The sequence below is a fragment of the Micromonospora sp. NPDC005215 genome (assembly GCF_040607915.1).
Taxonomy (GTDB): domain Bacteria; phylum Actinomycetota; class Actinomycetes; order Mycobacteriales; family Micromonosporaceae; genus Micromonospora.
The window spans coordinates 111979-168993 of the sequence record NZ_JBEXHQ010000001.1 but is presented as its reverse complement, the minus strand read 5'-3'; the positions used below and the strand labels follow the sequence as shown (position 1 = coordinate 168993).

Here is a 57015-nt window from a genome sequence, read left to right as displayed (position 1 = left end):
CCGCTGGCAGAGGGGCTCTGACCATCATGAGGAACGAGGACATGTCCGTCACGTCCGCCCCAACAGAGCAACTCCCCGGCACGCCCGCCACCCAGGGCAACCGGATCGGCGGGGGCCTGCTCGACCCCCAGCAGCTCGTCCGGTCCCTGCCGGACGCGGTACGCAAGCTCAACCCGACCACGCTGTGGCGCAACCCGGTGATGCTGATCGTCGAGGTCGGCGCGGCCTTCACCACCGTCCTGGCGGTGCTCGACCCGTCGGTGTTCGCCTGGGCGATCACCGTCTGGCTCTGGCTGACAGTGGTCTTCGCCAACCTCGCCGAGGCGGTCGCCGAGGGCCGGGGCAAGGCCCAGGCCGCGACGCTGCGCCAGGCGAAGAAGGACACCATCGCCACCCGGCTGATCGACTGGAAGCCGGGCGCGCGGGCCAACACCTACCGCGACGAGGCGGTGCCCGCGCCGGAGCTGCGCCAGGGCGACGTCGTGCTGGTCGAGGCAGGCGGCATCATCCCGGGCGACGGCGACATCGTCGAGGGCATCGCCAGCGTCGACGAGTCGGCCATCACCGGCGAGTCGGCCCCGGTCATCCGGGAGTCCGGCGGTGACCGCAGCGCGGTCACCGGGGGCACCAAGGTGCTCTCCGACCAGATCATCGTCAAGATCACCCAGAGGCCGGGCGAGAGTTTCATCGACCGGATGATCGCCCTGGTCGAGGGCGCCAACCGGCAGAAGACACCGAACGAGATCGCGCTGAACATCCTGCTCGCCGCGCTCACTGTCATCTTCCTGCTGGCCGTGGTCACGCTCCAGCCGCTGGCGATCTTCTCCAAGGCGTACCAGGCGGCGGCACCGGACAGCGGGGCGATCACCGGTTCCGGTGTCACCGGGGTGGTGCTGGTCTCGCTGCTGGTCTGCCTGATCCCCACCACCATCGGCGCGCTGCTCTCCGCCATCGGCATCGCCGGCATGGACCGCCTCGTCCAGCGCAACGTCCTGGCCATGAGCGGTCGGGCCGTCGAGGCGGCCGGCGACGTCAACACCCTGCTGCTCGACAAGACCGGCACCATCACGCTCGGCAACCGGCAGGCCGCCGAGTTCGTACCGGTCGAGGGGGTCGACGTCGCGACGTTGGCCGACGCCGCACAGATGTCCAGCCTGGCCGACGAGACCCCGGAGGGGCGCTCGGTGGTCGTGCTGGCGAAGAACGAGTTCGGGCTGCGCGAGCGCGAGCCGGGCGTGATGCCGCACGCCACGTTCGTACCGTTCACCGCGCAGACCCGGATGAGCGGCGTCGACCTGACCCCGGACGGCAGCGTGGACGGCGGCGCGGTGGGCACGGCCCGCCGGGTCCGCAAGGGCGCCGCCGCCGCGGTCATGAAGTGGGTACGGGAGAACGGCGGCCACCCGACCGAGCAGGTCGGCGAGATCGTGGACGCGATCAGCGGCACCGGCGGCACCCCGCTGGTGGTCGCCGAGCACGTCGACGGTGAGCCCGCCCGCGCGCTGGGCGTCATCCACCTCAAGGACGTCGTCAAGTCCGGCATGCGGGAGCGGTTCGACGAGATGCGCCGGATGGGCATCCGGACCGTGATGATCACCGGTGACAACCCGCGGACCGCGAAGGCCATCGCCGACGAGGCCGGGGTGGACGACTTCCTGGCCGAGGCGACGCCGGAGGACAAGCTCGCGCTGATCAGGCGGGAGCAGGAGGGCGGTCGGCTGGTCGCGATGACCGGCGACGGCACCAACGACGCGCCGGCACTCGCCCAGGCCGACGTCGGGGTGGCGATGAACACCGGTACGTCGGCCGCCAAGGAGGCCGGCAACATGGTCGACCTCGACTCCGACCCGACCAAACTGATCGAGATCGTGGAGATCGGCAAGCAGTTGCTGATCACCCGGGGCGCGCTGACCACGTTCAGCATCGCCAACGACATCGCGAAGTACTTCGCGATCATCCCGGCCATGTTCGCCGGCCTCTACCCGAGCCTGGACGCGCTGAACATCATGCGGCTGTCCAGTCCGGAGTCGGCGATCCTGTCCGCTGTCATCTTCAACGCCCTGGTGATCATCGCGCTGATCCCGCTCGCCCTGCGGGGCGTGCGGTACCGGCCGGCCGCCGCGTCGAAGCTGCTCGGCCGCAACCTGCTGGTCTACGGCCTGGGCGGCATCATCGTGCCGTTCATCGGGATCAAACTCATCGACCTGCTCATCCAGTTCATCCCGGGGATTTCGTGATGCGCCTACCAACCTGGATCGCCCAACACCTCGCCGCGTTGCGCGCCGTACTCGTCTTCACGGTGCTGCTCGGCCTGGTCTACCCGCTGGCCCTGGTAGCGGTTGGTCAGCTGCCCGGCCTCCACCACAAGGCCGACGGCTCGCTGATCACCTCGGGCGGGACGACTGTCGGCAGCGCGCTGATCGGCCAGTCCTTCACCGACGCGGACGGAAACCCGATCGCCCGCTACTTCCAGTCCCGGCCGTCGGCCGCCGGCGACGGGTACGACCCGACCTCCACCTCGGCCAGCAACCTGGGCCCGGAGAGCGTGGTCGACACCATCGCCACCGACCCGGAGGAGTCCAGCGAGAGCCTGCTCACCCAGGTCTGCGGGCGCAGCAGGTCCATCGGCGAGCTGAACGGTGTGGATGGCCGCCGCCCGTACTGCACCGACGACGGGGTGGGCGCCGTGCTCGCGGTCTTCCGCGCCGACGGTCTGACCGGCCCGGTCACCCGGGTGGTAAGCGTCAACCAGGCCGCCCCGGCCACGCCGTTCGTCGGCTCGTATGAGGGGGTGCCGGTGGAGCCGGCCCAGCCCGGCGAGGACTACGTGGCCGCCGGTGGGGTGGTCACCCCGATCCGCGGCGACGCCCCCGCCGACCCGGCGGTGCCCGCCGACGCGGTCACCGCCAGCGCCAGCGGCCTCGACCCGCAGATCAGCCCGGCGTACGCCGAGGTGCAGGTGAACCGGGTCGCGCGCGAGCGTGGCGCGGACCCGGCGGCGGTCCGCGAACTGGTCAAGGAGCACACCGACGGGCGTGGGCTCGGCTTCCTGGGCGAGCCCGGGGTCAACGTGTTGGAACTCAACATCGCCCTCGACAGGCAGTTCGCCGCACGCTGAGCACCCCTCGCAGGCGGGGCCGTGTCCACCGGGCGCGGCCCCGCCCGCCGATCTGACCAGGGAGGATGGTCCCCGTGCCACGCGGAGAACTGCGCATCTATCTCGGGGCCGCCCCCGGCGTCGGCAAGACGTACGCCATGTTGGAGGAGGCCCAGCGGCGGGCCGCCCGCGGCACCGACGTGGTGATCGGCTTCGTGGAGACCCACGGCCGCCAGCACACCGCCGCGATGCTCGCCGACCTGGAACAGGTGCCCCGCCGGACCATGGACTACCGGGGCGCGGAGTTCACCGAGATGGACCTGGACGCGGTGCTGGCCCGCCGGCCCGAGATCGCGATCGTCGACGAGTTGGCGCACACCAACGTGCCCGGTTCCCGGCACGACAAGCGCTGGCAGGACGTCCAGGAGTTGCTCGACGCGGGGATCGACGTGCTGTCCACTGTCAACGTGCAGCACCTGGAGTCGGTGAACGACGTCGTCGCCCAGATCACCGGCACCACCCAGCGGGAGACAGTGCCGGACGAGATCGTCCGCGCCGCCGAGCAGGTCGAGCTTGTCGACATGACCCCGGAGGCGCTGCGCCGGCGGATGGCGCACGGCAACATCTACCGACCCGACAAGATCGACGCCGCGCTGGGCAACTACTTTCGGGTCGGCAACCTCACGGCGCTGCGTGAGCTGGCGCTGCTCTGGCTGGCCGACAAGGTCGACGAGCAGCTCGACCGCTACCGCAGCCAGCAGGGCATCGCCGCCACCTGGGAGGCCCGGGAACGGGTCGTGGTCGCGTTGACCGGTGGCCCGGAGGGCGAGACGCTGATCCGCCGGGCGGCCCGGGTCGCGGCCCGCAGCAAGGGCGCCGACCTGCTCGCCGTGCACGTGGCCCGCAGCGACGGCCTGGCCGGCGCGGACCCGGCCCAACTGGCCCGCCAGCGGGTCCTCGTCGAGAGCCTGGGCGGCACGTACCACCAGGTGCTCGGCACCGACGTGCCGGCCGCGCTGCTGGACTTCGCCCAGGGCGTGAACGCCACCCAACTGGTGCTCGGCGCGAGCCGGCGGGGTCGCCTCGCGCAGATCTTCGCCCGGGGGGTCGGGGTCACCACCACCGCGCTCTCCGGCTCGATCGACGTGCACCTGGTCACCCACAAGCAGGCCGGCAAGGGTCGCCGGGCGGCAGCCGTGCCGGCGGCGCTGTCCCGGCGTCGCCGGCTGCTCGGCTTCGGCCTGGCGGCGCTGGGCATGCCGCTGCTCACAGTGCTGCTGAAGACGCTGCCCGACCTGACGTTGACAAACGACATCCTGCTGTTCCTCGCCGGGGTCGTCGGGGTCGCGCTGGTCGGCGGGGTGTGGCCGGCCCTGGTCGCCGCGCTCGGCGGGTCGCTGCTGCTCAACTGGTTCTTCACCCCGCCGTACCGGACGCTCACCATCGCCGAGGCGGACAACCTGCTCGCGCTGGCCGTCTTCGTCGGGGTGGCGCTGGCGGTGAGCTGGATCGTCGACGTGGCCGCCCGACGGACCCGGGAGGCCGCGCGGGCCGCCGCCGACGCGCAGACCCTCGCCGCCGTCGCCGGTGGCGTGCTGCGCGGCGAACGCCCGCTGCCCGCCCTGCTGGACCAGCTCCGGGAGACCTTCGGGCTGCGCGCGGTGAGCGTGCTGGAGCTGGCCGAGGAGGCAAGTGGGCGTCCGCAGCGGGCCCGCGAGGAGCACGCCTGGTGTGTGGTGGCCAGCGTCGGCGAGCAGCCGGCCGGCACGCCCGACGCCGGCGAGACGGCGGTACCGGTCGACGAGCGGATCACCGTCGTGCTCAGCGGCCGACGGCTGGAGGCCGCCGACCGGCGGATCGTCGAGGCGTTCGCCGCCCAGGCCGCCGTCGCGCTGCGCCAGGAGCGGCTCGCCGAGGAGGCCGCCACCGCCCGGCCCCTCGCCGCCGCGGACCGGATGCGCACCGCGCTGCTCGCCGCGGTCAGCCACGACCTGCGGACGCCACTGGCGTCGGCGAAGGCCGCCGTGACCAGCCTGCGAAGCCACGACATCGAGTTCGACGAGTCCGACCGCGAGGAGTTGCTGGAGACCGCCGAGGAGTCGCTGGACCGGCTCGCCCGGTTGGTCGGCAACCTGCTGGACATGAGCCGACTCCAGGCCGGCGTCCTCGGCATCACGGCCACCACGATCGGCCTGGAGGACGCCGTACCCCTGGCGCTTGACGAACTTGGCCCGGCGGCCGCGACCGTCGGCACGGACATCCCGGCCGACCTGCCGGCCGCCACCGCCGACCCGGGCCTGCTGGAACGGGTGCTTGTCAACATCGTCGCCAACGCGCTGCGCTACAGCCCGCCCGGCCAGCCGCCCACCATCACCGCCAGCGCGCACGCCGGCCAGGTCGAGCTGCGGGTGATCGACCGGGGACCGGGCATCCCCGAGGACCAGTGGGAGCACGTCTTCCTGCCGTTCCAACGCCTCGGCGACCGGGACAACCAGACCGGTGTCGGTCTCGGGCTTGCCCTGTCCCGGGGGTTGGCCGAGGCGATGGGTGGCAGCATCACCCCGGAGACCACCCCCGGCGGTGGGCTCACCATGGTGTTGCGGCTGCCAGCCGCCGCGCAGACCAGCTCGGAGGGGCCGCAGGAATGACCCGCATCCTGGTCGTCGACGACGAACCGCAGATCCTGCGCGCCCTGCGGATCAACCTGCGCGCCCGCCGGTACGACGTGGACGTCGCCGACACCGGGGCCGCCGCGTTGAAGGCCGCCGCCAGCCACCCGCCCGACCTGGTGGTGCTGGACCTCGGCCTGCCCGACATCGACGGGGTGGAGGTGATCCGCGGCCTGCGCGGCTGGACCAGCGTGCCGATCATCGTGCTCTCCGGCCGGGCCGGCAGTGAGGACAAGGTCGCCGCGCTCGACGCCGGTGCGGACGACTACGTCACCAAACCGTTCGGGGTGGAGGAGCTGCTGGCCCGCATCCGCGCCGTCACCCGCCGCCTCGGCGGCCCCAGCGAGGCGGTGCCGGCGCTGCGGATCGGCAAGCACACCGTCGACCTGGCCGACCACCGCGTACGGCGCGACGACGGCACCGAGGTCAAGCTGACGCCCATCCAGTGGAGTGTGCTGGAGAAGCTGCTGCGCCACCCCGGCAAGCTGGTCAGCCAGCGCCAGCTCCTCCAGGACGTGTGGGGGCCGGAATACCAGAACGAGACCAACTACCTGCGGCAGTACCTGGCCCAGCTGCGGCGCAAACTGGAGGACGACCCGGCCCGCCCCCGCCACCTCATCACCGAGCCGGGAATGGGCTACCGCTACCGCCCTTGAGCCCGTTGACACCCGCTGGCAGACATTGAAGAATCTCGTTCGCAGCGGCAGCGGCGTGCTTCTGTAACCGTCCCCTCCACCGGTTACCCCTCGGGAGCTCGCCGTGCCCCTGCCCCTGTCCCGTCGTCGGCTGCTGACCGCCGGCGGTGCCGGTCTCGTCCTGGCCGGTCTCACCGACCCGTTCCGGGCCGGCACCGCCCGCGCCGCCGTCACCACCGCCGACCTGGTCGTCTACGGCGCCACCTCCGGAGGGTTGGCCGCCGCGATCGCCATGCGCCGGCTCGGCCGCACCGCCGTGGTGGTGGAGCCCACCAGCCACGTCGGCGGGCTGAGCACCGCCGGGCTGGGCGCCACCGACACCGGGGTCCAGGCGTCCATCGGGGGGCTCGCCGCCGAGTTCTACCGCCGGGTGTACGTGAAGTACCACGGCGGAACCCTCACGCCGAGGTCGCCGCTGCGGATGACCTTCGAACCGCACGTCGCCGCCGCCGTCTTCGCCGACCTGCTGGCCGAGGCGGGCGTCCCGGTTGTCGTCGACGCCCGGCTGAGCAGCCTCGGCCGCAGCGGCAACCGGATCACCGAGCTGCGCACCGAGGACGGGTCGATCTACCGGGGCGGGGTGTTCGTCGACGCCACCTACGAGGGCGACCTGCTGGCCATGGCCGGGGTGGGGTTCACCGTCGGGCGGGAGTCCAACGACACCTACGGCGAGACGATCAACGGGGTGCAGTCCGGCAACACCCACCAGTTCGTCTACCCCGTCGACCCGTACGTGACGGCCGGCTCGCCCGGCAGCGGCCTGTTGCCGGGCATCTCGGCCACGCCGCTCGCCCCGCGCGGCAGCGGCGACGACCGGATCCAGGCGTACTGCTTCCGGATGTGCCTCACCCAGGCCGCCAACCGGATCCCGTTCGGCAAGCCCTCCGGTTACGACCCGATCCGGTACGAGCTGCTGTTGCGCCACATCCAGGCCGGCTACACCGGGCCGTACTTCACCACCCACTCGATCGGCGGCGGCAAGACCGACTCCAACAACAACGGCGCGGTCTCCACCGACCACATCGGCTTCAACCACGCGTACCCGACGGCCAGTTGGGCGGTGCGGGAGAGCATCATCGCCGAGCACCGCACCTACCAGCAGGGGCTGATGTGGTTCCTGGCCAACGACAGCCGACTGCCGGCGTCGGTCCGCGACTCGACCGCCAGGTGGGGGCTGCCGGTCGACGAGTTCACAAACACCGGTGGCTGGCCGCCGCTGCTCTACATCCGGGAGGCCCGCCGGATGGTGTCCGCGTACGTGCTGACCGAGGCCGACTGCCGGGGCCGGGTGCGGGCCGCCGACTCGGTGGGGCTGGCCAGCTACACGATGGACTCGCACAACTGTCAACGGGTGGTGGTCGACGGTCGGGTGCGCAACGAGGGGGACGTGCAGATCGGGGTGCCGAACCCCTACCCGGTGAGCTACCGGGCGATCGTGCCGCACCAGGCGCAGTGCGCCAACCTGCTGGTGCCGGTCTGCCTCTCGGCGAGTCACATCGCGTACGGCTCGATCCGGATGGAACCGGTGTTCATGATCCTCGGGCAGGCGGCGGCCACCGCCGCGTCGCTGGCCCTCGCCGGGAACCTCGCCGTGCAGGAGGTGCCGGTGCCCACCCTCCAGGCCCGGCTGCGGCAGGACGGCGCCCTCCTGGAGTGGGGCTCGACCGACGAGGTGATTCTCGACAACGCGGCGGCCAACGGGATCACCCGGGCCGGGACGTGGCTGCGCAGCACAAGCGTCGGCGGCTTCTACGGCCCGGACTACGAGCACGACGGCAACACCGCCAAGGGCGTCAACCGGCTGCGGTTCCGCCCGACGCTGCCCGCCGCCGGGTCCTGGACTGTGCAGTTGCGCTGGACCGCCAACCCGAACCGGGCGACGAACGTGCCAGTGGACATCGAATACTCCGGCGGGCTGGTCACCCGTACCGTCGACCAGCGGCAGGCCGGCGGCCAGTGGGTGCCGCTGGGGACCTACCCGTTCACGGCGGGCAGCGGCGGCAGCGTACTGATCCGCACCGAGGACACCGACGGCCACGTGGTCGCCGACGCGGTGCGCTTCGTCCGTGCCTGACCGGCGGTGCGGTCGCCGACGCTCGGGTCGAGCGGCGGGGCCACCAGCAGCGGGTCGACCTGGATCACGTCGATGCCGAGTGGCCGCAACATGGCGCGCAGCGCCGACTCGCACAACTCCTCCCAGTGCTGGTCGGGGCCCATGGCGGCGAGCAGCAGCTCCGGACGGGTGAAGGCGATGCCCACCCGGTGCCCCTGCGGCGACTGGCCGGTCCGCACCGTCCGCACCGGCCGTCCGGGCAGGTCGCGCACCGGAACCGCGTACGTTGTCGGGGCCTCGTCCATGGTCGGGTCTGTCCTCTCCACACCTGTACCGCGAGGGGCGGTCATCGGCTGAAACGTTCGAGGTCGTGCGCGAAGCGGCGGATCATCGCGGCCCGCGCCCACGGCGGCGCGGGCACCGCGACGACCGGCACGGCCGCCCTCGTCACGCAGTACCTGGTGACGTGGCCGCGCGACCGACCGAACCGGCCGCGTTCCGGGCTGCCGACGACCCGGATGGTCACGTCCCGGGGTGTCCCACCGAGCGCGGCGTCGGCGCTCATGCGGCGGACACCGCCCACGCCGGAGCGTCCTGCCCAGTACGCGGTTCTGCCGACGGGGTCAGGTCGAGCGCGCGCAGGATGTGGTTGGCCACGACCACCTCGACCCCGGCGCGGCGGCGCAGGTCGGCAACGGCCCGGTGCAGCACGCTCATGCTGTCGGCGGAGAGCCGCACCACGGCATCCACGTCGGCGGCGATCCACCACGCGTCGACGGCGCAGGGCTCGTGCCGCAGGTACTCCACCAGGTGACTGCCGGGCGCGGACGGGCCGAGCCGGACGCTGACCAGCGCCTCGTGCCGGCGTTCCGGCCCGTCTGCGCTGGTGGTGGGCTCGCCGAGGTTGCTGTCGGCGCCGGGTGGTAGGTCTCCGCGTTCCCAGCGTGTCATCCGCCAAGGACTCATGGGTCCATCGTCACCACCGGGCGGCGGCGGTGCGCCCGCCGATACGCCGTTTCGACGGGCCACCGCCAATTCTTGACGCCGCGTTCACGCTGGGGCGCCTCCGGCTCAGAACTTGACGCCCACCAGCCGCTCGGAAACCATCCACAGCCGTGCGGCGTCCTCGGTGCCGCGCGCCGAGCGGTAGACGGCCAGCTCGGTCGGTTTGCCGGTGAACTGCCCCAGCCCGTCCGGGCCGTAGAACCGGCCGCCCTGCGCCTGCGGGCTGGTGGCCGCGTAGAGGGCGGGGAGCAGCCCGGCGTCCACCGAGTGCACCAGGACGCCCCAGCGGGCCAGCCGACTCATGATCGCGTGGTGCGGCGAGTGGCGGTTGCGGCCCAGATTGGGGCCGGACGCGTAGAGGTTGGTCATTGTGGTGCCCGGATGGGCGACGTTGCTGACGATGCCCCAGCCGCCGGCCCGACTGCGTCGGTCGAGTTCCAGCCCGAAGTGCAGGGTGGCCAGCTTGGACGTGTTGTACGCCCGGATCGCCGCGTACCGGCGGTTGCTCTGCAGGTCGTCCCAGTCGAGCCGGCCCGAACGGGCGGCGCTGCTCGACATGGTGGTGACCCGGGCGTGGCCGGCCCGCAGCAGCGGCAGTAGCCGTCCGTTCAGCGCGAAGTGGCCGAGGTGGTTGGTGCCGAGTTGCAGCTCGAAGCCCTCGGCGGTGGTGTGCCGGGTGGGAGGTGTCATCACACCCGCGTTGTTGATCATAAGGTGGATCGGTCGACCCTCGCCGAGCAGCGTGTCAGCCAGCGCGGCCACCGAGTCCAGCGAGGCGAGGTCCAACTCCCGCGTGGAGACGACGGCGTCCGGCGCGGCGGCCCGGACGGCCTCCAGCGCGGCGGCCCCCTTGGCCGGGTTGCGGACCGGCAGCACCACCTCGGCGCCGGCACGCGCCAGCCGGGTGGCCAGGCCGAGGCCCAGGCCGTCGCTTCCGCCGGTCACCACAGCGAGTTTTCCAGTCAGATCCGGAACGGTCAGGTCGAGCACAACGACTCCCAGGTCGGCGGTGTCCCTCATCGGTCACGGACAAGCCTGGATCCGTCGCCGACCGCCACCCAGGGTCGTCCTATCCAGGGATCGACGGTCCCCGGGTGTCGGACCGGGCCGGCTGCCCGGCGAGTAGCGTTCTTGACGATCAAGGACTTTCGTACGAGGAGGCGCGATGCGGACGACGACGGTGGACATCCCGACCGACGACGGGGTCGCGGACGCGTCAGTGACCCGACCGGACGGCAACGGCCCGTTCCCGGCGGTGCTGCTCTTCATGGACGCCATCGGGCCGCGCCCGCGCCTGGTGGAGATGGCGGCGCGGATCGCCTCCCGGGGCTACCTGGTGCTGACGCCCCACCTGCTCTACCGCGGCGGCCGGGCACCGCTGTTCGACCTGTCCCGCCTTGGTGAGGCCGACGGGCGCGCCGCTCTCTTCGAGAAGGCCATGCCGCTGATCCACGCGTTGACCGCCGACGTGATCAGCCGGGACACCCAGGCCTACCTCGATTTTCTGGCCGCGCGGGACGACGTCCGGCCGGGTCCGGTGGTGATCACCGGTTACTGCATGGGCGGCACGAACGCGTTGCGGGCGATCGAGGCGTATCCGGACCGGATCGCCGCGATCGCCAGCTTCCACGGCGGCCGCATCGTCACGGACGCGCCGGACAGCCCGCACCTGGGCGTCGGTTCGATCAGCGGCGAGCTGTACTTCGGGCACGCCGACGCCGACCAGTCGATGACGCCCGAGCAGATCGCCACGCTGGAGAAGACGCTCGACGTCGCCGGGGTGCGCTACCGCTCCGAGGTCTACGAGGGCGCCCACCACGGCTTCACCATGGCCGACACCCCGGCCTACGACGAGCAGGCCACCGAGCGCCACTGGGTCGCCCTGTTCGACCTCCTGGACCGCACCCTGCCGACGACCTGACGGCGCTGGCTCATCACCTGATCATGGTGGAGCGGTGGAGCGGTGGAGCGGGTCCCTGGCTCAGCGCAGTAGCACCGGGCCGGCGTCGATGCGGGTGCGGAACAGCGCGTACGGCTTGCGCCGCAGGTCCTTGCCCCGCTGGTACTGCGCCTGCCGGTGCAGTTGGTTGGCGGTGACGTAGAGGTACCCGTCGGTGGCCACCGACATGGTGTCGGGCCAGAGCAGCCGCGGGTCGTGGACCAGGGTCTCGTAGTCGCCGTCGGGCAGCCGGCGCAGCACCGCGTTGTGCTCGTACGAGGTGAGGTAGAGCCGCCCCGCGTCGTCGCTCTCCAACCCGTCCGAGGCGGTGCCCCGGTCTCCCTCGTCGACGACGGTCGCGGCCACCGCCTCCTGGGTGACGCCCGGGTCGGCAAGCGCCTCGGTGGAGACGCTGTGCAGGCGCCGCGACGCCAGCGGGCAGTAGTAGAGCCGGCTGCCGTCGGCCGAGATGGCGATGCCGTCGGAGCCCATGCTCACCGGCTTCGGTGGCCCGTCCGCCGGCCGTTCGAGGAACGGCCGGCCCTCGACCACCGGGCGGAACGTGGCCAGCGGCTCCGCCTTGGTGGACGGGTGGTCGTGCAGCCGCCGCCAGGAAGCACCACTGGCCAGGTCCACCACGATGATGCCGTTCGGCCCGGAGTCCGCCGAGTCGGTGATGTACGCGACCCCCGCCTCGCCCCGCCGCAGGTCGAAGCGGACGTCATTGAGGTACGTCGTCGGCAGCGCCACGTCCGCCGGAAAGGTGATCACCTGGGCGACCGTGTCGGTGTCCAGGTCGACCCGGACCAGCTTCGGGCCGCCCGGCTTCGTGGGCTGGAACATCGGGCTGCCGGTGTCCAGCACCCAGAGCCGGTCGGCCGGGTCCACCACGATGCTCTGCACCGAGACGAACGCGCCCGCGTCGTCGTCGCCCGACGGTTCGTTCCACGCCTGGTCGGGGTAGGGCACCTCCCGGCCGTCGCGCAGCTCGACGACGGTGGCCGGCACCTCGTCGCCCCATTTCGGGAAGTTCACGAAGATCCGCCCCCGGTGCGAGACGCTCACTCCGGTCGGCATCGGTCCGGTGAAGGTGTGCACCAGCTCCAGCTCGCCAACCGGTTCGTCGCCGACCGGCCCGTTCATGACGCCCGTCCCACGGTGCTCATCGTCGTGCCCCCTGTCGGTTCGTTGCCGCTCTCCGACACGGCTATTCCCGCCCGGGCGTCCGGTATGCCTCGCCGTGGTGCGGCTCGTCGGTCCGCGAGCCGGGAAGGCGTCAGTTCACCGGCGCGGCGGCGTACGCGGCGGGCAGGCCGGGGACCTCGACGTCGACCGCGAGCAGCGCTCCGTCCTCCGGGCCGGGCGTGGTCAGCCCCACCCGGGCGGTGCCGATGAAGAGGCGGCGCAGGCCGGGGCCGCCCAGGCAGATGCCGGCGGGCTGCTTCGCCGGCAGCCGGATCTCCCGGTCCAGGGTGCCGTCGGGCCGGTAGCGGCGGACCGCCGAGCCGCCCCAGAACGCGACCCAGAGGTGGCCCGCAGCGTCGACAGTCATGCCGTCCGGACCTCCGTCGTCGGGGGAGAGCCGCAGGAACGGCTCCCGCCCGTGCAGGTCGCCGGTGCCCGGGTCGACGGTGAACCTATCGATCTCGCCGCGCGGTGTGTCGGCCAGGTACATGGTGGTGCCGGCGGCGTCGAACGCCGGCCCGTTCGGGATGGTCAGCCCGGTCACCGCGGGGACCGGCTCGGCGCCCGGGGTGAGGCGGAACAGCGTGCCCCCGCCAGGCACCATCGCGTACGTCATGCTGCCGGCCCAGAAGTGGCCGTGCGGGTCGGCGACCGCGTCGTTCATCCGGGTCGGCTCGGGTGCGTCACCGACCAGGTCGGCGACCGGTCGGGGGTCGCCGCCGGCGGGCAGCACTGTGATGCCGGTCCCGGCGGCGGCCAGCCAATCGCCGGGTCGGTCGGCCACCGGGGCGACCGCGCCGAGCGGAACGTCGAGGTGGCGCACCTCCCGCAGTGGACCCGGTGCGTCGCCGCCGGTCTCCAGCAGTCGGCCGGCCAGCAGGTCGACGAGGACCAGGCGGTCGTCGACCCAGCGCAGCCCTTCGCCCAGCTCCAGCCGGTCGGTGCTCCAGACGGTCGGTTCGGTCAGCTCCATGGTGCTCCTCCAGAGGATCGTCAGCGGACCGTACCGCCCGGGCCGTGGTCGAGCAGCGTCAGCTCGGCTCGGTCGGGCAGGCCCTCCCAGTCGCCCCGGGTGGCCACCGCGAACGCGCCGGTGGTCACCGCCCGGTCCAGCCGAGCCGGCGCGTCGGCACCGTCGAGCCAGCCGGAGAGCAGCCCGGCCACGAACGCGTCGCCCGCGCCGACGGTGTCCACCACCGGCACGGTACGGGCCGGACGGTGCACAGTGCCGGTCGTGCGGTGGCTTGTCGCCCCGTCGGCGCCGTGCTTGACCACGACCTCGGCCACGCCGGCCGAGAGCAGCGCCGCGACCGGGTCGGACGCGTCGGTCAGCACGGCCAACTCGTCGTCGGAGGCGACCACAAGATCGATCGAGGGCAGCAGCGGTCGCAACGCGTCGGCCGCCTCGGCGACCGACCAGAGCCGTTGCCGGTGGTTGACGTCCAGGCAGACGGTGGTGCCGGCGGCGCGGGCGCGCCGTACCGCCGTCATCACCGCCTGGTACGGCTCGACGCCCAGCGCGCAGGTGATGCCGGTGACGTGCAGCAGCCGGGGCGGCGACCCGGGCGCGTCGAAGGCACGGGTCACGTCGGCCGGGCGCAGCCGGGAGCCCGCGGAACCCGCGCGGTGGTAGGTGACCCGGTTGATGTCGGCGACCCGGTTCTCGAAGACGATCAGCCCGGTGGGCGCGCTCGGGTCGATCCGGGACCAGGTCAGGTCGACACCCTCGGCGCGCAGCGTACGGCGGACCAGCTCGCCGGGCTCGTCGGCGCCGGTGACCCCGACCCAGGCGGCCCGGTGGCCGAGCCGGGCCAGCCCGATGGCCACCGTCGACTCGGCCCCGGCGACGGAGATCCCGGCGGTGCCGCCCAGCCGCAGCGGGCCGCTGCTGCGAAAAGCCGCCATCGTCTCGCCGAGCGTGAGCAGGTCGGTCACCGCTGGACCGCCGTGCGGAAGCTGGCCGCGCGTTCGCGTAGCGCCGACAGGTCGCCGCCGCGGACGGCGTCCCCGAGCAGTGGGGAGCCGACGCCCACCGCGACCGCGCCCCGGTCGAGGTAACGCCGCGCGCCGTCCGCGTCGACCCCACCGACCGGCACGAACGCGGTGCCGGGGAACGGGTCCCGCAACGCGCCGAGGTAGTCGGGTCCGCCGAGGGAGGCCGGGAAGAGCTTGACGGCGGTGGCCCCGGCACCGCTGGCCTGCACCACCTCGGTGGGGGTGAGCGCTCCGGCGAGCACCGGCAGCCCGAGCCGGCCACCCTCGGCGAGGCTCGGCGCGAACGCCGGGGTGACCAGGAAGCCGGCGCCCGCGTCGGCTGCGGCGCGGGCGTCCTCGGCGGTGAGCACGGTGCCCGCGCCCAGGGCGTAGTCCGCCCCGAGGGCGGCCCGAGCCCGGCGGATGGTGCCGAGCGCGTCGGCGCTGGTCAGGGAGACCTCGACCAGGGCGACGCCACTCTCGGCCAGGGTGAGTACGGCGGTCAGCGCGGCGGCCGGGTCCGGGCCGCGCACGATGGCCAGCAGCCGGTGGGTACGCAGCTCGTCGAGCAGGTTCATCGCGGGTGTCCTCAGTGGATGCGGTGGGCGGAGATGGTGAGTCGCCAGCTGACCTCGCCAGCGGGCGGAACGACCGCCACGTCGGCGGGGCCGGCATCGGTCAGGTCGAAGGCCGCGCCGAGCATCGGTTCGACGCCGACGCTGCGGTAGGGGCGGTCGGCCGGCCAGCCGCCCAGGTTGCGCCAGAGGGCGGTGCTGCGGGGCTGGCCCGCGCACTCCAGCTCCAGGGTCAGCCGGTCGACGCCGTCGGTCACCTGGACCCGGGGGCAGTCGAGCAGCACCGCGCCGAGCGCGGTCCCGTCGTCCGGGCCGAGGGTGTCCAGCGTCAGCCCGGCGGGGGCCGGCCACTCCCCGGTGAGCCACGGGGCGTCGGTGGGCCAGGTGCCCGGCGGCAGGAGCGCGGCGGCCTCCGGGTGCAGCCGGGTGGGCGTGCCGGCGGGCGCGTCGAGGTGGGCTGCGGGGGAGAGGTCGAGCAGGGCGTGCGCGGCCCAGACGAACCGGTGGCCGGGGTCGGCGGCCAGCCGGTAGTCGGCCACCACCACGCCGCCGTCGTCGCTGATCCGGCGGGTCAGCACGAACGTCGGGCGCTGGATGACAAGCGTGCCGGGGCCGGCGCTGCGCCAGGGGCGTGACCACATCTCCCCGTGGTCGGGCTCGCCGCGCACTGTGGGTAGGCACTCCTCCAGCCCGCCGGCGTCGACGAACGCGTCGTCGGGGCGTACCTCGTGCCGGCCGGGTTCCGGGCCGCGCCAGAGCCACTCCCGGCCGCCACCGTGCAGGCTGGTCCACCGGCCGCCGTGCGCCGCGTCGTAGGCCACCTGCAGCGGCACCGGCGTCGCGCCGGTCACCATTCCGCGAACGACCCGTCGGCGTGCTGCCAGACCGGGTTACGCCAGGTGTGCGGTGTCTGCGCCGCCTTGCGGACGGCCGCCTCGTCCACAGTGATGCCCAGGCCGGGTCGGTCGAGGCGGGCGATGTGCCCGTCCACGAACCGGAACGGTTCCGGGTCGACCAGGTAGTCCAGCAACTCGGAGCCGACGTTGTAGTGGATGCCGATGCTCTGCTCCTGGATCAGGAAGTTCGGCGTCGCGAAGGCCACCTGGAGGCTGGCCGCCAGGGAGATCGGGCCGAGCGGGCAGTGCGGGGCGAGCAGCGCGCCGTACGTCTCGGCCAGCGCGGCGATCCGGCGGACCTCGGAGATCCCGCCGGCGTGCGACAGGTCTGGCTGGACCACTGTGACGCCGGCCTGCAACGGGCCGAGAAACTCGGAGCGGCCGTAGAGCCGCTCGCCGGTGGCCACCGGGATCGGGGTGCTGGCGACGATGTCGCGCAGGTGGTGGGCCTGGTCGGGCAGGACCGGCTCCTCCACGAAGAACGGGCGCAGGGGTGCCAGTTCGGGCAGGATCCGGCGTACCGCGGCCAGCCCGGCCCGACCGTGGAAGTCCAGCGCGATGTCCCGGTCGGGGCCGAGCACCTCGCGGGCGGCGGCGACCCGGCCGATCACCTCGTCCACCTCGGCGGAGGTGGGAATGGGGGAGAGTCGCCCGCACGCGTTCATCTTGACGCCGGTGAGGCCGGCGGCGACCTGCGCGGCGGCGGCGTCGGCGACCTCGCCGGGCTCGTCCCCGCCGATCCAGGAGTAGATCCGCACCTTCTCGCGCACCGGCCCGCCGAGGAGGGCGTGCACCGGCGCGCCGTACGCCTGCCCGGCGATGTCCCAGAGTGCCTGGTCGAGGCCGGCGACCGCGCTGGAGAGGATCGGGCCGCCGCGGTAGAAGCCGCCCTTGGTGAGCACCTGCCAGTGCTGCTCGATCCGCAGCGGATCGGCGCCGATCAGGTATTCGGCGAGCACCTCGACGGCACTGCGCACCACTTCGGCGCGCCCCTCCACCACCGGTTCACCCCATCCGACCAGCCCGTCGTCGGTCTCCACCCGGCAGAACAACCACCGTGGCGCGACCAGGAAGGTCTCGATGCGCTCGATCTTCACTGACTGCCCCTTCGTCCCCGTGCCTTCTCGACGTCGCGGACGGCCTTGTCCAGCAACTCACGCATGGCGGTCTCGGCCGCCGTCTCGTTCCGCTCGCGCAGCGCGTCGACGACGGCACGGTGGCTGGGCACCGGGTCGTCGTGCGCGGCGCCGCCGTGCACCAGGCGGTCCCGTTCGGCGAGTCCGGTCTCCATCACCACCTCCATCCGTTCCAGCAGCTCGTTGTGCGTGGCGGTGAGCAGCGCGCGGTGGAAGGCGAGGTCGGCGGCGACGGCGGCGGCGGGATCACCGTCGGCCTCGGCCATCTCGGCCAGCGCCTGGTCGAGGGCGGCCAGGTCGTCCTCGGTCGCCCGGGTGGCGGCCAGCCGTGCGGCGGCCGGCTCGATGATCGCGCGCACCTCGTGCAGCTTCTCGAGCAGGCGCTCGTCGGGGCCCTCGGCGAACTGCCAGCGGATCACGTCGCCGTCGAGCAGGTTCCAGTCGGCGCGCGGCCGGACGAACGTGCCGCGTTTCTGCCGGGCGTCGACGATGCCCTTGGCCGAGAGGACCTTCAGCGCCTCGCGGAGCGCGGTCAGGCTGACGTCGAACTCCTCCTGAAGGGCGACGATGTTCAGTGTCGCGCCGGCAGGGATCTCACCGGTGAGGATGCGACGGGCGATCGCTTCGACGGTCTGCCCGTGGACGCCGCGGCGTGCGTACTGTGCCAATGCTCCTGGCCTTTTCGCTTGTCGGATCGATCTCTCAGGCCGAGGCTTTCACCGCTGTCCAGCCACCGTCCACCACGAGGCTCGCGCCGGTGATGTAGGCGGCGTCCGGTGAGGCGAGGAAGGCGACAGTCGCGGCCACCTCGTCCGGGGTGCCGAAGCGTTTCGCCACCGTCTCGGCGACGCTGCGCTCGCGGTCCTCTTCGGACACGTCGGCCCAGGCGGCGGTGAGGATCGGGCCGGGCAGCACGGTGTTGACCCGCACCTGTGGGCCGTACTCCACGGCGAGTTGGCGGCCGAGCGCGACCAGGCCGCCCTTGGCCGCGGCGTACGCGGGGCGGCCCGGTAACCCGACCAGCGCGTGCACCGAGGAGATCAGCACCACCGCGCCGGAGCGGGCCCGCAGGTCGTCCAGGCAGGCGCGGACGCCGAGGAACGCGCCGGTGAGGCTGACGCCGAGCTGCTGGTCCCAGGATTGCCGACTGGTTTCGTGGGCGGGGGCGACCCGCACGGAGTACGCGGTGCTGACCAGGATGTCGATCGGGCCGAGGCTGGCGCGTGCGGCGGACACCGCAGCCGTCCAGTCGCTCTCCTCACTGACATCGGCCACTACGGACAGTGCTCGTCCGCCGTGAGCGGTCAGTTCGTCGGCCAGCGGGGTCGGGTCGTGGACGTCGAGCAGCGCGACGGCCGCGCCCTCGGCGGCGAGCCGCCGGGCCGTGGCGGCGCCGATCCCGCCCATCGCACCGGTGACCAGCGCGTTCATGCCTTCAAGCCGGCGCATAAGCTGATCCACCTGACCCTCGTCTTGATCTCAACTAATCATTAATTACGAAGATATCTTGACAGCCGGCGACGTCCGATGCAACCTTCTCGGCACAGCATTCACATGGACGACACACTGCGCGGTAACGCTACGTGTCGTAGAGGAAGGGACACCTCCGTGAGCGACTTCGACAGCGGTCGCCGGCGATTCCTTGGCCATCTCGGGCTCGCCGGCCTGGGTGCCATCGGCGCCAGCTCGTTCCTCAGCGCATGCGCCAGCTCTGCCAGCGGACCGACGACGAGCAACGGCTCGGGCGCGGTCACCATCCAGTCCAACCTCTCCTCGCCGCAGGCCAAGGCCGCGATGGAGAAGCTGATCGAGACCTTCAACGGGCAGGGCAAGGGCAGGGCGAGCCTCAACACGATCGCCTCGGAGACCTTCCGGACCCAACTGCCGACGTACCTGACCTCGGCGAACCCGCCGGACCTCTACACCTGGTACGCGGGCTCGGTCGCCAACGACTACGCCAGCAAGAACCTGCTGCTGGACGTCTCCGACGTGTGGAAGTCGCTTGGCGACTACCCCCAGTCGCTGCGCACCCTCTCCACCGACGCCAGCGGCAAGCAGGTCTTCGTGCCGATGAACAACTACTGGTGGGGCTTCTTCTACCGCAAGTCCAACTTCGCCAAGTGGGGCGTGCAGGAGCCGAAGACCTGGACCGAGTTCCTGGCGGTCTGCGAGACGCTGAAGAGCAAGGGCGTTCCGCCCATCGGCATCGGTCTCGGCGACACCCCGTGGGTCGCCTCGGCCTGGTTCGACTACCTCAACATCCGGATCAACGGCGCGCCGTTCCACCGCGAACTGCTCGCGGGCAAGCAGCGCTTCGACGACCCGAAGGTCAAGGCGGTCTTCACCCGCTGGCGCGAGGCCCTGCCCTACTTCGACCCCAAGGGCAAGGCGTACCCGTTCCAGGAGGCGACCACCGCGCTGCTGGCCGGCAAGACCGGCATGTTCCTGATCGGCACGTTCTTCGCCGACGCCGCACCCAAGGACGCCCTCGGTGACCTGGACTTCTTCCGGTTCCCGATCATCGACCCGGCGGTGCCGTTGGCCGAGGAGGCCCCCACGGACGGCTTCTTCGCCAGCGCGAAGACCGCCAACCCGACCGGCACCAGGGCCCTGCTCAGCTACCTCTCCGGGGTCGAGGCCCAGGAGGCGTACGTCAAGGCCAGCTCCGGCATCGTGCTGCCGGCCAACCCGAAGGCCAAGGCGTCCGACTCGCCGCTGGTGGTCAAGGGCAAGGCGATGCTCGACGAGGCCAAGGAGCTGACCCAGTTCTTCAACCGCGACTCCAGCGACGCACTCCAGCCGACCGCGGACACCGCACTTACCAAGTTCATCGACAAGCCGGACCAGATCGACGCGATCCTGCGGGAGTGGCAGGCCGGCGCCGAGAAGGTCTTCAAGGGCTGACGTGACAGCAACGATCTCCACGACCTCGGTCACCCCCACCCGGCGGCGGCGACGGTCGGCTCGACTGTCGCCGCTGCTTGTGGCGTTCGTCCTGGTGCCGTTCGCGGTCGAGAGCATCTGGGTGTTCTGGCCGGCGCTCCAGGGCTTCTGGTTCTCGCTCACCCGCTGGGACGGGATGTCGTCGCCGGCCTTCGTCGGCACCGACAACTACGTCGAGCTGGCCGGTGACGCCACCTTCCGCGGCGCGCTCGTCAACACGGTGATCTGGCTGGTGCTCTTCGGTGGCCTCTCCGTGCTGGGCGGCTTCGGCATGGCGCTGGTCCTGCAGAAGGAACGGCGGGGGGTCGGCTTCTACCGGGCCGCGCTGTTCACCCCTGTGGTGTTCTCGCTGGTGGTGACCGCGCTGGTCTGGCGGGTGTTCTACCAGCCCGACGGCATCGCCGACACGCTGCTGCGGGCCGTCGGGCTGGAGAGCCTGATCCGGCCCTGGCTCGCCGACCCGCAGACCGCCCTGTACGCGGTGATCCTGCCCGCGCTGTGGCGGCAGATCGGCTACGTGATGGTGCTGTTCCTGGCCGGGTTGAAGGCGATCGACCCGGCGCTGCACGAGGCGGCCCGGATGGACGGCGCCAACTCCTGGCAGCGGCTGCGGCACGTCACGATTCCCCAGCTCAAGGGGGTCAACGCCGTGGTGCTGTCGGTCATCGTGATCGACTCGCTGCGCTCGTTCGACATCGTCTGGTCGCTGACCAGGGGCGGCCCGTACCACTCGTCGGAGCTGCTCAGCACCTACATGTACTCGACAGCGTTCCAGAGCCTGCGGCTGGGCTACGCCTCGGCCATCGCCGTCGTGATCTTCGTGCTCGCGCTGGCCGTCATCCTCGGCTACCTGGTCCGCGCGTTCCGGGAGGAAGCCTGATGAACAAGCTCCGTACCGGGGCCTTCCACACCGGCATGATCCTGCTCTCGCTGCTCTGGCTCGGGCCGGTGATCTGGGTCGTGGTGATGTCCACCCGGTCGTTCGACGACATCGCCGCGCACGGCGTGGGCAGCCTGCCCCGGTCGTTCACGCTTGACACCTACCGGCAGGCGTGGACCGACGGCGGCGAGCTGCGCGCCTTGATCAACAGCATGCTGGTCACCGTCCCGTCGGTGGCGTTGAGCCTCGGGCTCGCGGCGATGGCAGCGTTCGCGCTGAGCCGCTTCCGGATCCCGGGCCGGCGCACGATCCTGCTGCTGATGCTCGCCGGCAACCTGCTGCCACCGCAGATCCTGCTCATCCCGGTGGCCAAGTTCAGCGAGCTGACCGGCCTGTACGACACGCTCTGGGCGTTGATCGCGGTGCAGGTCGGCTTCGGGCTCGGCTTCTACACCTTCGTGCTGCACGGCTTCATGCGGGACCTGCCGGGCGAGATCCAGGAGGCGGCCACCATCGACGGCGCCGGCACGGGGCAGATCTTCACGAAGGTGATGCTGCCGCTGACCCGCCCCGCGCTGGCCGCTCTCGGCGCGTTGTCCTTCACCTGGATCTTCAACGACCTGCTTTGGGCGATCACCGTGCTGCGGACCGACGACAACATGCCGGTCACCCCGGCGCTGCTCGGCCTCCAGGGGCAGTTCGTGTCGTCCTGGAACGTCATCGCCGCCGGCACTGTCATCGCGGCCGTCCCCACCGTCGCGGTCTTCCTGCGCTTCCAACGGCACTTCGTCTCCGGCCTGGCGCTCGGAGCGGTCAAGTGACCGCCGGGACCGGGCAGCGCTGGACGCTGCGCGGCACGCACACCGAGTACACAGTGACGGTGCCGACGCACGGCCGCTGGCTGGAACTTGTCGCGTGGGGCCCGCACGGCGTCTCCGACGGGCCCTCACCGGTCGCCTACGACGGCCCGGTGCCGTTCCTCACCGCCGGGGACGCCGCCCCCATCGAGTACGCCACCGACGCCGACCGCCCGTTCACCGGTGCGGATCTGGTGGTGGAGACCTCGGACGGGCAGCGCCGGGTCGGCTTCCTGCACACCGAGGCGCGGATCGACGCCGACCAGCGGGAGCTGGCCGTCGGATTCGCCGACCCGGTGACCGGGCTGCGTGCCACAGTGCACTACCTGGTGCCCACCGGCACCGACGTGGTGCAGCGGTGGGTCGAGCTGAGCAACGACGGCGCCGGCCCGCTGCGGGTGGTCCGGGCCGGATCGGGCGGGTTCTGCGTACCGACGCCACACGGCGCGCTGCTCAGCCACCAGTGGGGGCAGTGGGCGCAGGAGTTCCAGCTCGCCCACGTCGAGCTGGGCCACGGCACGTTCAGCATCGGCAGCTCCCAGGGCGTACCCGGGCATCTGCACGTGCCCTGGTTGGCCGTGCGGGACACCGCCGACCCGGCCGGCGCGGCCTGGGGGATGGCGTTGGCCTGGACCGGTTCGTGGGAGATCAGCGCCGAACGGGACACCGGCGGGTTGACCCGGGTGCGGGCCGGCCGTCAGCTTGTCGACGGCCCGTTGGACCTGGCCCCCGGCGACCGGCTGACCCTGCCGGTGGTCACCGGCGCGTACAGCCCGGAGGGCCTGGACGGGCTGGCCCGGGTCTGGCACACCCACCAGCGGTTGCTCGCCGCCGACCGGCTCACCCCGCGCCCGGTGCTCTACAACTCCTGGGAGGCCACCTACTTCGCCGTCGAGGCGCAGAGCCAGCTGGCGCTCGCCCGGATCGCCGCCGAGTTGGGCGTGGAGACGTTCGTTGTGGACGACGGCTGGTTCGTCGGTCGCGACGACGACACCGCCGGGCTGGGTGACTGGACGCCCGACCCGGCGAAGTTCCCGGCCGGGTTCGACGCGTTCATCGCCGACGTCCGCGCACTCGGGCTGAACTTCGGCCTCTGGGTCGAGCCGGAGTGCGTCAACCCGAAGTCGACCCTGTACGCCGAGCACCCGGACTGGGTCTACGCCGTCGACGGCCGGCCGCTCACCCCGGTCCGCAACCAGTACCTGCTCGACCTGGGCCGGCCGGAGGTCGCCGAGTTCGTCCACTCCACAGTGGATGGTCTGCTGCGCCGGTACGACATCGACTACCTGAAGTGGGACTTCAACCGGCCGCGTACCGAACCGGGTCGGCCCGGTGGGGTCGGCCCGCTCGACCTGGACGGCGCGCACGTCGCCAACCTGCACCGGATCTACGAGCGGCTGCGCCGGGACCACCCCGGCGTGCTGATCGAGGCGTGTGCCGGCGGCGGCGGGCGCACCGACCTGGCGATGGCCGCCCGCGCCGACGTCTTCTGGCCCAGCGACAACACCGGCCCACTGGACCGGCTGGCCATCCAGTACGGCTTCCTGCACGCCAACGCCCCACACCTGCTCAGCTCCTGGGTCACCGACGCGCCCGGCCTGTTCGACAGCCGCCCCCGCTCGCTGGCGTTCCGGTTCGTCCTCGCGATGGCCGGCGTTCTCGGCGTCGGCGCGGACATCCGGGCCTGGACCCCCGCCGAGCGGGCCGAGGCGGCCGACTGGATCGCCCGCTACAAGGAGATCCGGGACGTCGTCACAGGCGGCGAGGTGCACCTGATCGGCGGCCCCGACCAGGCCCGCTGCGCCGTGCAGTACACGGCTCCCGACCAGCGCCGGGTGGTCGTCCTGGCCTGGCACACCGGCCGGCTCGACGGGACCGGCCTGCTCCCGTCCCGCCCGGTCCGGCTGCCCCTGCGCGGCCTCGACCCGGCGGCCCGCTACTCCCACGGCGACCGCCACTACTCCGGCAGCCACCTCGGCGCGGTCGGCCTGCCCGTGCAGTGGAGCGCGACCCACGACGCCGACCTCATCGTGCTGACCCGCGACTGAGGCCGGAGCACCACCACCCCCACCCCCGAGGGACAGGAGTACCCCCATGCGCCTGAACCGACAGCTGACCGCTGCCCTGGCCGTGCTCGGCCTGGGCCTGGCCAGCCCCGCGCCGGCCATGGCCGGCCCGCCACCGGCTGGCCCATCGCAGCCCGGCAAGCCCCAAGCCGTCCCGGCGCAGCCCGGCAAGCCCCACGCCGTCCCGGCGCAGCCCGGTCACGGGCCTGGCCGTCCCGGCCACGCCCCGGCCGGCACCGGCGCCGAGGACCAGGGCGCGCCCACGTTCTTCAACAGTGGGCTCGCACCGACGCCCTACCAGGGCTGGAACACCTACTTCGGCCTCGGTGGCGATCCCACCGAGGCCGAAGTCAGGTCGGTCACCGACCACATGGTCCACAGTGGCCTGCGCGACGCCGGCTACACCTACGTCTGGATCGACGGCAACTGGGCCGCGCCCACCCCGCGTAACGAGGCCGGCCAACTCGTCGCCGACCCCGCCCGCTTCCCCGGCGGGATGGCCGCGCTGGCCGCGTACATCCACAGCAGGGGCATGAAGGCCGGCATCTACACCGACGCCGGGCCGTACCTGCCGGGCCAGTGCGGGTTGGGCAGCAATGGCCACTACCAGGCCGACATCGCCCAGTTCGCCGGCTGGGGCTTCGACGCGCTCAAGGCCGACTGGCTCTGCGGCCGGGCCGCCGGCCTCGACCCGGAGGCCACCTTCCGGGAACTGGCCGAGGCGGTACGCCAGTCACCCCGTCCGATGCTGCTCAACATCTGCAACCCGGTCAGCTCCGACTGGGGCGGCGGCCCGTACACTTCGGAACAGCTCTCCACCTGGAGCTACACGTACGCGCCCACCATCGCCGACTCCTGGCGGACGTACACCGACGTGGGTCTCACCGACCCGAGCCCGCAGTGGGCGTACCCGTGGGTGCTGCGCAACATGGACGTCAACGCGTACCACCCGGCGGCCACCGGGCCGGGGCACTACAACGACCCGGACTACCTGCTGCCGATGCGCCCACTGCCCGACGGTGGGTACGAGCTGAGCCTGGAGGAGTCCAAGACGCAGCTCGGCATGTGGGCCATCATGGCCGCGCCGCTGGTGATCGGCTCCGACCCGCGCGGCCTGCCAGCGGAGATGATCTCGGCGTTGACCAACCCGGAGATCGTCGCGGTGGACCAGGACCCGCTGGTCCGACAGGGTGTCAAGGTCGCCGACACCGGCACCGACGCGCAGGTCTGGAGCAAGGTGCTCACCGGCTCCGGCAAGCGGGCCGTCGCGCTGCTCAACCGGCACGACACCGCCCAGCAGATCACTGTGACCTTCGCCGACGTCGCGCTCGGCGAGTCGGTGCGCGTCCGTGACCTGTGGTCCCGCGCTGACGTGGACGCCCAGCCCGGCACCGCCGGTGTCCAACCGTTCACCGGCTCGTACACCGTCGAGGTGCCGGCGCACGGGGTGGCGATGCTCGGTCTGACCGGCACCGACCAGGCCGCCGGCGCCAGCCTCGGCGGCACCGCCAGCGCCAGCCCCGCGCTGGTCCGGGTGGACGACACGCACGCCGTCGCCTTCGTCCGTGACGCCTCCGGTGCGCTGGCGGTCAACACGCGCTCCGGCGCGACGTGGGGGACCCAGTGGACCTCGCTCGGCGGCCCGGTCGGCGGCCGGATCCTCGGCCAGCCGGCCGCGTACGGCTCCGCCGGTGGGCGGCTCGACGTCTTCGTGCGGGGCACCGACAACGCCGCCTGGCAGCGCAGTTACACCGCCGGGCAGTGGGGACCGTGGCGCAGCCTCGGTGGCACGCTGACCGACGCGCCCACTGTCGCCTGGACCAGCCCGACCCAGTGGACCCTGGTGGCGCGCGGAGCCGACGGCAAGCTCTGGTCGCGTACGCCCAGCACCGGCTGGGCGGGCATCGGCGCGCCGGAGAACCGGCCGTTCTACGGTCGGCCGAGCGCTGTCGTCGACGACGCGGGCGTGCTGCACGTGGCGGTGCGCAGCCGCACCGACGAGGTGTGGTGGAGCAGCCGGACCGGCACCACCTGGTCGGCCTGGACCAGCCTGGGCGGCACCACCAGCGGCAGCCCGACGTTGCTCGCCACGGCCGGGCGGGTCTACCTGTTCTCGCTGGCCGCCGACAACCGGCTCTGGCAGCGCAACCTGACCGATGGTGCCTGGGGCGGCTGGTTCCAGCGTGGTGAGTTCGCCACCGACGCGTTCCGCGGCGCACCGGGGGCGGCCGCGGGTGCCAACGGCAGTGCCTGGCTGGCGGTACGCGGCGTGGACGACCGGGTGCACCAGATCGTCCTCTGATGCACTGTGGCGGGCCGTCGACCGGCGGCCCGCCACCCATCAGCCCTGCTCAGACCGGGGCGAGTTCCCGGCATCGGCGCAGGACGGTCCGGGCCAGCGGCAAGGTGCGAGTCTGCGACCGCGCCGACGTGGAAGCGTGGATCAAGGCCCACCGGCCGCACCAAGCGCGCGACGAGAGCTGACACGGCCTGGAACCACGTGCGGATGTACTGCCCGGCGCGAGCGTCTCGGCGTCGGCTGACCGCGCCTACGTTCGTCGGTGGAAGTGGTTGCGGCGGGGGATCTGTTCGGGGTCGAGCCAGGCGGGTGGGATGAACTGAGGGTGGCCGTCGGCCGCCAGCTGCACAGTCCAGTCGCTGTGGTGCAGGTGACGGTGGTGGTGGCCGCAGAGCAGGACGGCGTTGTCCAGGCTGGTGGTGCCGCCGTCGGCCCAGTGGTGGATGTGGTGGGCGTCGCACCAGCGTGGTGGCCGGTCGCAGCCGGGGAAGGCGCAGCCGCTGTCGCGCAGCACCAGCGCCCGGCGGAGCGGGCCGGTGATGAGGCGGCGTTGCCGACCGACGTCAAGGACCTGCCCGCCGCCGCCGAGAACCGCAGGAAGCACGGCGGCGTCGCAGGCGAGCCGACGCACCGTCTCGGCGGTGAGCTGCTGGCCGATGTCGAGGGCGCCGGCGGTCAACTGCCGTGTCAGCCCGTCGTAGCCGGTGGTGACGACGATCTGGGCGGGGTCGCCGCCGTTTTCGGGCAACTCACCAGTGCGCAGAGCGAGCCGGCAGACGTCGGTGAGGGCGTCATGCCGGCGTTGCCCGGGGGAGCGGGCGTCGTCGGGGCCTGCGGGTGCGGTGAGCGGGTCGATGGCGGCGCGGAGCAGGCCGGCGGTCTCGGCGTCGAGGGTGCCGGTCAGTCGGAGCCGCCCGTCGGTTTGTTCGGAAAGAGTGAGGTGCCGGTCGCGGGTGGCGCGGCGGGCGTCGGCTTCCAGGGCGGCTCGGGCGGCGGCGTCGGCGATGTCGGGGGCGACGTGGTCGAGGATGCGGGTGCCGAGTTTGCGCAGCAGGGTGCTGTCGAACTGCCCGGCCCACTCGATCAGCACACCCACTGCCTTGTCGGCGGCCTCCGACCCGGCGGTGTTCTGCACGGTGTCGACGGTGTCGGCGATGACCCGGGCCTGATCCAGGCTGATGTCCGCGTTGGCGAGTGCCTGTCGTACGCCGGGATTGCCGGCGTCGAGGGCGGCGGCGAGGTCGACGAGGCGGCGGGCGGCGGGCACGGTCAGCCGCAGCCGTTCGCGGAGCCAGACCGAGGTGGAGGACGCGCCCTGCGCGGTGGGTGTGCCCCGGCCGTCGAGCTCGCGGATCACTGTCAGCTTGACCGCGGCGAGGCGCTGCTCCAGACGGTGCGCGGCGTCGAGAGCGGTGACGAGATCGTGCTCGGCCAGAGCCCAGGAAGCCGTGTCAGCGCAGGCCGCGACCGCGGCTTCTGCCTGCGCCAACTCCTCAACCATGACCCGAGACTAGAACAGACGTACGACACTTTTCAGTTGTCATGATCGATCGATTCGGCGGTGCCCAGCGTCGATTTCGCAAGGCTGTGCCGCGGCCTGAGCACCCGGCTGGCCGTGCCGCTCTGGCTCAAGGCCGCCCGTCAGGCGAGGAACGCTGCCAAGGACGCCACGGGGCCGGTGACGCAGAGCCGCCGGTGACGCAGAGCCGCCTGTGACGCGGAGCCGCCGGTGGCGCGGAGCCGCCGGTGGCACTGCTGGTCAGTCGCGCCGGATGAGGCCCGGACCGGCGGCGATGTCGATGTCGCCGTCCGCCATCTCGTGGCCGGCCGCGCAGCGGAGCACCGCGCGGACCGGTTGGCCGCAGTCGTGGTGGGTGGCGACGATGGACGGGCCGGCGTCGTCGGCGGCCCAGGTGTCGCCCCAGTTGCGCAGTGCGGTGATGACGGGCAGGAGTTCGCGGCCCTTGCGGGTGAGCTGGTACTCGTGGCGGGTGCGCTGGCCCGGCTCCCGGTACGGGATCCGTTCGAGCAGGTCGGCGGCGACCATGTCCTTGAGCCGGGCGGCCATGGCGGGTTCGCCGACGCCGACCCGGCGGACGAAGTCGTCGAAGCGACGCGTGCCGAGCAGGGCCTCGCGCATGATCAGGACCGTTGACCTGCTGCCCACGATGTCCATCGCCCGGGCCACCGAGCAGTTCTCACTCGACCAGGAGTCGCGGTCGTCCCGTAGGTCCTCCATGCCGTCCAGCCTACCTGACTTGCGTTGCAATTAGTCAGGTGCTTCACTGGGGCGTGCTGACTTCAGCATAAGCAAGTCAGCTCGACCAGCCCCTGAGGAAGCCTCGTGACCAGCAACACCGCAGCCCCACCCGGGCCCGGACCGGCCGGCGCCGTCCGTTCATCCGTCCGCGGCTCCCGTTCGGTGACCCTGATCGCCATGTGTCTGGGCGCGATGATCACGTTCCTCCAGATCACCGCGACGGTGTCCGCGCTGACCACGATCCAGCAGGACCTGCGGGTCGACCCGACCACCCTGATCTGGATCCCCAGCGCCTACACGCTGATGGTGGCGAGCGTGGTGCTGTCCGCCGCCACCCTCGGCAACCGCTACGGGCGCAGGCGCATGTTCGGTGCCGGAGTCATCGCGATGATCGTTGGTGCCGCCGTCGTGGCCAGTGCCCCGACAGTGGCCTGGGTGATCGTCGGGCAGTTGGTCGCCGGCCTCGGCGGTGCCCTGATCCTGCCGAACAGCCTGGCGATCCTCGGCGCGACCTTCACCGACCCGCACCGACGTACCGAGGTCATCACCGCGTGGTCGGCGGCCTCCGGCATCGGGCTCGCGATCGGCCCACTCATCGCCGGCACGCTGCTACAGCACTACCGGTGGCACAGCGTCTACCTGTCGACGATCGTGCTCGGCGTGATCACCCTCGTCGTCGCCGTCGTCGGGGTGGCCGAGTCCCGACCGAGCGCCGCCCGACTCGACGTGCGAGGCCTGTTGCTGGGCACCGTCGCCATCGCCGCCGCCGTCTACGCGATGATCCAGGGTGGCAAGGCCGGCTACGCCAGCCCGGTGGTGCTGGTGGCCTGGATCGTCGCGCTTGTCGCACTGGTCGGGTTCGTGCTTGTCGAACTGCGGGCCAGCGCGCCCATGCTCGACGTACGGCTGTTCCGGTCCGCGTCGTTCAGCGCCGTCATGGTCGTTGCGGCGGTCTCGCTGTTCGGCTTCACCGGCGTGGCGATCCTGCTTGTCCTCTTCCACGAACGTGCCCAGGCGCTCAGCCCGCTGGACACCGGCTGGCGGATGCTTGTGCTCTTCGGCGCCTACGTGCTCGCCGCCTTCGGCGCCGGGCGGGTGATCCGTCGTACCGGCTTCAAGGCGCCGATCGCCCTCGGCCTGGTCCTGGGTGCGGTGGCCAGCTTCGCGCTGGCGACCCAGGGTCCCACCGCGTCGTTCGGTAATCGCTGGGCGCTGTTCGCGTTGTTCGGTGCCGCCAGTGCTCTGGTGGTGGCCCCGGCGACGGCGGCGGCCCTGGCCAGCGTCGCGCCCGCCCAGGCCGGCATGGCCGCCGGTGCGGTGAACGCCGCCCGCCAGGTCGGCTCCGTGCTCGGCTCGTCCCTGCTGGGCACGCTCCTGACCACCACGATGCTGGCTGACCTGCCCGATCGGCTGGCCGCGCACCAGGTCGGCGAACCCACCCGGACCGCCGTGCAGGCCGCGGTGGCCGCCGGTGCCACCGGCGACCAACCACTGCCCGATCCGGTACGAGCGGCGCTGGCCGAGGCGCTGACCTCCGGCGTCCAGGCCGGGTTGCGCAGCACCGGGATCGTCTTCCTCGTCACCGCCGTGCTCACGCTCACCCTGGTCCGCAACCGCCCGCACAGGCTCTAGGAACCGATGGCGTCCAACTCCTCGATCGCGTCGACCGGCAGCTTCAGGTCGGCCGCCGCGAGGTTCTCCCGCAGGTGCGCCAGCGTCGAGGTGCCCGGGATCAGCACGGTGGTGGGGGAGCGCTGCAGGAGCCAGGCGAGGGCGACCTGCTGCGGCGAGGCACCCACCCGGGCGGCCACGTCGTCGAGGGTGTCGGACTGCAACGGCGTGAACCCGCCGAGCGGGAAGAACGCGGCGAACGCGATGTTCTCCGCCGCGCACCGGTCCACCAGGGCGTCGTCCTGCCGGTTGGCGAGGTTGTAGAGGTTCTGGACGGTGACCACCGGGGCGATGGCCTGGGCCTCGGTGAGCTGGTTGAGCGTGACGTTGCTGAGCCCGAGGTGCCGGATCAGTCCCTCCTGCCGCAGGTCGGCGAGAGCGCCGAACTGCTCGGAGAGGGGAGCGTCGCCGGTGCCCTCCGCCACACCGACCCGCAGGTTGACCACGTCGAGGACGTCCAGGCCGAGATGCTGGAGGTTGTCCCGGACCTGGGCCTTCAGTTCGTCCGGCTCCAGGGCCGGGATCCAGGAGCGGTCGGCGCCGCGCCGCACGCCGACCTTGGTGACCAGGAGCAGATCCTCGGGGTACGGGTGCAGCGCCTCGCGGATCAGCTCGTTCACCACCACCGGGCCGTAGAAGTCGCTGGTGTCGATGTGCCGGACACCTCGGTCGACGGCCTCGCGCAGCACGGCGAGCGCCTGCTCGCGGTCGCGGGGAGGGCCGAAGACACCCGGGCCGGCCAACTGCATCGCCCCGTAGCCCATCCGGCTCAGGGTGAGGCCGTCAGCCAGGGTCAGGGACCCGCCGGGAAGGTTCTCGCTCATGTCGTCCTCTGTCCGTGACGGGAGTGGGTACGCCTCTACTGTGCGCCGACGGCCTGGCCGGCCGGCAGGGCGAGCTGTTCCTGGTAGTGACACGGCCAGTCACCGGGGGGCCGGGCGATCTACCGTCGGTGGCATGGACGCGACGAACCCGCTCGGCGACTTTCTGCGTGCCCGTCGGGAGCAGACCCGGCCCGAGGACGTCGGGCTCGGTCCGGGCGTGGGCCTGCGCCGGGTGCCGGGGCTGCGGCGCGAGGAGGTGGCGATGCTGGCCGGCATCAGCGCCGACTACTACCTGCGGTTGGAGCAGGGGCGCGAACGGCATCCCTCGGTGCAGGTCCTCGATGCCCTGGCCGGGGTGCTGCGGTTGGACCCGGAGGCGACCGCGTACCTGATCGGGCTGAGCCGTGCGCGGTCGCGCCGGGCAGTCCGACCGGCCGCTGAGCGGGTGCCGGCCAGCATCCTGCACCTGCTGCGGCAGCTCGACATGCCGGCCTTCGTGCAGAACCGCTACCTCGACATCCTCGCCTCGAACCCGATGGCGAGGGCACTGTCGCCGAATCTCGCCCCGGGCGCGAACCGACTCCGCGCGGTGTTCCTGGACCCGGCCGAGCAGGAGCTGTTCCGCGACTGGCGGCAGGCGATGCAGAGCGTGGTGGGGCAGATGCGCGCCGACTCGGGCGGGGCCACCGACGACCCCCGGTTGACGGCGCTGGTGGGGGAGTTGTCACTCAAGAGCGACTGCTTCCGCCGGTTGTGGGCGCGTCACGAGGTGCGTCGGCGGGAGGGTGTGGTCAGCCGGCTGTGTCATCCGGAGGTGGGTGACCTCGACCTGTACTGCGACAAACTCGCAGTGGCGGGCGCCGACGGGCAGCTGCTGGTGATCTACCACGCCGAGCCGGGTACGGAGTCCGCCCGCTCCCTGGCGCTGCTCGGTTCGATTGCCGCCAGCACCCGGGATGACGTCCCGGACAGCCTCCGACCCGGTGACCCGGCCCGGCTCTATCCGTCCGAGTGAGCTGCGTGAACGGGGATGTGCTCGTAGCGCTTGCGCATGGTCTCGCTGGCGGCCGGGCCGGCGGCGAAGACGAAGTCGGGGTCGTCGAGCGGACGGCCGGTGGCGCGGTCCACGATCACCGGGTCGGCCTCCACTCCGGTGCTGCGGTCGACCAGGATCATGCTGCGTTCGCTGGGGTCGAGGCGTGAGTTGCCCCAGGCGGCGAGGGCGACGACTACCGGCCGCAGGCTGCGGCCGAGGTCGGTGAGGACGTACTCGTAGCGGTCGGGTCTGGTCTGGTAGCGGCGTCGTTCGAGCAGGCCCTGGCCGGTGAGAGTTCTGAGTCGGCTGGTCAGGATGCTGGACGACACGCCCAGGTTGGCCTGGAACTGGTCGAACCGGGTGTAGCCGTCGAAGGCGTCGTGCAGGATCAGCAGCGTCCACCACTCGCCCACGTGGCCCAGCGCACTGGACAGCGGGCGACGTTCCGAAGGGACTCCCAGTCATGACCGCAGACCAGGCAGCGCCGGCTGTCGTTCGCCGATACTTCGAGCTTGCCGGGCAGCCGGACTCCGAGGACTATTTCGCCCTGTTCGCCGAGGACGCCGTGGTGGAGGACGAGTCGACCGAGTATCGCGGCATCGCGGCCATCCGCGAGTGGCGCCGTGCCGTGCCGCTGGTCTCGTACGAGATCACCGACGTGGTGGACACGCCGGCCGGCACGGTAGTGACCGCCACGATCAGCGGCGATTTTCCCGGCAGTCCGTTCGCCGGGCTGCGGTACCGCTTCAGCGACCACGACGAGAACGCGATCCGGGTCCTGCGTATCGCGCCCTGACCGGAGGGCCGGTCGGCTTGACGTTCCTTGTTTGTGAGTGCACACTTACAAACATGCGATCGACTGCCGAGGCCCGCCGGATCACCGTTCTGAACGCCGCCGTGTCGGCGTTCGCGCGCACCGGCTTCCACGCCACCCCGGTCACCACCGTGGCCGCCGCCGCCGGCATCTCCGAGGCGTACGTCTTCCGGCTCTTCTCCGGCAAGCTCGGGTTGTTCGTGGCGGCGGCCGGAGCGTGTTTCGACCGGATCGCCGCGGCGATCGAGGCGGGGGCGGAGCAGGCCACGGGCGGCACCCCTCAGGAGATTCTCGACGCCATGGGCGCCGCCTACGCGGAGCTGATAGCCGACCGCGATCTGCTCCTCTTCCAGGTGCAGGCGCAGGCCGTCACGGACATCCCCGAGGTCGCCGAGGCGGTGCGCGCCGGCTACCGGCAGGTCGCGACCTTCGTGCAGGACCGGGCCGGCGCCAACGACGCGCAGGTGCAGCAGTTCTTCGCGTACGGCCAGCTCTGCCATCTGATCGTCACCGCCGGCCTGGAGCAGGTCTCCGAGCCGTGGGCCCGCGCACTGACCGCCGGCATCCGCCACCCCTGAACTCCCAACCCCGACCCCTGGGCCGCGACAGTGGCCCACTTTTTTCACGCCGACAAGTGTGTGAGTGCACACTTACAAACAAGGAGAATCCGATGACCACCGAAGCGATGATCACCGAAGTGGTGCTGCCCGGCGTGGTGGAGCCCGACGGACTCCAGCTGCGCCAACGCGCCATGCCCGTCCCCGCCCGGGGGCAGGCGCTCGTCCAGGTCGAGGCCACCGGCATCTCGTTCGCCGAACAGCAGATGCGCCACGACCGCTACCCCGGCCAGCCGAAGTTTCCGTTCGTGCCCGGCTACGACCTCGTCGGCACGGTCCGGGCGGTCGGCCCCGGCGCGGACGACTCGCTGGTCGGCACCCGGGTCGCGGCGGTCACCAAGACCGACGGCTGGGCCTCCCACGCGCTTGTCGACATCGACGCCCTGACCCCCGTACCCGCTGAACTGGACCCCGCCGCCGCCGAGACCGTCGTCGTCAACGGCGTGACGGCCTGGCAGATGCTGCGGAGTGCCCGGCTGCGGGCCGGGCAGACCATCCTCGTGCACGGCGCGAACGGTGGCGTCGGAACGGTGCTCGTCCAACTCGGACGCCACCTCGGCCTGCGGGTCATCGGCACCGCCGCCGCGCGGCATCACGCCGCGCTGCGCGAACTCGGCGTCGAACCGCTGGACTACCGTGACCCGGACCTGGCCGCGCGCGTACGTGAGCTGTCGCCGGGCGGTGTCGACGCCGTCTTCGACCCGGTGGGCGGCCCGGGTGTACGCACCTCGTACGGCCTGCTCGCCCCCGGCGGCTCGCTTGTCGTCTACGGCAACGCCGCCGCCGTGAACTCCGGCCAGTCGGTCGTGTGGGTCTTCGTGAAGCTGCTGTCGCGCCTCTACACCTGGAACGCGCTGCCAAACGGCCACCGGGCCGGCTTCTACAACTTCTGGGCCGGTCACCTCACCCGCCGTACCGCGTTCCGGCGTCGCCTGCGCACCGACCTGGGCATCGTGCTCGACCTGCTGCGGCAAGGGGTGATCGTGCCGCAGATCGCCGCCCGCTACCCGCTCAGCGAGGTCTCCACCGCGCTGGTGTTCGCCGAGACGCGCAGCCGGGCGGGCAAGGTGGTGCTGGAGCCCTGACCAGTCGATCCGGTGCGCCGGGTGGCGCGTCCCGACCGGCCTGGCGGCCGGTGCAGGTGCGGTCGCGCATCGCGAGGGCGTACGGTGAACGCGTCGCCCGGGATCCCGGTGGCCGCCGGACGCGTCCGCCACCAGCCCAGACAGGGCGTAACCGATCGTCATCCCCATCGCCGCGCCGGCTGGTCGTGTTGTTGACCGCCGACCCCGTCCCGGCTGTCGGGTTCGCTGGTCAGCACCGCCGGGACGGCGGTGGTCCGGACCACCGCCGTCCGTGCGAATGATCGTTCTGAACGCCTAACAGGGGAGCACCAGATGAGAATCGCCAGGCACCGGATCGTCACCGCGCTTCGCGACCGGGGTCAGCAGGCCAGGGCCGACTGGGTCGAGCGCGAGCTGCCGGAGCAGGTGGACCCGGCGAAGCACTCCGGGTTGCTCGCCACCCTGCACCTCGACCCGGCCGACCTCGCCGATGTCCCAACTCCCTGAGGGCGAGGTAGCCTCACGGTCGCACCACGTGCTCCAGCGGTCGGGGAGAACTCGGGGAGGTGGGAGCTTGGGCGACGTCGGCGAGATGGTGCGTTGGCTTCACCTCAACGCACCCCGACGCGGCCCGGACGAGCTGTCTCAGCTCGTCGCCCGGGCGGCTCCCGCCATCGACGCCACCGAGATCGTGATCTACCTGGCCGACTACACGCAGTCCCTGCTCGTGCCGCTGCTCGGCGCGGGTCTGGTCCGGGACGAGTTGTCGGTCGAGACGACCCTCGCCGGCCGGGCCTTCACCAGTCTCGACATCCAGCGTGCGCCCGACAACCCGGATCGGGTCTGGGTGCCACTGCTGCTCGGGTGCGAACGGATGGGCGTGCTGGAGATCGTCTCGCCGGCGGCCGCCGACGCGGCCATGGATGAGCCGGCCTGGGAGGTGGCGGTCAACATCGCCCAGATCCTGGTCAACCGCCGGCTCTACGGTGACGTGGTCGAGCGGATGCGGCGGCGTCTGCCGATGCAGGTCGCGGCCGAGATCGTGTGGGGGCTGCTGCCGCCGCTGACCTTCGCCACCGACGACCTGGTGATCACCGCCATCCTCGAACCCTGTTACGACGTCGGCGGCGACATCTTCGACTACGCGCTGAACGGCGACGTGCTCAGTGTCGGGCTCTTCGACACCTGTGGGCACGGCATCAAGGCGAGCACGTTGGCCTCGCTGGTGGTCAGCGCGTACCGCAACGCGCGCCGGTGTGGTCTCGACCTGGTCGACACGGCGATCAGCATCGACCGGTGGGTGCGTTCCGAGCACCCGAACTTCTTCGCGACCGGACTGCTCATCGAGTTGGACCATCGGACCGGCCGACTGAGCATGATCAACGCGGGTCACCCCGGTGCGATGTTGCTGCGCGACGGCAAGGCCATTCGGGAGCTGCCGGGGCCGACCGCGTTGCCGCTCGGCCTGGGCCACCTGTCGGCCCGCCGCCCGCGGGTGCACGTGGAGGAGTTGCACCCGGGCGACCGCATCCTGGCCTACACCGACGGCATCACCGACGCGCGGAGTGCGGACGGGGAACAGTTCGGCCTGGATCGGCTCGTCGACTTCGTCAACCGCGCCCTCAACGACAGGCTGCCCAGCCCGGAGACGATGCGTCGCCTGGTCCGCGCCGTCGTGGGCTACCAGGACGACCGGCTTGAGGACGACGCGACCGCCCTCTTCCTGGAGTGGCGACCGCCGCACCTGCCGCTCGCACACCTCCGCGACCTCGCCGCGTCCCGATCCTGACCGAGCGCAGTGGGATTTTGCACTCCCAGTGCACTTGTCTGGTTCGGGAGGGGTGTCTAGCGTCACCTCATGGCCGACTCATGGACCTTCGCCGTGGCGCGTGCCGACCTCGGGCAGACCACGCTCGTCGATGGCACCCCGCCCACTGTGGCCGAGGGCGAGGCGCTGCTGCGGGTGGACCGGGTCGGCCTCACCGCCAACAACGTGACCTATGCGGTGCTCGGCGACGCGATGCGGTACTGGCAGTTCTTCCCGCCGGTCGGGCTCGGGCCACAGTGGGGCCTGCCGCCGCTCTGGGGCTTCGCCGAGGTGGTCACGTCGACGGTGGCGGGCATCGAGGCGGGGCAGCGGGTCTACGGCTATCTCCCGCCGGCGGGCCACCTGCTGGTGCGGCCGGACCGGGTGGACGCGTCCGGGTTCCGTGACGCGAGCCCGCACCGGGCCGAGTTGCCGTCACCGTACAACGCGTACCGGTTGACCACCGGCGACCCGGCGTACCGGCCCGACCAGGAGGATCTCCTGATCCTGTTCCGGCCGCTCTTCTTCACCTCGTTCATGCTGGCCGACCAGGTTGTCGACAACGACTGCTACGGCGCCGAGTCGCTGTTGCTGTCGTCGGCGTCGAGCAAGACCGCGTATGCCGCCGCGTTCGAGCTGCGTGGGCGGGGGCCACGCCTGGTCGGGCTCACCTCGCCCGGCAACCTGGCCTTCACCCGCTCGCTCGGCTGCTATGACGAGGTCGTCTCGTACGACGAGATCGGTGCCCTGGACGCCGTGGCGTCCGTCTACCTCGACCTGTCCGGCGCACCCACGACCCGGGCCGCCCTGCGTCGGCACCTCGGCGACCGGCTCGTCCGGGACATCGCGGTGGGCCTCACCAACCAGACGCCGAACGCCGACGCCGCCGGAGAGGTGTTCTTCGCGCCGGTTCAGATGCGCAAGCGCAGCCAGGACTGGGGCCGTGCTGGGCTCGACAAGCGGTTCACCGAGGCCTGGCAACGCTTCACCGCCGTCGTGGGCGGGTGGCTCGACGTCCAGGTCGGTGCCGGGCCGGAGGCCCTCCAGCGCGCCTGGCTCGACGTCCTCGCCGGTCGTACCCCGCCACGGGTGGGTCACGTCATCCAGTTGTGAGGCGGTCAGCCGCGCCGATCGCCGTCGTCGCCAGCGGTCGGGCTCTGCGGGTCAGGCTGCACCGCGAACGGATGGCGCAGCCGGCGCATGGCCTCCGCGCTGCCGTCGACGGTCACCGCCGACCCGTCGGGCCCGTCGGCGTTCGACGTGGCGAGGAACAGGGCCGGTCGACCGTTGTCGTTCGATGTCATGCAGGATCCTGTCTTCGGTTGAGGAGTGCGTCCGGGTCAGGGCAACTCGCGCCGTGTGACCTCGTGACGGTTCGGCGCTTCACAGCGGCGCCCGATCAGGGTGTCTCGTGCACGGGCGAACGCCCGGCGACACCGTCACCCCGCACCATACCCGCCGCCGTCGATCCGCACGCGCCGCCGGCGGTCCCCGGTCGCGGCCGGCCCGCCGACGACGGAGGATTCTGTAATCCAACCTGCCGGTGCCAGTCTCCGAACGTGAGGGCGGTCAGCGCACACAGCGCGGGTCCGCGCGGATCAGCACCCGAGGAGTGACAGCCATGCCGTCAGCCGGTCGAGCACTACCCGATGTCGGGTTGGTCGTCGCGGCCCGACAGGGCGACCAGCGCGCCCTCGATGACGTCGTCGCGGCCTCGCTCCCGCTGGTCTACAACATCGTCGGGCGTGCGCTGCGCGGTCACGCCGACGTCGACGACGTCGTCCAGGAGACGTTGGTACGGGTGATCCGGCACCTGCCCGCGCTCAACGACCCGGCGGCGTACCGGTCCTGGCTGGTGGCGATCGCCATCCGCCAGGTGCGTGACTGGGAACAGCGCCGACGGGTCGCGCTCAACCGGGACGCCGGGCTCGACGCGATCCAGAACGTGCCCGACCCCGCCTCGGACTTCGCCGGCATGACCATCCTGCGGCTCGGCCTCACCGACCAACGACGTGAGGTCGCCGAGGCGACCCGCTGGCTCGACCCGGACGACCAGGAGTTGCTCTCGCTGTGGTGGCTGGAGGAGACCGGCGAGATCACCCGGAACGAGGTCGCCGACGCGCTCGGCCTGCCGCCCGGGCACGTCGCGGTGCGGATCCACCGGATGAAGGAGCAGATCCAGAGCGCCCGCGGCGTCGTCCGCGCACTGCGTGCCCGCCCTGGTTGTGCGGACCTTGAGACCGTGACCGTCGACTGGGACGGCACTCCCAGCCCGCTGTGGCGCAAGCGACTGGCCCGACACGTCCGCGACTGCGCGTTCTGTGCGCGGCTGGGCTCCACCCTGCTGCCGATCGACCGGTTGCTCGCCGGACTGCCGATGCTGCCGTTGCCGGTTGGTCTCAGCGCCCACTTCCCGAGCGCGGCGGTGCCTCCCGGGGCGCAGGCCGTCGGGCACCAGTCCCCGACGGCCGGGCACGCCGCCGGGCAGAGTCCAGCCGGTGGTGTGCCCACCGACGCGGGCGGCGGCCCGAGCGCTGTGGACCTCGCGGTGAGCCGGCCTCGTGGCCTGCTCCCATCCCTCGCCGCCGGGGTGGCCGCGGCCGTCCTCGCCATCACCACGGTGGTGGTGACAGTGCCGGAGGATCCACCCGCACCCTCGTGGGCCGCGCCGCCGTCCGCGGCGCCCACCGCCGTCGCCTCGCCGAGCGGCACGCCGTCGCCGAGCGCACGACCCTCGTCGAAGGCTCCGGTCGCCCCGGCGGTCAGCGCCGCCCGCAAGGGCGTCGGGGTGTGGAACTTCGCCGGTGCCAGTCAGGCGTTGGCGAACTCGAAGGCCGGCTGGTACTACACCTGGGGCACCCAGCACCCGGGGATCAGCACGCCGCGGGGCGTGACGTTCGTGCCCATGATCCGTGGCGCGGAGAACGTCACCGCCGCCGAGTTGGCCCGGGCGAAGGCGGCGGGGCCGGAGCTGCTCACCTTCAACGAACCGGACCTGCCCGAGCAGGCGAACATGACCGTCGAGCAGGCGTTGGACCTGTGGCCGCAGCTGATGGCGACGGGCAGCAGGCTGGGTAGCCCGGCGGTCGCCTGGGGCGGGCCGGATCCGCAGGGTTGGCTGGACCGGTTCATGACCGGCGCCCAGGCCCGGGGCCACCGGGTGGACTTCGTCACGCTGCACTGGTTCGGTGCCGACTTCACCAGCGCCACAGCTGTCGACCAGCTCCGGCAGTACCTGCAGGCTGTCTACCAGCGGTACCGGAAACCGATCTGGCTGACCGAGTTCGCACTGATCCGCTTCGACGGGGGCCGTCAACAGTTCCCGAGCCAGGAGCAGCAGGCGGCCTTCCTCACCGCGGCCACCGCCATGCTCGGCCGCCTGTCCTACGTGCAGCGTTACGCCTGGTTCGGCCTGCCCGCCACCGACCAGGACCGCTCCGGGTTGTTCAGCGACGGCACCGAGGCGACAGTGGTCGGCCGCGCGTTCCAAGCCGCCCGTTGAGCGGGGGCGGACGGATGGACGAGCACCAGCTGAGCGCTCTGGACCGTCAGGCCGGCGTCGGGTGATTCGCCTCGAAGCGGGCGCGGGTGAGGAACGCGAGTTGGGCCCGCTTGTCCGGCATGTCGATCTCCGAGTCGAAGGTGAAGCCCTCGATCTCCAGTCGGCGCAGGGCGAGGTGGTTGCGGACGTCCGGCTCGACGACGATCCGCTGGGCGGCCGGGTCGCGGAACAGGAAACGGGCAAGGGCCGGCCCGACGGCGTTGGTGAGGCCGCGGACGATCCGCCGGTCGGGACTGAGCAGCAGGTGCATCCCGACGTCCCCGGGCTGCACGCGGTAGCGCTCGCCGACCGGGTCCGCCTCGGGCTGGTAGGTCTGGAAGAGACCGACCGGCTCCGCGTCAACCATGATCAGGTACGCGTGGTGGGTCCGCAGGCTGTTCACGAAGGCGTAGATGTCGCGGACCTCGTCGAGGGTGTGTGAGCCCATGCCCCAGAAGGAGTTGCGGGGCTGGGTGACCCAGTCGTGCAGGAGGGCGGCGTGCCGGTCGGGGGCCACTGTCAGCAACGACAACTCACCGAGACCGGCGACTTTCTCCAGGTGCGTCATCGGGTGCTGTCCTCTGTTCCATCCGGGGCGCGACTTAGGTTAACCTCCCCTAACCAAGGATGACCTTACCTGGAGGGGTGCGTGAAACGGAACTGGGAGGCCCTGGTCCTCAAGGCCATGGGCGGCCGGGACTTTCGGTTGACCGTGCTGGGCACCGAGTCGATCGACGGGCACTACCAGCGGCTGCTCCTCGACGGAGGCGGTCTGCTGGAGGCGTGCGGAATGCACCCCACGATGTGGATCCGGCTGTGGTTCGACAACGACGGGCGGGCCCACCAGCGCGCGTACACGCTTGTCGACCCCGATCCGGCCACCGGTCGGTTCACGCTCGAATTCGCCATCCACGACGGCTGCGCCGCCCGCTGGGCCACCACGGCCCGGGTCGGCGACACCATCACCGCGACCGTCCAGGGCACCGCGTTCGAACTGCCCGACCCCGCACCCGAGCACCTCTACCTCGTCGGCGACGCCGCGTCCCTGCCCGCGGTGAACAGCCTGCTCGACGCCGGCGCCGACATCCCGGCCACGGTCTGGTTGGAGTACGCCCACGAGGGCGAGAAGGCGCTCGCGCTGCGCACCCGCGAGCACCACGACGTCACCTGGGTGCCTCGGCGCGACGATGGTCAACACCTCGTCGACACTGTGTGCGCGGCTCTGCCGGCCAGCGGCGCGGCCCACTACTGGGTGGCCTGCGAGGCCGCCAGCACCCGTGGCATCACTCGACACATCCGGCGGACGTTGGGCGTCGACAAGGACCGGCTGACCTCCCTCGGCTACTGGAAAGCCGCATGAGGGGTCGGTTCGGCACGCTTACCGCGCTGTACGTCACGCAGTACCTCGGCGTCGGCTTCATCACCGTCGGGTTGACCGCCATCCTGCGTGACGGCGGCACCTCACTGGACACCCTGGCGCTGTTGCAGATCGTCGGTCTGATCTGGCCCGTCAAGTTCCTCTGGGCGCCGATCCTCGACCGGTACGGCTCGCGGCACCGCGGCCACTACCGATCCTGGTTGCTGGTGCTCCAGAGCGCCCTGGTGCTCGCCCTGTTGGCGCTGCTGCCGTTCGCCGACCCGGCCGACGCGCTCGGGCCGATCATCGCGATCTGCGCCGCGTACGTCTTCTTCTCCGCCACCCAGGACATCGCAGTGGACGCCGTGGCCGTCCGGATGCTCGCCGAGTCGGCCCGGGGCACCGGCAACGGCATCCAGGTCGCGGCCAGCTACCTCGGCAACCTGCTCGGCGGAGGTGCCTGCGTCCTGGTCTACGACAGGTTCGGCTGGGCGTCGGCGATCGGTCTGCTGGCCGCGATGACGGCTGTCGGCCTGCTTGTGGTGTGGCGGTTCCGGGAGCCTCCGCGTACCGATCGGGTGGCCCGGGTGGGCACTGCCTACCGGGCGTTGCTGTCGGTGTTCGGCCAGCCGGGCTGCCGGTGGTGGACCTTCGGTGTGGTGCCGCTTGTCTACGTCGGCGCGGGAATGGCGTACTCCCTGGTGTCGCCGGCCCTGGTCGACGCGGGCTGGTCGTTGGGTCGGATCGGCGTCGTCACGGGCGTGGTGACCAGCGCTCCGGCCATCGTGGCGGGGCTGGTCGCGGGGCTCGGGGTCAGTCGCTTCGGGCGCAGCGGTGTGCTCGTGGTCGGCGGTGTGGCCCTCACGGTGTCGACGTTCCTGCTGTTGCCGCTGATGAACGGACGTGCGCCACTGGCGGCGACGGTCGCCGCGCTCTGCTGCTTCATGGTGGCCTACACCGTCGCCAACGTCGTGCTCTACACGGTCAACATGGACTACTCGCGCCCGGACACCGGCGGCACCGACTTCACCGTCCTGTCATCGTTCGGCCTGGTCTGCTCGTTCGTGGCGGCGTCCGTCGGTCTCGCGGCGGCCGACCGGGTCGGTTACCCGGCGGTCGCGGTCGCGGCCATCGTGCTGGTGGCCGCCGGGGTCGCCCTCGGGCTCGCGCACCAGCGGCGGTTCCCGCACCAGCCCGGTCCCGTCGCCGACCCGGTGGCGGAGCAGCCGGCGGCGGACGGTGTGCGAGCGGTGGCGTGACAGCACCCTGAGCACGACATCGGGTAGTCGACGGAGGCGGTATGAAGATCTACCTGACCGCGCTCAACCCCACCGACGCCGTCCTGGAAGGGTTCCTCCCGGCGGCGGCGTCGCTGGGGCTGTCGGCCACCGTGCTGACCGACCGGCCCACGGAATGGCCGGCGGACGCCCCGGTGACGCGCTGTGCGGTCCGGGACGTCGCCGCGGTGGTCGCGGCGACGGCACCGAACCGACCGGTGGCGCTACTGTCCAACAGCGACCATCTCCAGGAGGCCACCGCGATCGCCGCCGGAAAGCTCGGCCTGCCCGGCAAGGACCCGGACGCCGCCCGTCTCTGCAAGGACAAGGCCGCGGCCCGGCGGGCGATCGCGGCTGCCGGCCTCGATCTGGTACGCACCGTCACCATCGACCCCGGAAGCACGCCGGAGGCGCCGGCCGGGATGTTCCCGGCGGTGGTCAAACCCCGCGAGGGGGTGGCCAGCGAGGACGCGTACCTGGTGGTCGACCGGACCGAGCTGGTCGCCCGGGTCGCCGAGATCCGGGGCCGGCGGCCGGAGGTGGCCCTGGTGGTGGAGGAGTATCTCGCCGGAGAGCTGCGGACCTTCGAAACCCTCGGCGACGGCACCGATCTCGCCTCCCTCGGCGGGTGGCGCACCGGTCTCGGGCCGCCACCGACCTTCACCGAGGAGAGCCTCGCCTGGTCGCCCCCGACCGAGCCGGCGAGCACCCAACTGCGGGCGTGCCTCGACGCGCTCGGGGTCGGCTTCGGCGCCTGCCACACCGAGTACGTCGTCTCCGACGACGGCCGGGTCCGGCTCATCGAGGTGAACTACCGCCTCATCGGCGACCGGATGGACCTGATCCTCGCCGAGCTGCTCGGCGTGCCGCTGTTCGAACACGTCATCCGGCTGCACCTCGGCGAGCCGGTGGCCGCCCTCGGCCTACCCAGCACCGTCGACCGGTACGCCCAGGTCGAGTACGTCTGCGCGGACCGGCCGGGCCGGCTCACCGCCGCACCGGGTCCGCTGGACACCGGGGATGGCGCGGTCCGGCTGGGCTGCCGTCCGCTGCGCGCGGTGGGCCGCTTCGCCGAGCACACCGGCACGAACCGCGACTACCTGGCCGTGCTGCACGCGATCGGCCCGGACCAGGACAGCGTCCGGACGTCGTTGGCCGCCTTCCGGGGCGACCTCCAGTGGACCATCGTCGAGTGAGCGACGACTGCGAGCGGGAGGTGTTCACCCGGGTGCTCGACGCCCTGCTGCGCGAGGATCACCTCGGTCTGCTCAGCACCGGCCGCCCGGACGGACTCGACTGGTGGCAGGTGCCGCACCCCGCCGGCCTGCTGCGCATCCCGGTGCGGGTGGACGGCTTCCAGCAGGCCCTGCGCAGCGCCGCGCCGACGGTACTGGTGCTGGCCGACGGCGCCACCCACCGGACGGACACCCTGGCCGGGCTGTTGACGTTGCTCGCCCCACGGGACAACGCCGAGGCGGCTGCCGGCTGGCGGGACTTCGGCGCCGAGTGCCGTGCCGACCTCCGGGCCCGGCGGCTCGCGGCCCGGCATCGACCACGGGTCTTCGCCGAGCTGGCCGACGCGCGCGCGAGCACCCCGACCGGTCTGCCGGCGGCGCTCCTGGACGACGTGCTCGCCGCCCACCACGGCCACCCCGTCTACCCCACCGACCGGTGCCGGCACGGTCTCACCGACGACGAACTGCTCCGGTACGCCCCGGAGCACGCCCCGCGTTTCACGCTGCGCTGGCACGCCGCACCCGCCCAGGACGTCCGGCTCACCGGTGAGCTGCCATCCTGGTGGCCGCGCGCACCGCGACCGGATCAGCTGATGCTGCCCGTGCATCCGATCACCGCCGCCCGCGACGCGCTACCGGTGACGGACCGGCCGGCGATCTCCGTGCGGCCCACCCTCTCCATGCGGACGGTGGCGCTCGACCACGACCCGTACCTGCACCTCAAGCTGCCGCTACCAACCGCGAGCCTCGGCGCCCGCAACCGACGCACCCTGCACCCCGGCTCGCTGGCCGACGGCGCGACCGTCGCCGCGCTGCTCGACCGGACCGCCAACGCCGAACCCGCCTTCGCCGGGCGGATCCGGCACGCCGACGAGAGCACCTGGGCGCACGTCGGCGGCGACGAGCGGCGCAGCTTCCTGCTGCGCCGGTTTCCGCGCGACCTGGCCGGGGTCCAGGTGGTGCCGGTCGCGGCCCTCGCCGCCACCGACCCGGTCGCGGGCACGGTGCTGGCCCGGATCAGCCCCGAACGGCCCGAAGAGCTGCTGGAGTCCTACCTGGACCTGCTGCTCGACTGGCACGTCTTCCTGTGGTTACGCCACGGCATCGCCCTTGAGGCGCACCCGCAGAACATCCACCTGCTGGTGCACCCCGACGGCACTGTCGGCCTGCTCTACAAGGACAACGACGGCGCTCGACTCGACACCCGGTACGGTGGCCCGAGCGGGCTCGCCCTGCACGACGACCGGATGTGGGCGCGCGATCCGCAGGAGCTGGCCGACGTGTTCATCACCATCACCCTGCACCTGGCCGCCGCCGCGCCGCTTGTCGCCCTGGCCGCCCGAGGGCTGCCCGTGCCGTCCCCCGCCGAGGCGCTGGCGCCCCGGCTCGCCGCCGCCCGGGACCGGTGGGGCGACGGGCCGGTGGCACGGACCCTCACCGAACAGGTCCTGCGCGCCGCCCAGCTGCCCATCAAGGCGATGCTCACCGCCGGCACCCTGCTGCCCAAGCAGCGGCTGGGCTGCACCGACATCAACAAGTACTACCTGCGTACCGGCCCGAACTACCTCCGGGAGACACGATGACGAGCGTGCGGTTGCGCTCCCGGCCGGCCACCGCCCCCGGCCAGCTCGCCGACCTGGCCGCCGCCCACGCCGTCTTTGGCTGCCTGATCCGCGAACTCGCCCCGCCGGACGGTGCCCCGATCACTGTCGACGGTGCCGCCCGGGTGCTGCTGCGACACCTCCACGTCACGCTGCGCTGCGCCGTCGCGCGGGCCGGACCGCTCGGCGCGCACCGCTACGCCGGCCCGGTGCAGCGGATGACCGACGCTGGACGCTGGGAGGACCTGGACGCCGACGGGCTGGCCGCGCTGGTCGCGGCGGAACTCACCACTCGTACCGGCCTGGCGAACGACGAGTTCGTCGAGCAGGTCCGGGCCAGCCGGGACACAGTGGCCCGGCTGCTGACCGAACGACCGGCCGCGGACCCCGCCCCCACCGGCGAGCCCGCCATCGACGCGTACGTCGACTCGGAGCAGTCACTGGTCTTCGGCCACCCGCACCACCCCACCCCGAAGTGGCGCAGCGGCGACCCGGAGCGCTGGCGGGCGTACGCGCCGGAGCTGCGCACCTCGTTCCGGCTGCACTGGCTCGCCGTACCGGAAGACCTGGTCGCCGGCGCCGGGCCGTTCGATCCGCTCGTGGCCGCCCTCGATCCGCCCCAACCGCCGCGCGGGCACCGCGTCCTGCCGGTGCATCCCTGGCAGCTGTCACTGCTCCCGCCCACCCATCCACGGCTGCGCGACCTGGGGGAGGCCGGCGTACCGGTGCGGCCGACGGCGAGCGTCCGCACCCTCTACGCCCCGGCGGCCGACCTGTTCGTCAAGACCAGCCTGCACGTGCGGATCACCAACTGCCTGCGCAAGAACGCCCGGTACGAACTGACCGGCGCGGTCGCCCTGACCGACCTGCTGGCCCGGGTGCCGCTGCCGGACGGGGTCGGGCTGCTCGCCGAGCCCGCCTACCGCACCGTCGACGTTCCCGGCCCGGACGAGGCGTACGGGACGATCCTGCGTACCGGCCTGCGCCCGCACCTGCGACCCGGGGACACCCCGATCCTGGCGGCGGCGCTGGCTGCCGAGCCGCTTGTGACACCGGACCCGGTGGCCTGGTGGCGGGCGTACGTCGAGCTGCTGGTGCCGGCGGTGCTGCGCTGCTGGCTCGGCCACGGTGTGGTGCACGAGGCGCACCTGCAGAACGTTGTCGTCGTGCTCGACAGCGACCGCCGCCCGGTACGCATGCTGCTGCGCGACCTGGAGGGGGTGAAGCTCGCCGCCGACCGGTGGGCCACCTGGCCGGACGGCGTCCCGGCGCAGGTCCGCTACTCCCCTCGGGACGCCCGTCGCCGGATCGTCTACTGCCTGTTCGTCAACCACCTCGGTGGTATCTGCGGGGCCCTCTCCGACGCGCGGCCGGGCGTCGAACGGCGGCTGTGGCAGGAGCTGCGGACCGTCGTCGAGGCGGTCGCCGCCGACCTCGACGATCCGCCCGAGCTGCGCGCGCTGCTCAACGGCGAGCCGCTGGTGGCCAAGGCCAACCTCCTGGTCCGGTGGCGGCGCGACGCGGACCGGGCCGCACCGTTCGTGCCGGTGCCCAACCCGTTGGGCCGGCCACGGTGACCCGACCGGTCTACGTCCACGACCTCGACGCGCTGGCCGCACACGCCGGAGCCATCCGGGCGGCGCTGCCCCGCCCGGTCGAGGTGCTCTACGCGGTCAAGGCCAACCCGGACCGCGGCGTACTGCGGACCCTCGCCCCGGTCGTCGACGGGTTCGAGGCCGCGAGCCGGGGCGAGCTGCGGAGACTGGCCGAGGTGCTGCCGGGTCGCGCCCCGGCCGCGTACGCCGGTCCGGGTAAGACCGACGCGGACCTCGCCGCCGCGCTGGCCGCCGGGGTGCGGCGCATCCACGTCGAATCGCCCGCCGAGCTTCGGCGACTCGGCGCGCTGGCCACTGCGTCCGGCCGGTCCGCCCAGGTGCTGCTGCGGGTGAACCTGCCGGTCGACGCGCCCGGCGCGAGCCTGCTCATGGGTGGCGGGCCCAGCCCGTTCGGCATGGATCCGGCCGACGCTGTGGAGTGCGCCCGCCGACCGCCCGCCGGCATCGACGTACGCGGAGTCCACGCTCATCTGGCCAGCGGGCTGGACGCCCCGCTGGCCGCTGCGGTCGCCGCCGCCGTGGTTCGTTGGGCGGCAGCCGAGGTCGGTGCCGTCGAGGTCGACGTCGGCGGGGGCATGGCCGTCGACTACGCCGACCCGGCCGCCCGATTCGACTGGGTTGGCTACGGCGGAGCACTGGCCGACGTCCTCGACGCGCACCCGGGGGTGCGGCTGCGGATCGAGCCGGGCCGGTCGGTCACCGCCTACTGCGGGGCGTACCTCACCGAGGTGATCGACGTGAAGCGCTCCTACGGCGAGTGGTTCGTGGTGGTGGCCGGCGGCACCCACCACCTGCGCACACCGGCGGCGAAGGGACACCCGCAGCCGTTCACAGTGCATCGGCGCCGCGGGTCCGGGCCGGAGCGCACCGACGGCGGGCCGGTCACCGTGGTCGGGCAGCTCTGCACCCCGAAGGACGTGCTGTCCTCCTCGGCCACCGCCGGGCCGATCGGCGTGGGTGACGTGCTGGCCTTCGCCATGGCCGGCGCGTACGCCTGGAACATCAGTCACCGCGACTTCCTGCTGCACGAACCGCCGCTCTTCCGCACCGGTGACCCGCTCCGGGTGGCCGCCGAATGGGCTGCCCGACCCGAGGCGGTCGTGTTGCGAAGTCCGTAGCGCCCCGCCGGTGGGGGAACGCCTCGACGAGCGATCGCGGCTCATTTCTGGCACCGTGGGTGTAGCGCGTGGCGCGACGTGTCGCCGAGTTGCCGGCGACGCCGTATCGAGGGGGTTTCGTGGACTTCACACTGTCGACGCGACAGGGGCGGATTGGGACCGTGGTGGAGGTCACCGGCGACCTGGACATGAGCACCACGCCCGAGCTACGGGACCAGTTGCGCCAGCTGGTGGAGAGCGGTGCCCAGGTGGTGGTCGTCGACCTGACCGGCGTCCCGTTCATGGACTCCAGCGGCCTGGGCGCGCTTGTGGTCGCCTACCGGGACCTGCGGGAGCGGGGCGGCTCGCTCGCCCTGGCCGGGGTCAAACGCTCGGTCCGCACGGTGTTCTCGATCACCTCGGTCGACCGGGTCATCGATCTGTTCGACACGGTGGACGACGCCGAGGAGGCGGCACGGAGGGTGGCGTGACCACCCTCGCTAGGGGGAGGTGCTGACTCGGGCGGTGTCCGCGCCAGCGGTGCTCGACCGTGAGCCCTGGCCCCCGTACCAGTCGATGATGAGCAGGGTCGCGTCGTCGGCCAGGACCGGCCCGGCGATTGCCAGCACCTCGTCGGACAGCGCCCGGACCGCCTCGCGTGGATGCAGGTGGGAGATGCGCAGCAGGGCGGCGGGCAGGTCCAGGTCGGCGGCGTTACGATCGCGCATCCCGTCGGTGACGATGACCAGCCGGTCACCGGGCAGCAGGGACACCTCGCCGCTGCGGAAGCCCTCGTCGGGAAACAGACCCAACGGGAAGTTGGCGGGCAGTTCCACCGGCGTGGCCCGGCCGTCCCGGACCAGCATTGGCGGAACGTGGCCGGCGTTGAGCAGCTCACAACGCCCGGTGGTCAGTTCGATGCGGCCCAGCACGGCAGTCACGTAGGCGCCGCGTACGTTGGCGTGCTCGGTGAGGGCCTGGTTGGCCACCTCGGCCTGGGTTACGAGGTTGTCGCCGCGCCGGCGGATGTTGCGCAGGCTGCCCACCCCGAGCGTGGCGGTCAGCGCGCTGGCCACGCCGTGGCCCATGGCGTCGGTGACGCTGACGTGCAGCACGTCGCGGGCCACGCTGTAGTCGAAGGTGTCCCCGCCGACGCTGGCGGCGGGCTCCAGCCAGCCGGAGAGCGCGAATGTGCTGGCCTCGCAGGTGAACGAGGCGGGCAGCAGGCGGCGTTGGATCTCGGCGGAGAGGGTGAACGGGGTGCTGCGTTGTCCCCACTCGAACAGGTCGGTGTGCCGGCGGTTGGCGATGACCACGAACGCCAGCGCGTGCGCGGTGCGGGCGATCCGCGCGAGCATCGCCGCGTCCGGCTCGTCCGGCAGGTCGATCTCCAGCAGGCCGATGGCCTCGCCGCGTTCGGTGATGGGTGCGAGCACCGTGCACCCCTCATCGCCGCCGGGAAGTACCCGGACGGCCTGCTGGCGCAGCGTCTGTTCGTGGGGCCCGCCATCGAAGGGTAGGACCTCGGCCGCCTCCGCACCCTGACGCCGGCCGGGGTGGCCGGTAGTTGCGTGGTGCGTCAGCCGAACCAGCGCTCGACCGCTGAGATCGGCGATGAGCAGCGAGACGCCGAGGGCGTTCAACGCCTTGCTGATCTTGCCGGTGACGGCCTGCACCGCCTCGACCGGCGCGGCTTCCTCGGCCGACTGCAGCATCCCGGTCAGCACGGCCTCCTCGTTGTCGTCCACCGGTCGAGCATAGGCAACCACCGGAAATCCCGACATCTTCCACCTCAGTCGGCCCCCACCGTCGCGGCCACCTTCTCGTCGCCCGGCTGCCGCTCGTCGGACGGCAGCAGCGACTCCGCCAGCAGGATCAGCAACGAGGCTGCGGTCAGCGCACCACCCAGCAGGAACCCGGCCCGCGCGTCGAACGGCCCCAGCAGCAGGCCACCGAAGAGAGCGCCGAGCGCCACGCCGATGTTGAACGCGGCCGAGTTGGCCGCGAACCCGATCTCGGTGCGTCCGGGTGCCACCCGGAGGATCCGTGCCTGCGTGGCCATGAAGACCGGCGCCGCGGAGCAACCCAGCACGGCCAGCAGGATCACGACCGCGACCTGGTTTTCGGCGAGAACGCCCAGACTGAGCAGGGCGACCGCCTGCACGCCGACCGTCAGGAGCAGTGACCCCCGTGGCATCCGGTCCAGCAGTGGTCCCACCGCCACCACACCCGCGGTGCCCGCCGCACCGAAGACGAACAGCATCGTCCCGACGTTGTTCGCACTGAATCCGGACAGGTTGGTGAGGAAGTCCGTGATGTAGGTGAAGCCGGCGAACATGCCGGTCACGGAGAGGGCGGTGGTGGCGATGACGATGCCGAATCGACGGCCGTCCGGGTGGGAGCCGAAGGCCCCGTGGCTCTCCTCCGGCCGGCTGGTCGGCAGCAGTGTCGCGACGACGACAAGGGCCACCAGGGCCAGCGCGCTGAGCACGAAGAACGGCACCTGCCAGCGGCTGTGCTGGCCGAGCCAGGTGCCGGCGGGAACGCCCAGCACCGTGGCCAGCGACCCGAAGACCGACATCACCGCGATGACGCGGCCACGGCGCTCCGGGGAGAAGAGTCCCACCGCCGTCGGGCCGAGGACCGCCCAGAACAGCGCCTGCGCGATGGCCGTCGTCACGCGGGTCCCGAACAGAATCGGGTACGACTCGACAAGCACCGAGGCGAGTGTGCTGAGCACCAGGACGACAAGCAGTGCGCTGAGGACGTGCCGACGCGGCATCCGCCGGGTCAGGAATGCCAGGGGCAGGGAGAACAGTGCGACGGTGAGGCCGTAGCCGGTGACGAGGAAGCCCGCCGACGGCAGTGACACGTCCAGATCCGCCGAGATGAGGCTCAGCAGACCAATGGGCAGGTTCTCCGTTGTGTTGAAGACGAAAGCCGACAGGGCCAGGGCTGCCAGGACTGTGACCCGGCTCCAGAGCGTGGACCGCATACGGTGGGAACTCCTCTCGAGTTTCTGATTCACGTGCCGTTCACCTGTTGACCGTCGTCGAGTCCACGCTGGATCAGCGCACCCATTGCCGCCAATGCCAAACCATGCCAGATCGTATAGTGATCTCCCTTTATCGTGCAGTCGTCGAGGCTGTTGACGATCGCGCGCCACCGGACGGCATCCGCCGACGACTCCGTCGCCCGGATGAGCGTCACCGGCCCGGGATAGCGGCCGGTCGGACGGTAGGAGCCGAGGGCGCGCAGGTGGGCGTCGAAGGGACCGTACCGGCCGTGCAGGAACTCGGCGTCACACTCCGGTGGCAGCACGCCGCCACGGACCACCGCCGCGAAGACCTCGCCGACGTCCGCGTCCTCGGGGATCTGCGCCAGGGCGGCCCGGACCGACTCGCGCGGACCGCCGCCGAGCGCGACGAGGTCCTGCACCAGCAGACGCGCCGCGGTCCCCCGGGCCGGGACGGCGAGCGGGCCGGGTGCCGGCGGGTCGACGAGGATCAGGCGCGGCACGACGGCCCCGGCCGCGACCAGGCGACATGCCAGGTCGTACGCGACGACAGCCCCCATCGACCAGCCCAGCAGCGCCACCGGACGACCCTCGCGGTGCCGGTGCAGCGCGGCCAGATAGCGCTCCGAGTGCGCCGGCACCGAGTCGAGCGGGCTCTCCTCGTTGTCGAAGCCGGGCGCCTCCAGGGCGTAGACGGGCTGCTCGGGATGCAACAGCGGCACCAGGGGCCGGTAGCCGTGCGGCGACCCGGAGATCGGCGGTGCGCAGAAGAGCGGCGCCCGGGAGCCGCCCTGGCGCAGGGGCAGCACCGGGTCGAAGCTGTCCGTCACGACGGGCCCCCGCCCGTCGCCGCCGCGCCGCCGTCGATGCGTTCGGCGATGGCCCGGACGGTCGACGTTCCGTAGAGCTGCCGCAGGTTCAGCTTGACGCCGAACTCGCGGGTGATCCGGGTGATGACACGCATCGCCTGTAGCGACGAGCCGCCGAGGTCGAACAGGTTCGCGTCGGCCCCCACGTCGGCCCGGCCGAGCACGTCGGCGAAGATCCCGACGAGTGCCGCCTCGGTCGCGGTGGCCGGGGGAGTGACAGTGTCCGCGACGTGATCGTCGGCGTCCGGGTCCGGCAGGGCAGCCCGGTCCACCTTCGCCGAGGACGTCATGGGCAGCTCGTCGCAGAACACCCACGCGGAGGGGATCATCGGCTGCGGCAGGGTCCCCCCGAGGAACTCCCGCAGTTGGCTCGGCGTCGGGCGCTCCCGCCCCTCGGGGACGAGGTAGCCGACCAGGCGCTGACCGCCGTCGCGGTCCGGGCGTACGGCCACCACGGCCAGCCGAATCCCCGGGTGAGCCAGCAGGGCGGACTCGATCTCGCCGGGCTCGACGCGGATGCCGCGCAGCTTCACCTGCGTGTCGATCCGACCGAGGTACTCCAGGTCCCCGTCGGCGTTCCACCGGACGAGGTCGCCACTGCGGTAGATCCGGCCGTCGGGACGCAGCGGGTCGGTCTGGAACCGGTCGGCAGTGAGTTCCGGTTGGTTGAGGTATCCACGCGCCAGTCCCGCGCCGCCGATGAGCAGTTCCCCGGGCGCGCCGCGCGGCACGAGGCGTCCGGCCGGGTTCACCACGTACAGCCGGCGGCCCGGGTGCGGCCGGCCGATCGGCGGTGGTGTTCGCCACGTACCCGACCCGCAGTCGTGATCGGTGCAGCCCACGGCGACCTCGGTCGGGCCGTAGAGGTTGAACAGGGTGCGCCCGGGACGGATCCAGGCGTTCGCCAACTCCGCCGACAGCGCCTCGCCGAGGCTCACGACGCGAGTCAGCGTGGGGTACGGGTCGGTCTCCAGCAGGCTCAGCATTGTCGGTGTCAGCGCCGCGCAGGTGACCTCCTCGCGGCGTACCAGCGCTGCCACCTCGGTGGGTGACGCGCCCTCCTCGGGTGCCACCAGCACGAGCGTGGCCCCGGCCAGCAGGCTGGCGAAGATCTCCCCCCAGGACACGTCGAAGGTGAGCGCCGCGAACTGGAGGACCCGGTCGCCCGGCCCCAGACCGAGCAACTGCTGGTAGTGCTCCGCGTACAGCCCGATCGCGCCGTGCTCGACCTGGACGCCCTTCGGGCGGCCCGTGGAGCCCGAGGTGTAGAGCAGGTAGGCCAGGGACTCGGGGCCGGCCTGGTCCGGTAGCGCGGTGTCCTCCGGCTCCGCGGCGGGCGGCTCGTCGAGCAGCAGGACGCGCCACCCGTCGGGTTCGGGCAACCGGTCGGCGAGCGCACGGCGGCTGACCACGACGCGGGCGTCGGCGTCGTTGATGAGGTACGACATCCGTTCCACCGGATCGCCCGGGTCGAGCGGGGCGATGGCACCGCCGGCCCGCAACACCCCGAGCATGGCGGGCAGGACGTCGAGGTCGCGGTCCAGGACCAGCGCCACGACGTCCTGATGGCGTACGCCCTGGGCGCGCAGCCGCCCGGCCACCCGTTCGGCCTGCGCCCACAGCTCGCCGTAGGTCAGTTCCCGACCGCGGCAGATCGCCGCCACGGCGTCCGGGGCGACCGCGGCGGCTGCCGCGATGCCCGCGTGCAGCGGTCGCTGCCCAACGGTGGCGGGACCGCCGTCGCCCAGCTGGAGCAACGCCTGCTGCTCCGCCTCCGACAGCAACGGCAGGCAGGACAGCGGCGTGGACAACTCGTCGGGCAGGACCCGCAGGACCCGTTCGATCTGGTCGGCCAGGGCTTCGATGCGCCAGCGGTCGAACAGGTCGGTCGCGTAGTCGACGTGCAACGACAGGCGGTCGCCGCTCAGCGTGAAGTCGAGCGAGAGGTCGAACGGGGCGCGGCCGGAGGGGGGCACGAGTCGCGCGGCGGCGATGCCGGGCAGATCGAGGCCGTCTCCGGTGGTGCCGTCGCCGAGCAGTTGGGTGACGACCTGGAAGAGCGGGTTACGCGATCCGTCGCGCACCGGGCGCACCCGCTCCACGACCTTCTCAAACGGGACGTCCTCGTGGCCGTACAGCCCGAAGCTGGCGTCGACGACCCGCTCCAGCAGCCCGCCGAGGGTGAGGTCACCGCTGAGGTCCAGCCGCAGCACCACCATGTTCACGAACAGGCCGACGGTGTCCTCCAGGTCGGGGTCGGCACGACCGAGCATGGGTACGCCGAGCGGGATGTCCTCCTGCCGGGAGTGCGCGTGCAGCACCGCGGCCAGTCCGGTGTTGAGCACCATGAACAGCGAGGCGTTTGCCGCACCGGCCACCGTGCGCAGCGCGGTCAGCAGCGCGTCGTCGAAGTGGCGTACCACAGTGCCGCCCCGCTGGCTGGGCACCGGCGGTCGCGGGCGGTCGGCGGGCAGCTCCAGGGTGGGCAGCCCGCGCAGTGCCTCCTCCCAGTGCTGGAGCCCTTCCTCCAGCGCGTCGTCGGTCAGCCGCTCGGCCTGCTCGCGCAGGTAGCTGGCAAAGTCGGATCGCGGGACCGGCAGGCGCGGCACCTCCCCGTCGACGAGGGCACGGTAGGCCGTGGAGAGGTCCCGCTTGACGATTCCGGTCGACCAACCGTCGGTGACCACGTGGTGGAACGCGAGCACCAGGATGTGGTCGGACTCGTCGACCCGGATCAACCGGAACCGGTACAGCGGGCCGACGTGCAGGTCGAAGGGCGTGGTGACCTCCGCGTGCAGCGCGTCGGTGATCGCCTCGTCGCGGTCGCCGGACGCGGGCAGGTCGACGATGTCCAGCTCGACGTCCTCCGGTGGCGGACCGAGCACCTGGTACGGCACGCCGTCGCTGACGGCGAACCGGGTGCGCAGGCCGTCGTGCCGGCGCAGCAACGCGGTCAACGCGGCGCGCAGCGCCCCGATGTCGAGCGCGCCACGCAGTCGATAGATCAGCGGGCTGTTGTAGGTGGACTCACCCGGGCTGAGCTGGTCGATGAGCCACAGCTGGCGCTGCGCGTGGGACAGCGGCAGCCGAACCTCACTGGATGGCGTCGTCATGGCGGTCCTCCATCGGTATTTTTAGCGATGTCGATATTGCGCGGTGCTCGGGTGCTTGCCGACCCAGGGCATCGGAGCATCGTGATCGGGGAGGCGGGGGAATGGTGCGGGAACCAATAGCGGAGATCGCGGCCTTGTTCGACGTGTACCAGAGCGGGCTGGTCTTCCACTGCCTGTGCGCTGTCACCCGGCTGGGCGTACCGGACCAGCTCGGTGAGGAGCCCCGGCCGGTGACCGAGGTCGCGGCGGCGGTGGGCGCCGACACCGACGCGTTGCGGCGGGTGCTGCGGTTGCTGGCCGGACACCAGCTTGTCGACTTCGACCCCGGGACCGACGCGGTGACCCTGACCCAACGTGGTGTGCTGCTGCGCGGCGACCATCCGCTGTCGCTGGCCGCGACCTTCGCCACGCTGGGTGTGTCCGATGTGGCGCACCGGACGGCTGACGCCCTGCGTACCGGCCGGGCGGCCGCGCCGGTGGCGCTGGGCGAGGATTTCTGGTCCTTCCTCGCCGCGCGCCCGCAGCGGCAGGCCGTCTTCAGCCAGGCCATGGCCGAACAGGCGCGGCTGCTGTCGCTGCCCTGCGTCGACCTCGTCGACTGGCCCACCGAGGGGGTGGTGGTGGACCTGGGCGGCGGTACGGGCGCCCTGCTGGCAGCGGTGCTGAACACCGCACCGCAGCTGCGTGGGTTGCTTGTGGACCAGCCGCAGGTGCTCGACAGGTCCCGTGCCGCCGTCGCCGAGCGGGGCCTTGCGGATCGTTGTGAGGTGCGAGCGGGGGATCTGTTCGGCCCGGCGCCGGCCGGCGACGTGTACGTGTTGTCGCGGGTGCTGCACGACTGGGACGACGAGGCGGTGGTGCGCATCCTGACCGCCGCGGCGACAAACGCTCCGGCCGATGCGCGTCTGGTCATCTTCGAGGACGTGCTGCCCGAGGACGGTTCGGCCACGGCCGCCCAGGCGTGGGCCGACATCGCGATGATGCTGCTGTACGAGGGTGCCCGGGAGCGCACCGCCGAGCAGTACCGGATCCTGCTGGACCGCGGCGGCTGGCAGCTTCGGGAGACGGTGCCCGGACCGCCCGGCATGCACGTCATCGACGCGACCCGCCGGCTGGCGTGACGGTGGTGACCGCCGGGTCGAGGACCACGTCCAGTCGTCGCAGGCCGTTCAGGAAGTTGGAGGCCTGCCGGGCCGGCCGGGCCGTCTCGTGGATCTCCGCGACGGTGCCGAGCATGCTCTCCAGCACGCAGCGCAGCTCCAGCCGGGCCAGGGCCGCGCCGACGCAGTAGTGCGGCCCGCCGCCGAATCCCAGGTGCTTGTTGGGTCGTCGGTCGACGAGGAACCGGTCCGGCTCCGGGAACACGTCCTCGTCCCGGTTGCAGGAGGGCAGCCAGACGACGACGCGGTCGCCCTCGGCGATGTTCGCGGCGCCGAGGGCGACGGGCCTGGTCGCGGTGCGCATCGCGTGTCCCGGTGGGGAGGTGTAGCGCAGGATCTCCTCGACCGCGGTGTCCAGCAGTCCTGGGTCGGCGCGCAGCCGACGCCACTGCTCGGGGTGGCGCGCGAAGGCCAGGATCGCGCCGGAGATCGCGTGCGGGGTCGTCTCCAACCCACCGTTGAGCAGGCCGTCGCAGTTGAGCACGATCTCCTCGTCGGTCAGTGGTCGGCCGCCGTAGTCCGCGGTCGCCAGGGTGGAGACGATGTCGTCCCCCGGATCGGCGCGACGCTGCTCCAACAGGTCGAAGAAGTAGGCGAAGATCGCCGAGTGCGCGGCGGTCCGCTCCGCCGCCGCGGCCGGTGCGGTGTCGGCGTCGTCGAACCCGGCAGCGGTCAGTTCAGCCAGCTCGTCCCAGTCCTCCCGGGGCACGCCCATCATTGTGAACAGCACCCAGGACGGCACGGGCAGCGCCAGTTCCGCGACGACGTCCA

52 protein-coding genes (2 of these 52 cut by a window edge) are annotated in these 57015 nt (G+C 72.2%); 29 read left to right on the top strand and 23 right to left on the bottom strand.

Annotation, left to right across the window (positions count from 1 at the left end; all coding sequences use genetic code 11):
* From kdpA to ABZU25_RS00820, 6 genes are all read left to right on the top strand, one after another.
* A protein-coding gene (gene kdpA / locus ABZU25_RS00845; protein WP_355027227.1) for a potassium-transporting ATPase subunit KdpA crosses the window boundary here: on the top strand, nt 1-21 show its 3' end. 1635 nt of this gene lie to the left of the window's left edge; 21 of the gene's 1656 nt are visible here — the last part of the coding sequence; the start codon falls outside the window, past its left edge; the stop codon is at nt 19-21.
* A 20-nt stretch (nt 22-41) separates the two neighbouring features.
* Nucleotides 42-2237 carry a potassium-transporting ATPase subunit KdpB gene (gene kdpB, locus ABZU25_RS00840; RefSeq protein ID WP_355027226.1) on the top strand — a complete coding sequence of 732 codons (2196 nt, stop codon included), beginning with the start codon at nt 42-44 and terminating at the stop codon, nt 2235-2237.
* Nucleotides 2237-3118 (top strand): potassium-transporting ATPase subunit C, encoded by an 882-nt coding sequence (locus ABZU25_RS00835; protein ID WP_355027225.1) that lies wholly within the window; start codon nt 2237-2239, stop codon nt 3116-3118. Before kdpB ends, ABZU25_RS00835 begins: the two co-directional genes overlap by 1 nt.
* Before the next feature lie 74 nt (nt 3119-3192).
* Nucleotides 3193-5745, top strand: a complete 2553-nt coding sequence (locus tag ABZU25_RS00830) for a DUF4118 domain-containing protein (RefSeq protein WP_355027224.1) — start codon at nt 3193-3195, stop codon at nt 5743-5745.
* On the top strand, nt 5742-6422 hold the full coding sequence (locus ABZU25_RS00825; RefSeq protein ID WP_355027223.1) for a response regulator: 681 nt from the start codon (nt 5742-5744) through the stop codon (nt 6420-6422). The genes ABZU25_RS00830 and ABZU25_RS00825 overlap by 4 nt, the downstream gene beginning before the upstream one ends.
* Before the next feature lie 103 nt (nt 6423-6525).
* Nucleotides 6526-8535 carry an FAD-dependent oxidoreductase gene (locus ABZU25_RS00820; RefSeq protein WP_355027222.1) on the top strand — a complete coding sequence of 670 codons (2010 nt, stop codon included), beginning with the start codon at nt 6526-6528 and terminating at the stop codon, nt 8533-8535.
* Here the strand turns inward: ABZU25_RS00820 and ABZU25_RS00815 are convergent.
* From ABZU25_RS00815 to ABZU25_RS00800, 4 genes are all read right to left on the bottom strand, one after another.
* Entirely contained in the window at nt 8436-8819 is a 384-nt protein-coding gene (locus tag ABZU25_RS00815) for an SAV_915 family protein (RefSeq protein ID WP_355027221.1), read from the bottom strand. The two genes, ABZU25_RS00820 and ABZU25_RS00815, sit on opposite strands and share 100 nt — an antisense overlap.
* Before the next feature lie 41 nt (nt 8820-8860).
* Nucleotides 8861-9079: a hypothetical protein gene (locus ABZU25_RS00810; protein WP_355027220.1), complete on the bottom strand. Its 219-nt coding sequence runs from the start codon at nt 9077-9079 to the stop codon at nt 8861-8863.
* Nucleotides 9076-9480: a hypothetical protein gene (locus tag ABZU25_RS00805; protein WP_355027219.1), complete on the bottom strand. Its 405-nt coding sequence runs from the start codon at nt 9478-9480 to the stop codon at nt 9076-9078. The genes ABZU25_RS00810 and ABZU25_RS00805 overlap by 4 nt, the downstream gene beginning before the upstream one ends.
* Before the next feature lie 105 nt (nt 9481-9585).
* Nucleotides 9586-10539: an SDR family oxidoreductase gene (locus tag ABZU25_RS00800; RefSeq protein WP_355027218.1), complete on the bottom strand. Its 954-nt coding sequence runs from the start codon at nt 10537-10539 to the stop codon at nt 9586-9588.
* A gap of 145 nt (nt 10540-10684) precedes the next feature.
* Between ABZU25_RS00800 and ABZU25_RS00795 the strand changes: the two genes are divergently transcribed.
* On the top strand, nt 10685-11440 hold the full coding sequence (locus ABZU25_RS00795) for a dienelactone hydrolase family protein (protein WP_355027217.1): 756 nt from the start codon (nt 10685-10687) through the stop codon (nt 11438-11440).
* A 60-nt stretch (nt 11441-11500) separates the two neighbouring features.
* Here the strand turns inward: ABZU25_RS00795 and ABZU25_RS00790 are convergent, their stop codons facing one another.
* The 8 genes from ABZU25_RS00790 to ABZU25_RS00755 form a co-directional block, all read right to left on the bottom strand.
* The gene (locus ABZU25_RS00790; protein ID WP_355027216.1) at nt 11501-12601 is read right to left on the bottom strand and encodes an L-dopachrome tautomerase-related protein; all 1101 of its coding nucleotides are present in this window, start codon (nt 12599-12601) and stop codon (nt 11501-11503) included.
* A gap of 133 nt (nt 12602-12734) precedes the next feature.
* A complete protein-coding gene (locus ABZU25_RS00785) occupies nt 12735-13616 on the bottom strand; it encodes an SMP-30/gluconolactonase/LRE family protein (protein ID WP_355027215.1) in 882 nt (293 codons plus the stop codon).
* Between the two features lie 20 nt (nt 13617-13636).
* A complete protein-coding gene (locus tag ABZU25_RS00780; RefSeq protein WP_355027214.1) occupies nt 13637-14578 on the bottom strand; it encodes a sugar kinase in 942 nt (313 codons plus the stop codon).
* Entirely contained in the window at nt 14575-15195 is a 621-nt protein-coding gene (locus tag ABZU25_RS00775) for a bifunctional 4-hydroxy-2-oxoglutarate aldolase/2-dehydro-3-deoxy-phosphogluconate aldolase (RefSeq protein WP_355027213.1), read from the bottom strand. Before ABZU25_RS00775 ends, ABZU25_RS00780 begins: the two co-directional genes overlap by 4 nt.
* Before the next feature lie 11 nt (nt 15196-15206).
* Nucleotides 15207-16046: a hypothetical protein gene (locus tag ABZU25_RS00770; RefSeq protein WP_355027212.1), complete on the bottom strand. Its 840-nt coding sequence runs from the start codon at nt 16044-16046 to the stop codon at nt 15207-15209.
* Nucleotides 16040-17185 carry a galactonate dehydratase gene (dgoD, locus tag ABZU25_RS00765; protein ID WP_355027211.1) on the bottom strand — a complete coding sequence of 382 codons (1146 nt, stop codon included), beginning with the start codon at nt 17183-17185 and terminating at the stop codon, nt 16040-16042. The genes ABZU25_RS00770 and dgoD overlap by 7 nt, the downstream gene beginning before the upstream one ends.
* On the bottom strand, nt 17182-17892 hold the full coding sequence (locus ABZU25_RS00760; RefSeq protein WP_355027210.1) for an FCD domain-containing protein: 711 nt from the start codon (nt 17890-17892) through the stop codon (nt 17182-17184). The genes dgoD and ABZU25_RS00760 overlap by 4 nt, the downstream gene beginning before the upstream one ends.
* 34 nt (nt 17893-17926) lie before the next feature.
* Complete coding sequence (locus ABZU25_RS00755; RefSeq protein WP_355027209.1) at nt 17927-18673, bottom strand: SDR family oxidoreductase; 747 nt, start codon at nt 18671-18673, stop codon at nt 17927-17929.
* Between the two features lie 159 nt (nt 18674-18832).
* Between ABZU25_RS00755 and ABZU25_RS00750 the strand changes: the two genes are divergently transcribed.
* The 5 genes from ABZU25_RS00750 to ABZU25_RS00730 are packed head-to-tail and all read left to right on the top strand — an operon-like array spanning nt 18833 to nt 26272.
* On the top strand, nt 18833-20128 hold the full coding sequence (locus ABZU25_RS00750) for an extracellular solute-binding protein (protein ID WP_355027208.1): 1296 nt from the start codon (nt 18833-18835) through the stop codon (nt 20126-20128).
* A 1-nt stretch (nt 20129) separates the two neighbouring features.
* Nucleotides 20130-21047, top strand: a complete 918-nt coding sequence (locus ABZU25_RS00745; protein WP_355027207.1) for a sugar ABC transporter permease — start codon at nt 20130-20132, stop codon at nt 21045-21047.
* Nucleotides 21047-21868 (top strand): carbohydrate ABC transporter permease, encoded by an 822-nt coding sequence (locus tag ABZU25_RS00740; protein ID WP_355027206.1) that lies wholly within the window; start codon nt 21047-21049, stop codon nt 21866-21868. Before ABZU25_RS00745 ends, ABZU25_RS00740 begins: the two co-directional genes overlap by 1 nt.
* Nucleotides 21865-23952 (top strand): alpha-galactosidase, encoded by a 2088-nt coding sequence (locus ABZU25_RS00735; RefSeq protein WP_355027205.1) that lies wholly within the window; start codon nt 21865-21867, stop codon nt 23950-23952. The genes ABZU25_RS00740 and ABZU25_RS00735 overlap by 4 nt, the downstream gene beginning before the upstream one ends.
* Before the next feature lie 46 nt (nt 23953-23998).
* Complete coding sequence (locus ABZU25_RS00730; RefSeq protein WP_355027204.1) at nt 23999-26272, top strand: glycoside hydrolase family 27 protein; 2274 nt, start codon at nt 23999-24001, stop codon at nt 26270-26272.
* Between the two features lie 247 nt (nt 26273-26519).
* On the opposite strand, the gene ABZU25_RS00725 is transcribed toward ABZU25_RS00730, so the two are convergent.
* Nucleotides 26520-27770, bottom strand: coding sequence for a DUF222 domain-containing protein (locus ABZU25_RS00725; RefSeq protein ID WP_355027203.1), 1251 nt, complete (start codon nt 27768-27770; stop codon nt 26520-26522).
* Nucleotides 27771-28028: 258 nt separating this feature from the next.
* Nucleotides 28029-28508 (bottom strand): helix-turn-helix domain-containing protein, encoded by a 480-nt coding sequence (locus ABZU25_RS00720; RefSeq protein ID WP_355027202.1) that lies wholly within the window; start codon nt 28506-28508, stop codon nt 28029-28031.
* A gap of 105 nt (nt 28509-28613) precedes the next feature.
* Between ABZU25_RS00720 and ABZU25_RS00715 the strand changes: the two genes are divergently transcribed.
* A complete protein-coding gene (locus ABZU25_RS00715) occupies nt 28614-30161 on the top strand; it encodes an MFS transporter (protein WP_355027201.1) in 1548 nt (515 codons plus the stop codon).
* Here ABZU25_RS00715 and ABZU25_RS00710 read toward each other — a convergent pair.
* Complete coding sequence (locus ABZU25_RS00710; protein ID WP_355027200.1) at nt 30158-31024, bottom strand: oxidoreductase; 867 nt, start codon at nt 31022-31024, stop codon at nt 30158-30160. The two genes, ABZU25_RS00715 and ABZU25_RS00710, sit on opposite strands and share 4 nt — an antisense overlap.
* A gap of 133 nt (nt 31025-31157) precedes the next feature.
* Between ABZU25_RS00710 and ABZU25_RS00705 the strand changes: the two genes are divergently transcribed.
* Entirely contained in the window at nt 31158-32039 is an 882-nt protein-coding gene (locus ABZU25_RS00705; protein WP_355027199.1) for a helix-turn-helix transcriptional regulator, read from the top strand.
* Here ABZU25_RS00705 and ABZU25_RS00700 read toward each other — a convergent pair.
* Nucleotides 32024-32473: a helix-turn-helix domain-containing protein gene (locus ABZU25_RS00700; protein ID WP_355027198.1), complete on the bottom strand. Its 450-nt coding sequence runs from the start codon at nt 32471-32473 to the stop codon at nt 32024-32026. The two genes, ABZU25_RS00705 and ABZU25_RS00700, sit on opposite strands and share 16 nt — an antisense overlap.
* A gap of 50 nt (nt 32474-32523) precedes the next feature.
* Between ABZU25_RS00700 and ABZU25_RS00695 the strand changes: the two genes are divergently transcribed.
* From ABZU25_RS00695 to ABZU25_RS00670, 6 genes are all read left to right on the top strand, one after another.
* Complete coding sequence (locus tag ABZU25_RS00695) at nt 32524-32856, top strand: nuclear transport factor 2 family protein (protein ID WP_355027197.1); 333 nt, start codon at nt 32524-32526, stop codon at nt 32854-32856.
* A gap of 53 nt (nt 32857-32909) precedes the next feature.
* Nucleotides 32910-33452 (top strand): TetR/AcrR family transcriptional regulator, encoded by a 543-nt coding sequence (locus tag ABZU25_RS00690; protein WP_355027196.1) that lies wholly within the window; start codon nt 32910-32912, stop codon nt 33450-33452.
* A gap of 92 nt (nt 33453-33544) precedes the next feature.
* Entirely contained in the window at nt 33545-34576 is a 1032-nt protein-coding gene (locus ABZU25_RS00685) for a medium chain dehydrogenase/reductase family protein (RefSeq protein WP_355027195.1), read from the top strand.
* A gap of 312 nt (nt 34577-34888) precedes the next feature.
* A complete protein-coding gene (locus ABZU25_RS00680; RefSeq protein WP_355027194.1) occupies nt 34889-35062 on the top strand; it encodes a hypothetical protein in 174 nt (57 codons plus the stop codon).
* A gap of 67 nt (nt 35063-35129) precedes the next feature.
* Entirely contained in the window at nt 35130-36344 is a 1215-nt protein-coding gene (locus tag ABZU25_RS00675) for a PP2C family protein-serine/threonine phosphatase (RefSeq protein ID WP_355027193.1), read from the top strand.
* 69 nt (nt 36345-36413) lie between these two features.
* The gene (locus ABZU25_RS00670) at nt 36414-37475 is read left to right on the top strand and encodes a DUF2855 family protein (RefSeq protein WP_355027192.1); all 1062 of its coding nucleotides are present in this window, start codon (nt 36414-36416) and stop codon (nt 37473-37475) included.
* Between the two features lie 5 nt (nt 37476-37480).
* Here ABZU25_RS00670 and ABZU25_RS00665 read toward each other — a convergent pair whose 3' ends face one another.
* Nucleotides 37481-37666, bottom strand: a complete 186-nt coding sequence (locus tag ABZU25_RS00665; RefSeq protein ID WP_355027191.1) for a hypothetical protein — start codon at nt 37664-37666, stop codon at nt 37481-37483.
* Nucleotides 37667-37983: 317 nt separating this feature from the next.
* Here ABZU25_RS00665 and ABZU25_RS00660 point away from each other — a divergent pair, with 317 nt between their 5' ends.
* Nucleotides 37984-39864 (top strand): sigma-70 family RNA polymerase sigma factor, encoded by a 1881-nt coding sequence (locus ABZU25_RS00660; protein WP_355027190.1) that lies wholly within the window; start codon nt 37984-37986, stop codon nt 39862-39864.
* Nucleotides 39865-39910: 46 nt separating this feature from the next.
* Here ABZU25_RS00660 and ABZU25_RS00655 read toward each other — a convergent pair whose 3' ends face one another.
* Nucleotides 39911-40471, bottom strand: a complete 561-nt coding sequence (locus tag ABZU25_RS00655; protein WP_355027189.1) for a GNAT family N-acetyltransferase — start codon at nt 40469-40471, stop codon at nt 39911-39913.
* A gap of 81 nt (nt 40472-40552) precedes the next feature.
* On the opposite strand from ABZU25_RS00655, the gene ABZU25_RS00650 reads away from it, so the two are divergent.
* The 7 genes from ABZU25_RS00650 (at nt 40553) to ABZU25_RS00620 (ending at nt 48577) form a co-directional block, all read left to right on the top strand.
* On the top strand, nt 40553-41263 hold the full coding sequence (locus ABZU25_RS00650; RefSeq protein WP_355027188.1) for a siderophore-interacting protein: 711 nt from the start codon (nt 40553-40555) through the stop codon (nt 41261-41263).
* Nucleotides 41260-42519 (top strand): MFS transporter, encoded by a 1260-nt coding sequence (locus ABZU25_RS00645; RefSeq protein ID WP_355027187.1) that lies wholly within the window; start codon nt 41260-41262, stop codon nt 42517-42519. The genes ABZU25_RS00650 and ABZU25_RS00645 overlap by 4 nt, the downstream gene beginning before the upstream one ends.
* Nucleotides 42520-42560: 41 nt before the next feature.
* Nucleotides 42561-43733 (top strand): siderophore biosynthesis protein, encoded by a 1173-nt coding sequence (locus ABZU25_RS00640; RefSeq protein ID WP_355027186.1) that lies wholly within the window; start codon nt 42561-42563, stop codon nt 43731-43733.
* The gene (locus ABZU25_RS00635) at nt 43730-45355 is read left to right on the top strand and encodes an IucA/IucC family siderophore biosynthesis protein (protein WP_355027185.1); all 1626 of its coding nucleotides are present in this window, start codon (nt 43730-43732) and stop codon (nt 45353-45355) included. Before ABZU25_RS00640 ends, ABZU25_RS00635 begins: the two co-directional genes overlap by 4 nt.
* A complete protein-coding gene (locus ABZU25_RS00630) occupies nt 45352-46950 on the top strand; it encodes an IucA/IucC family protein (protein WP_355027184.1) in 1599 nt (532 codons plus the stop codon). The genes ABZU25_RS00635 and ABZU25_RS00630 overlap by 4 nt, the downstream gene beginning before the upstream one ends.
* Nucleotides 46947-48107 carry an alanine racemase gene (locus ABZU25_RS00625; RefSeq protein WP_355027183.1) on the top strand — a complete coding sequence of 387 codons (1161 nt, stop codon included), beginning with the start codon at nt 46947-46949 and terminating at the stop codon, nt 48105-48107. The genes ABZU25_RS00630 and ABZU25_RS00625 overlap by 4 nt, the downstream gene beginning before the upstream one ends.
* A 68-nt stretch (nt 48108-48175) precedes the next feature.
* Nucleotides 48176-48577, top strand: coding sequence for an STAS domain-containing protein (locus ABZU25_RS00620; protein WP_355027182.1), 402 nt, complete (start codon nt 48176-48178; stop codon nt 48575-48577).
* A 9-nt stretch (nt 48578-48586) separates the two neighbouring features.
* On the opposite strand, the gene ABZU25_RS00615 is transcribed toward ABZU25_RS00620, so the two are convergent.
* Genes ABZU25_RS00615 through ABZU25_RS00600 form a run of 4 tightly spaced genes read right to left on the bottom strand, consistent with a single transcriptional unit; the run spans nt 48587 to nt 55084 of the window.
* Nucleotides 48587-49834, bottom strand: coding sequence for a PP2C family protein-serine/threonine phosphatase (locus ABZU25_RS00615; RefSeq protein ID WP_355027181.1), 1248 nt, complete (start codon nt 49832-49834; stop codon nt 48587-48589).
* Between the two features lie 44 nt (nt 49835-49878).
* Nucleotides 49879-51081 carry an MFS transporter gene (locus ABZU25_RS00610; protein WP_355027180.1) on the bottom strand — a complete coding sequence of 401 codons (1203 nt, stop codon included), beginning with the start codon at nt 51079-51081 and terminating at the stop codon, nt 49879-49881.
* A gap of 29 nt (nt 51082-51110) precedes the next feature.
* A complete protein-coding gene (locus tag ABZU25_RS00605; RefSeq protein ID WP_355027179.1) occupies nt 51111-51932 on the bottom strand; it encodes an alpha/beta fold hydrolase in 822 nt (273 codons plus the stop codon).
* Entirely contained in the window at nt 51929-55084 is a 3156-nt protein-coding gene (locus tag ABZU25_RS00600; RefSeq protein ID WP_355027178.1) for an amino acid adenylation domain-containing protein, read from the bottom strand. The genes ABZU25_RS00605 and ABZU25_RS00600 overlap by 4 nt, the downstream gene beginning before the upstream one ends.
* A gap of 101 nt (nt 55085-55185) precedes the next feature.
* Here ABZU25_RS00600 and ABZU25_RS00595 point away from each other — a divergent pair, with 101 nt between their 5' ends.
* Entirely contained in the window at nt 55186-56205 is a 1020-nt protein-coding gene (locus tag ABZU25_RS00595; protein ID WP_355027177.1) for a methyltransferase, read from the top strand.
* Here the strand turns inward: ABZU25_RS00595 and ABZU25_RS00590 are convergent.
* A protein-coding gene (locus ABZU25_RS00590) for a cytochrome P450 (RefSeq protein ID WP_355027176.1) crosses the window boundary here: on the bottom strand, nt 56177-57015 show its 3' portion. 424 nt of this gene lie beyond the right edge of the window; the window shows 839 of its 1263 coding nt (coding positions 425-1263); its start codon lies beyond the right edge, outside the window; the stop codon is at nt 56177-56179. The two genes, ABZU25_RS00595 and ABZU25_RS00590, sit on opposite strands and share 29 nt — an antisense overlap.

Bases quoted from the DNA above. Each gene is read 5' to 3' on its own strand.
- ABZU25_RS00775 (WP_355027213.1), bottom strand. From the start codon at position 15,195: ATGAACCTGCTCGACGAGCTGCGTACCCACCGGCTGCTGGCCATCGTG.
- ABZU25_RS00825 (WP_355027223.1), top strand. From the start codon at position 5,742: ATGACCCGCATCCTGGTCGTCGACGACGAACCGCAGATCCTGCGCGCC.
- ABZU25_RS00835 (WP_355027225.1), top strand. From the start codon at position 2,237: ATGCGCCTACCAACCTGGATCGCCCAACACCTCGCCGCGTTGCGCGCC.
- ABZU25_RS00690 (WP_355027196.1), top strand. From the start codon at position 32,910: ATGCGATCGACTGCCGAGGCCCGCCGGATCACCGTTCTGAACGCCGCC.
- ABZU25_RS00730 (WP_355027204.1), top strand. From the start codon at position 23,999: ATGCGCCTGAACCGACAGCTGACCGCTGCCCTGGCCGTGCTCGGCCTG.
- ABZU25_RS00790 (WP_355027216.1), bottom strand. From the start codon at position 12,601: ATGAACGGGCCGGTCGGCGACGAACCGGTTGGCGAGCTGGAGCTGGTG.
- ABZU25_RS00705 (WP_355027199.1), top strand. From the start codon at position 31,158: ATGGACGCGACGAACCCGCTCGGCGACTTTCTGCGTGCCCGTCGGGAG.
- ABZU25_RS00685 (WP_355027195.1), top strand. From the start codon at position 33,545: ATGACCACCGAAGCGATGATCACCGAAGTGGTGCTGCCCGGCGTGGTG.
- ABZU25_RS00695 (WP_355027197.1), top strand. From the start codon at position 32,524: ATGACCGCAGACCAGGCAGCGCCGGCTGTCGTTCGCCGATACTTCGAG.
- ABZU25_RS00805 (WP_355027219.1), bottom strand. From the start codon at position 9,480: ATGAGTCCTTGGCGGATGACACGCTGGGAACGCGGAGACCTACCACCC.
- ABZU25_RS00755 (WP_355027209.1), bottom strand. From the start codon at position 18,673: ATGCGCCGGCTTGAAGGCATGAACGCGCTGGTCACCGGTGCGATGGGC.
- ABZU25_RS00665 (WP_355027191.1), bottom strand. From the start codon at position 37,666: ATGACATCGAACGACAACGGTCGACCGGCCCTGTTCCTCGCCACGTCG.
- ABZU25_RS00640 (WP_355027186.1), top strand. From the start codon at position 42,561: ATGAAGATCTACCTGACCGCGCTCAACCCCACCGACGCCGTCCTGGAA.
- ABZU25_RS00795 (WP_355027217.1), top strand. From the start codon at position 10,685: ATGCGGACGACGACGGTGGACATCCCGACCGACGACGGGGTCGCGGAC.
- ABZU25_RS00595 (WP_355027177.1), top strand. From the start codon at position 55,186: ATGGTGCGGGAACCAATAGCGGAGATCGCGGCCTTGTTCGACGTGTAC.
- ABZU25_RS00630 (WP_355027184.1), top strand. From the start codon at position 45,352: ATGACGAGCGTGCGGTTGCGCTCCCGGCCGGCCACCGCCCCCGGCCAG.
- ABZU25_RS00725 (WP_355027203.1), bottom strand. From the start codon at position 27,770: ATGGTTGAGGAGTTGGCGCAGGCAGAAGCCGCGGTCGCGGCCTGCGCT.
- ABZU25_RS00810 (WP_355027220.1), bottom strand. From the start codon at position 9,079: ATGAGCGCCGACGCCGCGCTCGGTGGGACACCCCGGGACGTGACCATC.
- ABZU25_RS00660 (WP_355027190.1), top strand. From the start codon at position 37,984: ATGCCGTCAGCCGGTCGAGCACTACCCGATGTCGGGTTGGTCGTCGCG.
- ABZU25_RS00770 (WP_355027212.1), bottom strand. From the start codon at position 16,046: ATGGTGACCGGCGCGACGCCGGTGCCGCTGCAGGTGGCCTACGACGCG.
- ABZU25_RS00710 (WP_355027200.1), bottom strand. From the start codon at position 31,024: ATGAGCGAGAACCTTCCCGGCGGGTCCCTGACCCTGGCTGACGGCCTC.
- ABZU25_RS00600 (WP_355027178.1), bottom strand. From the start codon at position 55,084: ATGACGACGCCATCCAGTGAGGTTCGGCTGCCGCTGTCCCACGCGCAG.
- ABZU25_RS00815 (WP_355027221.1), bottom strand. From the start codon at position 8,819: ATGGACGAGGCCCCGACAACGTACGCGGTTCCGGTGCGCGACCTGCCC.
- ABZU25_RS00720 (WP_355027202.1), bottom strand. From the start codon at position 28,508: ATGGAGGACCTACGGGACGACCGCGACTCCTGGTCGAGTGAGAACTGC.
- ABZU25_RS00655 (WP_355027189.1), bottom strand. From the start codon at position 40,471: ATGACGCACCTGGAGAAAGTCGCCGGTCTCGGTGAGTTGTCGTTGCTG.
- ABZU25_RS00785 (WP_355027215.1), bottom strand. From the start codon at position 13,616: ATGGAGCTGACCGAACCGACCGTCTGGAGCACCGACCGGCTGGAGCTG.
- kdpB (WP_355027226.1), top strand. From the start codon at position 42: ATGTCCGTCACGTCCGCCCCAACAGAGCAACTCCCCGGCACGCCCGCC.
- ABZU25_RS00670 (WP_355027192.1), top strand. From the start codon at position 36,414: ATGGCCGACTCATGGACCTTCGCCGTGGCGCGTGCCGACCTCGGGCAG.
- ABZU25_RS00645 (WP_355027187.1), top strand. From the start codon at position 41,260: ATGAGGGGTCGGTTCGGCACGCTTACCGCGCTGTACGTCACGCAGTAC.
- ABZU25_RS00610 (WP_355027180.1), bottom strand. From the start codon at position 51,081: ATGCGGTCCACGCTCTGGAGCCGGGTCACAGTCCTGGCAGCCCTGGCC.
- ABZU25_RS00680 (WP_355027194.1), top strand. From the start codon at position 34,889: ATGAGAATCGCCAGGCACCGGATCGTCACCGCGCTTCGCGACCGGGGT.
- ABZU25_RS00740 (WP_355027206.1), top strand. From the start codon at position 21,047: ATGAACAAGCTCCGTACCGGGGCCTTCCACACCGGCATGATCCTGCTC.
- ABZU25_RS00800 (WP_355027218.1), bottom strand. From the start codon at position 10,539: ATGAGGGACACCGCCGACCTGGGAGTCGTTGTGCTCGACCTGACCGTT.